Raw genomic sequence first — 46,215 nt, forward strand, 5'->3', positions numbered from 1 at the left:
AGATCCTGTATTAAAGAAAAAAGCTAAGGAAATCGAAAAAGATTACCCGAAACTTGAAGAATTGCTAGAAAATATGTTCGAAACCATGTATAATGCTCATGGTGTTGGATTGGCTGCTCCGCAGATAGGGCTTCCTATTCGATTATTTTTGGTAGATGCAGAACCATTTTCTGAAGATGATGAATTAACAGAAAAAGAAGCTAGTAGTTTAAAGGATTTTAGGAAGGTGTTTATTAATGCTCAAATTATTGAAGAAACCGGAGAAGAATGGGCTTTTACCGAAGGGTGCTTAAGTATACCCGATATAAGAGAAGATGTTTTTCGCAAAGATACAATCAAAATAAACTACTTTGATGAGAACTTCGTTGAGCATACAGAAGTTTACGACGGATTAATAGCAAGGGTTATTCAACATGAATATGACCATATAGAAGGAATCTTGTTTACAGATAAACTATCTAGTCTTAAAAAACGTTTGATTAAAGGAAAATTAACTAATATTTCTAAAGGTAAAATTAATGCAGAGTATCGCATGCGTTTTCCTTTAATGAAAAAAGGAAGATAATATACTTTAAAAATATTTGTAGTAGTAATGTTTGATTTTTTGAAACGAACTACTGATATTTGCCAACTTTTGAAATAAATATTTATGGGCTTAGATAAAATATTAGCAATTTCTGGAAAACCAGGTTTATATGAGTTAAAAACACAAACTCGTAGTGGTTTTTTAGCTGAATCCCTATTAGATGGGAAAAAAATATCAGTAAGTATACGTCATAATGTAAGTATTCTTAGTGAAATAGCAATTTATACCTTTACCGAGGAAGTTCCCTTACGTGATATTTTTAAGAAGATACAAGATAAAGAGAATGGAGAACAAGCTATAAGTCATAAAGAGCCCAAGAATAAATTAGAAGCTTATTTTAGTGAAGTGCTTCCTGATTACGATGAGGATAGAGTATACACTAGTGATATGAAAAAAGTTATTCAATGGTATAATATTTTACAATCCAAAGGAATGACAGATTTCTCAGAACCAGAAGATAAAGCATCAGATGAAGAAGAGTAGAATATAATTTTATATAAAAAAATCCTGTCAATAGACGGGATTTTTCTTTTTGTAGAAGTAATAAACTGATTCTTAGTTTTTTGAATTGTTAAAGAAATCTGAATAAGTTCATGAATATTGCTTGGTTTTCAATGCATCAATTCATGACTTCTTTGTACTTTTGCGCAGAATTTAAATGCAACATACTAATAGTTAAGTATACATGTCTAATACCAAATATGTTTTTGTAACGGGAGGTGTTTCTTCCTCTTTAGGAAAAGGGATTATAGCAGCTTCATTAGCAAAACTGCTACAAGCGAGAGGGTATAGAGTTACCATTCAAAAATTGGACCCCTATATCAATGTTGATCCAGGAACACTAAATCCATATGAGCATGGAGAATGTTATGTTACTGATGATGGAGCAGAAACAGATCTCGATTTAGGGCATTATGAAAGATTTTTAAATAACCCAACATCTCAAGCTAATAACGTGACCACAGGTAGAATATACCAAAGTGTTATCGAAAAAGAAAGAAGAGGAGAGTTTTTAGGAAAAACAGTTCAGGTCGTACCTCATATTACCAATGAGATAAAAGAAAGAATTCAGATTTTAGGAAAGAGTGGTAATTATGACATTGTAATTACAGAAATTGGAGGAACAGTAGGTGATATTGAATCTCTTCCTTATATAGAAGCAGTACGACAATTAAAATGGGAATTAGGAGATACTAATGCTCTGGTCATACATTTAACGTTAATACCCTATCTTTCTGCTGCAGGTGAGCTAAAAACTAAACCTACGCAGCATAGTGTAAAAACTTTGATGGAGAGCGGTATTAAAGCAGACATTTTAGTATGTAGAACAGAGCACGAACTGTCTGATGATTTAAGACGAAAGCTAGCACTATTTTGTAATGTACGACAAGAGGCGGTGATCCAGTCAATAGATGCATCCACAATTTATGATGTGCCTAATTTGATGTTAGAAGAAGGGTTAGATGCTGTTGTCTTAAAGCAATTAGTATTAAGAGATGATAACGTTCCTAATCTTGAAAATTGGAATAAATTCTTGCAACGACATAAAAACCCAAAATTTGAAGTAACAGTAGGACTTGTTGGTAAGTATGTAGAATTACAAGACTCCTATAAATCAATTTTAGAAGCTTTTATTCATGCTGGAGCAGAAAATGAAGTAAAAGTTAATGTAGTTAGTATTCATTCAGAATATATTGATGATGCTACCATTAGTGAAAAAATAGCACATTTAGACGGAATATTAGTCGCTCCAGGATTTGGAGAGCGCGGAATCGAAGGTAAAATTAAAGCAGTTCAGTTTGCAAGAGAACACAAGTTGCCATTTTTTGGAATTTGTTTAGGGATGCAAATGGCAGTGATAGAGTATTCGCGAAATGTATTGGGCTTAAAAGATGCTTGTTCTGTAGAGGTTGATGAAAATACTTCTAATCCCGTAATTGATATTATGGAGGAGCAAAAAAGTATCACCGATATGGGAGGAACAATGCGTTTGGGAGCTTGGAACTGTGAACTTGTTGAAAACAGTAAAGTTTTTGAAGCTTATGGTGAAACTATGATTTCAGAACGTCATCGTCATCGCTATGAATATAATAATAAATATAAGGAGCAGTTAGAGCAAGCTGGACTAAAAACAACAGGAGTGAATCCTAAGACAGGTTTGGTAGAAATAATAGAAGTTTCTGATCATCCTTGGTTTGTTGGGGTGCAGTATCATCCAGAATATAAGAGTACTGTGGCTAATCCTCATCCTTTATTTATAGCTTTTGTAAAAGCAGCTGTTGTCTATTCTAAGAATAAGAAAAATGCCAAAGTGTCACAGGGGTAGTGATTGGCTAGATAATTGACATTAAAATGATACAAATAACCTTAAAAGCCTTCCTGATGATTCAGATTAAGGCTTTTTATACATCAATACATGGAAGAAAAGAAATTTGACCTTAATTCAATAATAGGGTTTGCACTTATTTTTGGAATCGTAGCATTTATGTTTTATACGAATCAGCCGACTCCAGAAGAAATAGAAGCACAAAAAGTAGCAAAAGAACAAGCTGAAAAAGAAAAAACATCAAACGAAGATACTACCGCAACAACTGACTTTGTAACAGAAAGCGAAGCTATTGTAGTAAATCCTCAAGATTCTGTAGCACTAGCAGGAGCAAAATCTCAATTAGGAGCATTTGCATACTCAGCAAGTTTACCATCGGCAAAAGATGAGTTTACAAAAATTGAAAATGAAGTATTAAGTTTAAAAATAAATAACAGAGGAGGATACATTTCTGAAGCACTTTTAAAGAATTTTAAAACATATGATTCGGTTCCTGTGTATCTTATTAAAGATGGTAAAAATGCATCTTTTAATCTGAACTTTGGGACTACAGATAATAGAATTTTAAATACAAAAGACCTGTTTTTTGAACCTAAAATGTCTAAAAATGGTGAGAATACTATTTTATCTATGAAACTTAAGGTTTCTGATTCTAAATTTTTAGAATATAGATATGAGTTGAAACCAAACGATTATATGGTAGATTTTACCATTAGATCTCAAGGACTACAACAAGTTATTAATAGTAGTCAAACGATTAATCTTGATTGGAAACTTCAAGGAACAAGACACGCAAAAAGTGCATCATACGAAAATAGATATACAGATATACATTATGAATATGACGGAGGTAAAGATAGTTTTACTGGACAAGGAGAATTTGATGATGATCAAGAAGAAAATGTTACTTGGATAGGCTTTAAACAACACTTTTTTACATCTATTTTATTAACTGATACAGCATTTAAAACGGCTTCGTTTACATCAAAAAACATAGCGAGCAAGAGTGAACTTGATGATAAAGATATTAAGGTAACTAAAGAGTTTGCAGCCTCAATGCCATTAGAGCTAACGGCAGGGGAGCTAAATTATAATATGGACTGGTATTATGGTCCTACAGATTATAAAATTTTGGATGGTTATAATAGAAATCTAGACGAAATTGTACCACTTGGTTGGGGAATTTTTGGAGTTATTAATAGATATCTATTTATACCATTTTTTGGGTTCTTAAGTGGGTTTTTACCTTACGGAGTGGCCATTATAGTAATGACTATTATTGTCCGTATCATATTGTCTCCAGTTACTTATAAATCGTATTTGTCTCAGGCAAAAATGAAAGTATTGCGTCCTGAGATTACAGAAATCAATGAAAAGCATAAGGATAATGCCATGAAAAAGCAACAAGAGACTATGGCGTTGTATGGTAAAGCAGGTGTTAATCCTATGAGTGGTTGTTTGCCAGCTTTAATGCAAATCCCTGTGTTTTATGCATTATTCAATTTCTTTCCAAGTGCTTTTCAATTAAGACAAAAGAGCTTTTTATGGGCAGATGATTTATCAAGTTACGATAATATAGCACAATTACCATTTGAAATCCCCTTTTATGGAGACCATATTAGTTTATTCCCAATATTAGCGTCGGTAGCGATATTCATTTACATGACAATGACAACTGGGCAAACTATGCAAACACAGCAGCCAGGGATGCCAAATATGAAATTCATTATGTATCTGTCTCCATTAATGATGCTATTTTTCTTTAATAACTATGCCAGTGGATTGTCATTATATTATTTTATTTCTAACTTAATTACTATTGGTATTATGTTGGTCATCAAAAATGTAATAATTGATGAAGATAAAATTCATGCAAAAATTCAAGAGAATAAAAAGAAACCTAAAAAACAAGGTAAATTTCAGAAGAAGATGAAAGAGTTGATGGAGCAAGCAGAACAACAAAAAAATAATAAGAAATAGAATTATATTAACATTATGTTATAAAAAGCTCCAATTTTGGGGCTTTTTATATTTAAAATTTATCTTTATCATTAGGATTTTATAATATTGGTATACTTTTTGGAATTTACATCCGTTGAAATAATGTTCCAAATCAATTAGTAATTATGCGAAGTAGATTTTTATTCTGTATTTATTTTTTTACATGTATTTCTGTGGTTGCTCAGAAGTACAACAATTATGACGCTGAAGGAAAAAGACATGGACAATGGCAAAAAAAGTTTCCGAACAGTAACCAATTAAGATATGAGGGGACTTTTGAACATGGTAAGGAAATAGGTGAGTTTAAGTTTTATAAGCCAAGTGGAGGTAAAAACCCTACAGCGATAAAAACATTCTCCTCAAAAAGCGATACTGTAGTGGTGAAATATTTTACCCAAAAAGGAAAGGTTATCAGTGAAGGTAACATGATTAATAAAGATAGAGTTGGATTATGGAAATATTATCATAATGGATCCGATAAAATCATGATGACCGAGAACTATCGTTTGGGTAAATTACATGGAGAGCAACTTACTTATTTTGAAAATGGTAAGCTCACAGAAAAGAATACTTATGCCGATGGAAAAAGGGAAGGGAAAAGAATAATTTATTCTGAAGATGGAATCGTTATTAAAGATTTTACCTACGAAAATGATAAATTACATGGTCTTACCAAGTATTATGATACAAAAGGAGTTCTTATTATAGAAGGTAATTATAAAAGAAACCAAAAAAATGGTATCTGGAAATATTATGATAACGGAAAATTAAAAGAACAAAAGAAATTCCCATTGCCTAAAAGTGGTGCTAATAACTAACTTTTAAAACTAAATAAAATATAAAAGCCTCAAATTCATTTGAATTTGAGGCTTTTATATTTTATGAATCATTTTAGGAGTTTTCTATGAATTTATGGCTGGTATAGGGATATGTATTGTATTGTTATGCCTTACTTTAATAATGCTAAAAAATTAACATATTTTATATAAATATAGAGATATGTTTTATTCATTTAAACATACGTTATGGTTCAAATATAAATTTATATGCAGTTTTATAGATGTTTAAGAATTTTGATTAAAATTTAGAAATAATACAATAGTCTAGTCGGGAAAAGACTAATTACAGATTACCAATAAAACTAAATAACAGATTTATGATAACAATAAGGGAAATTTCAGAATCTTTCTGGTTAAAAAAGATGATGAGAATATTACTATTAACATTAAGTTTTTGCTATACTGTTGCTACAGCGCAACAATCCACTTATAAAGGATCAAATAATATACCTTGCATAATTGAAGCTGAAAATTATGATACAGGAGGAGAGGGTGTTTCATATCATGATGTTAATAAAGGAGAAGCAGATAAAGTCGCTAACTATAGAACAGGAGAAGATGCAGGTGTAGAGATTGAGCCTAAAGCAAATAAATCTAATGGTCATATTGTTGGTTGGACTAGCGATGGTGAATGGCTAGAATATACATTTAATGCAAAAGATAAAGGAAGCTATACAATATCGATTATGGCCACTGCTAGGAATGTAGGGTCTAAAGGATTTCAATTATTTATTGATGAGAAAAAAATATCATCAAGAATAGAAGTAAACCCAAAGGCAGGTTGGTTTAGTGAATGGAAAGAGTATAAAGTAAATACTAAAATAAAAAAAGGTAAACATGTACTTAGATTAGAAATTTTTTCAGATGATAAGTATGCAATTAACATAGACTATATTGAGTTTGTTTCTAAAAAGGAACCCGCACAAAAACAATTTTCTGTAACCAATTTTATTAGAGATAATTCTGTTTTACAACGTAATTCAAATGTTAATATATGGGGTAAAGGGAAACCCGGAAGTATTGTAACAATAGAACCAGAATGGGGAATCGCTGCTACTGCATTAGTTAATAATAGTGGCGACTGGAAAACTAAAGTAGCAACCAAAGAAGCAGGGGGACCATATAAATTGGTCATAAAAGATGAGAATCAAACGTTAACCTTTAGCAATATACTTTTAGGAGAAGTTTGGGTGGCTTCTGGGCAATCTAATATGGAGTTACCATTAAAAGGATGGGGAGCTGGCGGTAGTGTGAATAATGCAGCTACAGAAATAGCAAAAGCAAATTTTTCAAAAATTAGAATTTTTCAAGTAGAACGAAATGCTTCTTTTGATCCAAAATATGAGGCTAATGGTATATGGCGTATATGTAATCCAACTAATGCCAATAATTTTTCTGCTGTAGCTTACTTTTTTGCTAGAGAATTATATAATAAATTAAATGTCCCAATAGGAATAATTCAGGCGACTAAAGGAAGTTCAAAGGCCGAAGCATGGACATCTACTGATGAATTGAAAAAAGTTGTAGGTTTTGAAAATATAGAAAGAGATTTAACACGATCTAAAACCAAAAATAAGCCGTATACATTGGATTATATAAATGATGATACCAAACAATTCGAAACACCCGCTGCATTATTTAATGGTATGATCTCTCCGATTAAGTCATATACTATAAAAGGTGTAATTTGGTATCAAGGAGAATCAAATTCTGATAATCCAAAACTATATAGTTCAATTTTTCCTGCTCTTATTCAGTCATGGAGAAAAGCATTCAAGAGTGAAGAATTACCGTTTTATTATGCTCAAATTACACCATTTCAGAATTATGATAATAATAAACATAATAGCTACGAGGTTAGAGAAGTTCAATTTATGGGGAAAGATATACGTAACACCGGAATGGCAGTTACTTTAGATCTTGGTGATCGATGGAAAATACACCCAGGTAATAAACAAGATGTAGGTAAACGATTAGCACTTTGGGCTTTAGCTAAACAATATAATTTTAATGAGTTAATATATTCTGGACCGATTTATAAATCTGCAGAATTTGAAAACGGAGAAGGGAAATTAAAGTTTAATAATATTGGAGATGGACTTAAACTTAGTAAAGGACCAAACAATTTTGAAATTTCTGGTATAGATGGTGTTTTTCATAAAGCTGATGTGGCTATAAATAATGATGTATTAGAAGTTTCATCTAACGAGGTAACAGATCCAACACAAGTGCGATATGGATGGTCAAATTGGGTAGTCCCTACATTGTATAATATGGATGGTCTACCAGCATCATCTTTTAGAACATATACGGCTTTTGTTTTTTCAGAAAAATATAAAATAGACGAAGGTGCCAAAGTAATAAAAGTGCCTTTAGGACAAGAGAATATCACAATAGATAAATTTTTAAGTAATCTATCAACAATCAAAGGCGCTACATGTAAAGTTGTAGATGTAAATGGTAAGACTCCCACAGGAAAAATGTCCAGTCAATATAGAGTTTTATCAATAATGAATAATGGTCAAGATTCTAGATATTATAATGTTATGTTAGGAGCGTTAACTAATTTGTCTGAACGACGACCAGTAGCAAGTGATGCTCCCACTAGAAGTGTGGCTAAAATACAGGCTATAACTACAACTCAAGTTATCGAAGAAGAATCGAAAGATTTAGATATAGCGAATAGAGAAAATATAAGTATCCGCGCCTTGAGTAATAATTTATATGTTAGTTCAGAAAATGGACTTAGACCAATAACCTGCAATCGAACTAAAGTTGATATTTGGGAACGATTTAGTATAGAGTCAGTAGGTGGAGGAAGAGTAGCTATTAAAGGAAGTAATGGGTCATATTTTAGTTCTGAGGACGGACTTAAGCCGATGAGATGCAATCGAAAAAAAGCAGAGGCTTGGGAGGAATTTACTCTAGAACCTCTAGGAGGAGATTTGTACGCTATTAAAGGAAATAATGGAGCGTATGTGAGTCATAATAATGGAAGTGTAGAAGGACTAACATGTAATAAATCTATAGTAGGTGATCAGGAGAAATTTATTATTAAAGATGCCGCTTCCAAGTAATGACAATTGGTTGTTATATAAAATATTTGATCATAAAATGTAAAGAACAACAATAGATGATGATCTCTCACTTTTTAAGATGCAAATTGTTATTAAATCAATTGGTTAAAAAAACAAATGTTACAATTTTGTTTTGTTTATTGATTGTGATTCCTTCGGTATCACAGACATTGTCAGTCACAAATTTGATTAAACAAAACGCTGTTTTACAACGTAATACTAATGTTAATATCTGGGGAGAGGGAACACCAGGTAATTTGGTCACTATTACTTTAGGTAACGAAAATAGTGTTACCACAAAAATATCTGATAAAGGTAGTTGGAGTGTGAAAATTCCGACAGGAGATGCGGGAGGTCCTTATACATTAAATATTAAAGATAAAACAAAAACGTATAATTTTGGAGGAATTTTATTAGGAGAAGTTTGGCTTTGTTCTGGTCAATCTAATATGGGAATGCCTATGAAAGGATGGGGGGCAGGAGGTACCATCGTTAATGCAAGTCAAGAAATTAGTGCGGCAAACTTTCCTAAAATAAGAGTCTTTAGAGTAGCTAAAAAAGCATCGTACTTGCAAGAGAAGGAAGTTTTTGGTGAATGGGTTATTTGTAACCCTGATAATGTTAAACATTTTTCAGCGACAGCCTATTTCTTTGCAAGAGAACTATATAAAAAACTAAATGTACCTATAGGTGTTATTGTTGCAGCAAGAGGAAATTCTAAAGGCGAAGCATGGACATCAAGTAATTCTCTCACTGCTATCAATGGTTTCGAGAACGTTATGGCTGATTTAGAAATTGCTAAACAAACACCAAATACAGGGAAGTATAAAATAGATCACATTAACAACGGTCAACAGGGGTTTAATACTCCAGGAGCAATTTATAATGGAATGATTTATCCAGTTACACCGTATACTATAAAAGGGGTAACATGGTATCAAGGAGAAAATAATTCTGGTGATGGTATTCAATATCGAGACATACTTAGAAATTTAATTACTGAATGGAGAACTGCATTTAAAAATGTAAATATGCCGTTCTATATAGCACAAATTACACCATATGAGTATAATGTAAATGCAAAATCTCAAGAAGTAAGAGAAGCTCAATTTTTAGCACAAAATATTCCCGATGTAGGTACGGCTGTTTTATTAGACACGGGTGAACGAAAGCAGATTCACCCTAGTAAAAAACAAGAAGCGGGCATGAGATTAGCGTTTTGGGCTTTAGCTAAACAGTACAATCAAAATGTAGCGTATTCAGGTCCTACTTATATATCGTCAGAATTTGAAAACGGAAAAGGAATTCTTAAATTTTCGCATAACAAGGGCTTAAAAATTACAGGTGACGGTAATTTTGAGATAGCCGGAGAAAATGGCGATTTTAAAAAAGCAAACGCTATTGTAAAAAACGGAACCATCGAACTAACTTCCTCTACTGTTCCTAATCCAACTCAGGCAAGGTATGCATGGTTTAATTGGGTAGAGGCGACCTTATTTAATGGTGATAACTTACCAGCATCATCATTTAGAACAACTGTGCCAGGAATCCCAAAGTCTACTATAAAATAAGACATGATAAAACGTATTCTATATGTAGAATATCCCTTGTATTTTTAAATCTAATATTGGGTTTTACATATTCTTTTATCAAGCTATTCCAAAAATTAGTTAAAGTAGACTGTCTCTAAAGTATTTACTTATTACTTTTGCAAAATAATTTTAAAAAGACTCTGTAAGAGTTTATAAAAGAAAGGAATTTTTGATGAAGAGAGTAATCGTAGGATTATCAGGAGGAGTTGATTCTAGTGTTGCGGCTTATTTGCTTAAAGAACAAGGTTATGAGGTTATTGGCCTTTTTATGAAAAATTGGCATGATGATTCCGTTACTATTTCTGATGAATGTCCATGGTTAGATGATAGTAATGATGCATTATTGGTAGCAGAAAAGTTAGGAATACCATTTCAAACGGTTGATCTTAGTGAACAATACAAAGAGCGTATTGTCGACTATATGTTTCATGAGTATGAAAAGGGACGTACACCTAATCCTGATGTATTGTGCAATAGAGAAATTAAATTTGATGTTTTTTTAAAAATAGCGTTATCTCTTGGAGCTGATTATGTGGCTACTGGACATTATTGCAGAAAAGAAACAATTGTAGAAAATGGAAAAGAAGTACACCGCTTGTTAGCAGGAAAAGATCCAAATAAAGATCAATCTTACTTTTTATGCCAATTATCACAGGAGCAACTGGCAAAAACGCTGTTTCCAGTTGGAGAATTGCTAAAACCAGAAGTTCGTGAAATTGCTGCAGAACAAGATCTTGTTACTGCAGATAAAAAAGATTCTCAGGGATTATGTTTTATAGGAAAAGTACGCTTGCCAGATTTTCTTCAGCAGAAGTTAAAACCTAAAGAAGGTAATATTGTTGAAATACCGGCTTCAGAAGATAAATATACGCGTGTCATACCTGAATTTGAATCTAAAAAAGAAGAATTAGAATTTCTCGCAACAAAATACCAATATGCCATTGATGAAGGAAAAATAGTTGGTAGACATCAAGGCGCACATTACTATACAAAAGGACAACGTAAAGGATTGGCGGTAGGAGGAACTCCAGAACCACTTTTTGTAATTGAAACAGACGTAAATACAAATACTATTTATACAGGACAAGGTAAAAGTCATCCGGGACTATATAGAAAAGCGTTGTTTATTTCAAATGAAGAATTACATTGGGTAAGAGAGGATTTAGCTCTAAAGGTAGATGAAGAACTTCAGGTTATGGCAAGAATACGCTATAGACAACCATTAGATAAAGCTACATTGCACCAAATAGATTCGGGAATGTACGTGGTTTTTGAAAATGACCAAAGTGCAATTACAGAAGGTCAATTTGTGGCTTGGTATATAGATGAAGAATTGGTTGGGTCTGGTGTAATTTCGTAACTTGTACATCTTATAATTTTATACTAAACCCCAAAGGTGACTTACCTCTGGGGTTTTTAAAGAAAAATATAAATGAATAAAATCAAAGAATTATTTCATATACAATACCCGATTATCCAAGGAGGAATGATATGGGCAAGTGGTTGGAAACTAGCAAGTGCTGTTAGTAATGCTGGTGGACTCGGACTTATAGGAGCTGGATCAATGTATCCGGATGTTTTAAGAGAACATATTCAAAAGTGTAAAAAAGCAACGGATAAACCATTTGGAGTTAATATTCCTATGTTGTATCCTAATTTAGAAGAGATTATTCAGATTATTCTTGATGAAGAGATTAAAATAGTATTTACATCTGCAGGTAATCCAAAAACATATACAAAGTATCTCAAAGAAAAAGGAATTACTGTAGTACATGTGGTAAGTAGTTTAAAATTTGCTTTGAAAGCACAGGAGGCTGGAGTAGATGCAGTGGTCGCTGAAGGTTTTGAAGCAGGAGGCCATAACGGTAGAGATGAAACTACAACACTTGCCTTAATCCCAATGGTAAAAGAACAGATTACAATTCCTTTAATTGCAGCAGGAGGTATTGCGACAGGTACGGCCATGTTTGCAGCTATGGCGTTGGGTGCAGATGGGGTTCAAGTAGGAAGCCGTTTTGTGGCAAGTCATGAAGCTTCATCTCATATAAACTTCAAAAATATGGTGGTAGATGCTAAAGAAGGAGACACGCATCTTACTTTAAAGGAACTGGCCCCTGTTAGAATGTTAAAAAATAAATTTTATCAAGATGTTGCTGAATTGTATAGTAAAGGTACTACTATAGATGAATTAAAAAATTTACTAGGTAGAGCAAGAGCTAAAAAAGGTATGTTTGAAGGAGATTTGGTAGAAGGAGAATTAGAAATAGGTCAGGTCTCAGGTATAATTCACGATATTAAACCAGCTGGAACGATAGTTCAAGATATGCTTAACGAATTTGAAACTACCAAAAATCGAATGCAAAACGTTACTATTTAAACCATATTATGAACTCAAGAGAAAAGCAACTTAAGGCATTTGATAGATTATTAACTATTATGGATGAGCTCAGGGAGCAATGTCCTTGGGATAAAAAACAAACACTAGAATCGTTAAGACACCTCACAATAGAAGAGACTTACGAATTAGGAGATGCAATTCTTGACAATGACCTTGATGAGGTTAAAAAAGAGCTAGGTGACCTATTACTGCATATTGTATTTTATGCTAAAATCGGTAGTGAAACAAATGAATTTGACATAGCAGATGTGGCTGATGGAATTTGTGAAAAACTAATCAATAGACATCCACATATTTATGGAGATGTTACAGTAAATGATGAAGAAGATGTCAAGCGTAATTGGGAAAATCTTAAACTCAAAGAAGGAAAAAGTAGTGTTTTAGAAGGAGTGCCAAAATCATTACCTGCACTAGTTAAAGCAAGTAGGATTCAGGATAAAGTTGCCGGTGTTGGTTTTGACTGGGAAGAGCCTCAGCAAGTATTCGAGAAATTAAAAGAAGAGCTTGAAGAGCTGCAACATGAGGTAAAAGTTCAGGATCAAAATAATATTGAAGCAGAATTTGGAGATGTATTATTTTCCATGATTAATTATGGGCGGTTTCTTAATGTAAATCCAGAAGATGCTTTGGAACGCACAAATAAAAAATTTATTAAACGATTTCAATATCTTGAAAGTAAGGCAAAAGAAAATAATAAAGCATTAGCAGATATGACACTTGCCGAAATGGATGTTTTTTGGGAAGAGGCTAAAAAAATGTAATAAGTCTTCCATAAGATAAATTTATGGAAGACTTATAGATAAAAGGGGGTTTAATACACTGCTATTTTTTTTGTTTGAGTTTTACCATCGATTGTTATTTTGAAAAAATAAACACCAGATGTTTTTAAGATATTTTCTCTATTAAGTTCATAGGTATGTCGACCTTGATCCATTACTTTGTTTAGTATTATTTCAGAAGCGCCATATACATTCGTGATCGCAATACGAACATTACTTTTTTCTTTTTTAGTAGACCATTCTAAAGTAGATTTCTGAGTTATTGGATTTGGATAAATGATAGCCTTAGTTGTAGGATCAAGATTTTCGAAATTATCCGATTTATTGGTAATCGGTCTACTATCAAACCAAGAACCATTATAATACCAACCTTCCGTACATCTATTAAGATCTTCGGTCTTGGATGCCCCGTTGTTACTGAAAATAAAGTTGGAACAATTAGTGTTTTGTAATGTATATCGGTACCAGCCATCGATATCGGCAGTCATTAATTGACCTGGCCATGATGTAGAAGTTCCTGATGGAGTAGCGTTCCAAAAATAAATAGATGGAGATGTGTAGGTGTCTGATTTGAAGTAAACTGTTAAATTTTGATTTTGATTTTCTTCAGGATTACTGTCATACCAAATACCATTGTAATACCATCCGTCTCCACATCTATTTAAATCAGTAGTTTGGTTTGTTCCATTTGCGCTAAATATAATATTAGAACAAGTTACACCACTAAGGGTGTATGTATACCATCCATTTCCAACGGCTGTCATTGATTGTCCGGGCCAAGAAGTTGAAATGGCAAGGGGAGTAGTGTTCCAGTAGTAAACACTTGGGTTGTCTAACGTACCTTTATAATGTACAGTCATTGTATTTTCTGATGATGTAAACGTATATGTGTTACTAAGGATGTCAGAAGAAAGACCTTCAGAATCATATGCTATTGCCCTAATAGTAGTGTCAGTAGTAAGCGTTATAGGTGTTGTGTATCTCGTTGAAGTGGTATTAGGTTCATCTCCATTCGTTGTATAATATATTTCTATATTTTGTGAATCGTTATCTGTGGCGATTAGTTCAACCCTAACTGTTTCCCCTAGATTGAAAGAGCCACTGCTAGGTGTAGCTGATATTGTAGGAGGTGTATTTGTGGTAGTTCTTGGATCAGTGTCATACCATATACCATCTGCGTACCAACCATCTCTGTTTCTTGAGAGGTCATCAGTTTTGGCACCACCATTATCATTAAATAATAAATTGGTGCTTTCCACTCCAATAAAAATATATTCATACCAATCTGAGTTATCAATCCTACTCATTTGAGGACCTGGCCAATTGCTAGATGGTAGTGTATTTGGAGAAGTATTCCAATAATGCACATTTACTTGAGACCAAGTATTTGGTTTCTTAAAATATACATGTAAACCTTCTATTGGACCAATAGTAAAGTTTTTGATATTAATCTGAGATGCAGTACCATTTTTGTCATAAACGATAGCTTTTATAGTAGTTGAAGTGTCAATACTAAACGAACTGGAATATTTTGTACTTGATGTATTTGGTGTCGTTCCATCTGTAGTGTAGTAAATTTGATAGGGAGCTCCGGCTCCTCCGACGCCTTGCATTGTAACTTGAATGGGAGTTTCAGAATTTGAAGAAACGGGATTAATAATGACTACAGGGTCAATTGGGCCATTGATACAATTTTCAAAAAAACCACCTCCGCAGCCTCCTATTAATCCAGGACCATTTAATACATAAATACCTGCAGAACCGGAGGTAACTGTGAAATTTAAAACACCATTTTGAGCAGCTATTTCACGACCCGTAACAGCATCACGATATAAACCATTAGACATTCCTGAAATAGAAAAAGAAGCATTACCATCTTTAGCAAGTCCAACAGCAACTTCACTATTATCATGTACTCTTCTGTATGCAACTGCATTTCCCGGAGCATCTTTCCAACTCCACGCGCCTTTTTGTAAAGCAGGTACTGCTTTGCGAATAGCATTTAACTTTTTGATATGTTGATAGATTTTATGATTTGGAGCTTGATCCATTACATCTCCATAATATGCTCTTCCGGTTTTGTTAATAGATTGTTGAATTCCTGAGGCATCATGAATGTCATTAAATTCACCTGCTTTAAATCTCATTTCTGTTCCATAGTACACTGTCGGAATTCCACGCCAAGTGAACATGAAATTCATACAAGCGGCAAGATTTTCATCCGATCCACCGTATCTTCTATTCCAATCATTATTAGGTCCAAAATCATGATTATCTAACCAAGTGACTAAAGTAGATGGGTCACTATATAAATGATCGTATCTTGCAGCAGCCTTTACTGTAGGAAATGATTGCCCTTCTTCAAAAGATCCGTGGAAAGTAGCTTCTCCAAAAAAGTCTATTACAGCTAAGTCCAAGGGTTGAGAGTTGTTAACATCACCTCTCCATGTATAATAATGCGGGTTTGTTTCCTCAACAGGGTGCAATTCATGACGTTTTTGAGCGACTTCTCCAAAAATAAATAAATCTGGATTTATGGCTTTAAAGGCATCATAAAAGTATATGATATCTTCTCTACTCATATGCTTAACAGTATCCCACCTAAAAGCATCTACTCCCATATTAATAAATCTTGCATAAGCATTAACTAAGTACTCGCGAACTACCGGACTACTTGTATTAAGATCTGGAGTATCACCAGCTAATGCTCTATTCTGTAAGTTTTCAACATCATCGAAACCTTGAGCGAAACCATTTCCTGAATGATGATACCAATCTGGATCAGAGGTATCTACATAATTTTCTTTGCTAGGAAAGTTAAAGGCAGCTAAGTTTTGATTGTATGGAGGTGGCATTTTAGCCAAATTAGCTCTACTCCATAGCAAACCATCTTCAGGATTAGGGGTTAATCCGTCGTATTCCCAATTTGGATTATCTGGAGCATGCCAAATAGCATCAGGGTTGGTATTGTATTTTATTTCAGCTACATCTTTAATTCCAAATCGACCAGCATGATTCGTGACTACATCAAGAACTATTTTCATATCTCTGCTATGAATTTCATTAATTAAATCTTGAAAGGTCGCTCCTGGTGATTCTAATCTCGGATCTACTCTAGTGAAATCCCAAGCATGATAACCGTGATAATCTAATGGACTTCTATTATGAACTATAGGGGTAATCCATATTGCAGTAAACCCTAAATCTTTGATGTAATCTAGTTTTTGAATTAAACCTTTAAAATCACCTCTCCATGTTACGTCATTTGGATCTGTAATGTCTGGGTTAATAGTTGGGTCTGGATTGTAAGATGACCATTCTGTTGGAGCATTATTATTTGGATCACCATCAAAAAACCTTGTTGTCATTAAGAAATAGATGGTTTCTTCTCTAAAATCAATTTGACTATTTAAGGATATCGGTAAAAGATATGTCATCACAAAAATAGTGAGTAGTAGTTTTTTCATTTGTATAAGCCTTATTTGTCTCCAGATAATTTGCGCAAGAAATCACTGAAAAGATTAAAATTACGTTTGTGTTAATTAATTTAAGATATCAATGAGTATATCTTAATTTTTTAATATTATAGTTAGTGATTTAGTAATTTACATGAAGTTGAAAGACTATTTTTTACTTTTGACAAACGAAAACGTTTGCGTGTTGATAAACAGTAGATAAATATTTATTTTGACTAGTATAAGAACTTAATCTAGAGAGTGAGTAAAGGTTTGATTTTTAGTGTATTGAAATTTTATTAGAAACTATTTCTGGAAAACTATAATTTTATCAGAGATAGTAACACTGATAAAACCATATGTTTTCTGAATCCAGTTTAAAGTCTCACTGGTGTAAAAAAAGACATGGGTAGAGTCGTTTTTGTACCACCATGAGGTAAAATCAATTGATGATTTAAATAAGTTCGTTTTGCAGTATAAGGAACCGTTCTGGTTTAGTAAAGAGTAAAGAAGCTTAAATTCTTTGGCGGGATCGTAAAAATGTTCCATCACTTCACAACAAATGATATAATCATATTTTGCGGATAGGGCATTAGTATTGGGTGTAAAAAAAGGATCATACATCGTTATTTGATATCCTTTTTTGCTTAATAATGAAGTTACTATTGGACCACTTCCTGATCCAAAATCTAAACCAAAATGATTAGGGTTATAATCATTTTCTACAGCTTGTATTATTGGGGATACAAATTTTTTATAACCAAGATCATTAATGTCATTGTGATGTAATTCATATCTTTCCTTTTCTTGCTCAGGAGTCAGATAGTGGTCTTTATGAAGTACTATTGCACGGCAAGTCTGGCATCTCAAGAAAATTCGTTTTCGTAGTTTAGAAAACAATATAGTTTCTGAACCACAAAGGGTACATTGCATATGAATTACAGTTGCTTAATTTTTTTCAATTTCGCTTTCCATACTTCTAGACTATCCCTATGCTTTTCGATATTTTTATGAACTTCTAGTACCAGAGGATTGTCATCTTTAGCGTTCTTAAAAAACTGAAGATTGTTTTCTAATTGTCTTATTTCACCATTAACTTCATCGATTTTCTTACGAATAAAATTTTGTTCATTTCTTAAAGCACTGTCATCGCTTTGATTTGATAATGAACTTAGTTTATTTTCATACTTAATCATCTCAGTTTCTTGACGACTTAAATTGAGTTGTTGAAAAAGCCCATCTAAAGCTTTGTTATATTCTGACTCAATATTTTTCTTTTTATAAGGAACTCTTCCAAGAGTTTTCCATACAGATATATTGTCTTTTATCGTCTTAAGATCAGCTGCAGGATCACCAGAAAGTTTAAGATCTTTAAGTGCTTCTATATGTGATTGTTTCTTTTCAAGTGAGACAAGTTCTTCTTTATTGGCTTCATTTCTTTCTGCATGTATACGATCAAAATATGAGTTGCAAGCATCTTTAAATCTTTTCCAGATCCTATCACTATCCTTACGCGGAACATGTCCAATTTTTTTCCAATCTGCCTGAATTTTTTTCATTAATGGAGTAGTAACCGAAAAATCATCGCTATCCTTATTATCCTCGGCTATTTGGATAAGTTCCATTTTCTTATTTAGATTAAGAAATTGTTCTTTCTTTAATCCTTTGTAGAAAGCATTTTTATTTCGATTAAAATCTCTAACTGCCGATTTAAATTCACTCCAAGTTTGTTCATTTACATAAGACGGGACTTTACCTGCTTTAAAGAACTCTTCTCGTAAAGCTTCAATTTCTTTAATCTTTTGTTGCCAACCACTATGATTATTGGGACTTGTTTTAGCGACTTCTACTATTTGTGCTATAATAGCTCGTTTTGTTTCTAGATTAACTTCATAAACTTTATCCTGTTCTTTGAAAAACTTTTGTCTGTTTTCATGAATTTGTTTAGTAAGGGCACTAAACTTTTCCCAAATAGGTTCACGATATTCTTTTCCAACAGGACCTAGATCTTCTTTCCACATTTTGTGAAGCAATTGTAATTCTCTAAATGCTCTGTTTACATCGGTTTCTTGTGCAAGTTCTGTAGCACGTTCTATAATCTTGAGTTTTTGTTCTAAGTTATGTTTAAAGTCAAGATCTCTAAACTCTCGATTTAAATGTAAAAAATCATAAAAATTTTCTGTATGATGATGATATGTATTCCAAACAGTATTGTATTTGTCTCTTGGAATAGGACCAGCATTACGCCATCTTTCTTGTATGCTTTTGAAATGATTATATGTGGTGTTGATATTTTCGTCAACATTTAATAGACCTTTTAATTCATCTATTAATTCCAGTCTTCTCTTAAGGTTTTCTTGAAGATCTTTTTTAAGATTTTGATAATAAGCATTACGCTTTTCTTTATAATCAAAATATACAGAATTGAATTCTTTTTTTATAGGAGTAGAGTAATAAAAATCAATAACATTACCACCTTCAGCTAAAAACTCTTCTTTTTTCTGTTCTACTTCTTCATTAAATTTTTCATTAAATTCAGTTTTAATCTCTTCGACATGTTCTTTGATTGCCTGAATTTTTTCATTTTTAACCAAGATGCTCAATTCCTTGATTAATTGTTCTTTTGTCATAGCATGATAATCTTTCTTCTCGATATCATGTCTTTCTTGGGTGGTTTCGTCCTCACTATGTTCTGCAACCGCCTCATCCATTTGATCTTGAACTTCATCATTCTTAACGTCAGAAACTTCTGTAACGTCGTCATCTTTACTTTTTACAGCATCCGTTTGAATATCCTGAGTTATAGCATCGGTTATTTGAGGGTTAGCAGCTGTTGATGTAGAATCAAGATCAGAAACTTCTGATTCTTTTGGCTCTTCAGGAGTGTTCTCAAGAGTATTTTCTACTTCGGATTTTTCTATACTTAGCTGTTCTTCCGAAGATTCTTTGCTAATAGTATCTCCAGTATCTAAGGGGGTCGCCGGAGCAGATTCAGTAGTGTTAACTTCAGAATTTTCTTTCAAAATCTCGGCCTTATTATCCTTCTCTCCATCTGCCTTAGGCAGGTTATCACGTGTTGACATTGTGTGAACGTTTTTATTGGTCTAAGCATTAATCAATGACTAAGATACTAACATATTAGAAAACCTCAAAGTTATTGAAGCGTTTTAGGAACTTCTTGTGTTTATAGCAGATTGTTATCTTACTGGGAGGACGTCTGAAAATTAGGAGTTCCAGATCTCCCATGATTTTTGAGCTTGAAGAATTAACATTTGAAGTCCATTTGATACTTTTGCTCCTTTTTCTTTTCCTTTTTTCATAAAAGTGGTCTCAGCGGGATTATAAATTAAATCAAAGAAAACATGATTTTTGGTAATGTATTCATATGGGATATTTGGGAAATCTTCAATGTTTGGATGAGTGCCTAAAGGAGTACAGTTGATAACTAGTTTATATTCATTCATGATATCTTCATCCAGATCGATATAACTTAACTCATTAAAATCAGGATTTCTAGAGACAAAAGTATGTGTTATACCTAGCTTATCTAGTGCGTAAGCAATCGCTTTTGAGGCGCCACCTGTACCTAATATTAAAGCTTTTTTAATGGATTTGTTTAGTAATGGTTTTAGTGCTTCTGTAAAACCATAATAATCACTATTAAATCCAGTTAGTTTTTTATCTTTTTCAAATTTAATAACGTTGACGGCTCCAATTTCTTTGGCAACAGTATCTAAATTATCCAAATAGGATACTATTTCTTCTTTGTATGGGATTGTAACATTTAATCCCTGTATTGAAGGATCATTAATAATTTCTTTAAAACTTTCTATTTGTTTCAGGTCAAAATTATTGTATTCACAATCAAGGTTTTCTTTTGTAAATTTTTCAGTAAAAAAACCTTTAGAAAATGAATACCCAATATCTCTACCTAATAATCCGTAAATTTTTTTCATTTTGAAATTTTAGAAGTCTTTTGCCCATACCATTCTAACCATAAAACAATACCAATACCAATACCAATAGAAAAAATCCCGAAGTAGGTTTCTGCAATTGCAAAATCAGGAAAATATCGATCGTAATTATCTAGTATAGGATCGCCTAGCGCATCGATTTGAACATTCCCCATTGTATCTGTTTTATACACTTTATCTTTCCATGGCCAAACTACACCAAGAGAACCTGAAATAAAACCAATTATGGATGCAAAAGTCGCATTTTTAAAATGTTTAAGTACATAGCCTAAAAAATGAGATAAGGTTACTAAACCTGTTAGCGAACCAAGACTAAATATTACTAATACTTGCAATAATCTTATTCGTTGTGTATTGTCTACAAAAGAAAAATCCCATTGAATGATATCAGCAATAGTATCATACAATGCGTTTACAGAGTCTACCAATAATAAGACATAATTGCCAAGTAAAATTAGAATAAAAGATCCTGACAATCCTGGTAGTGTCATTCCTGAAACGCCAATTATACCGCATACAAAAACAAAAAATAGGTTGTCATTTTCTTTTGCAGGGTCAAGCAGACTAATGCTTACTCCAACAATTATACTAATGATGATGATACATATGTTTTTTTTACTCCAATCATCAAAATCTTTAACTATATAGTAAATTGAGCCGATAATCATTCCAAAAAAGGCGGCCCATACATAAAGTTCATAATGTATAATAAGGTAATCAAGAATTTTTGAAACGCTAAAATAGCTGATAAGCATTCCTAATATCAATAACCCAAGAAATCTACCGTTTATATATCGCCAGAAACTCTTGAATCTAAAATTGATAAAAAGTTTAAACGCTTTAAAATTTATTTTTTGAAGTGAGTAAATAAATTCTTCATAAAACCCGGCAACAAAAGCTACGACTCCTCCTGAAACACCAGGTACTTTATTAGCTGCACCCATTGCTAACCCTTTTATGACTAGAAAAAGTCTATCACTAAAAGTTCGAGTACTTTGTTGCATTATATATTAATTAGCTTTTTTGTTTGCTAAACGTTCTAATATTAAAATTAAAAGAAAACCAACACAAACAAGGAGCAAAACCAATAAGATTTTTGGATCTCCTTCAAAGTTATTTGGTAAAATACTTTTTTCTATAAGTGGAACTTTAATTCCTTCAGAATTTGTTCTCCAAGATAACACTTCTTTCCATGGCCATAGTTTATTTAATGATCCAATCATGAAACCTGTTAGAATTGCCAGAGTAACATTTTTATGGTTCTTAAACATCCAGTTTAAAATTCTGGAGAATAATTTTAAACCTGTGATAGCGCCTAAAGCTATAATAATCAGCTTAATAATAGCTTGTGTTAAAATATCAATATCAAAATTAACTAAACCGTCTCTTAGTTGATTTAAAATATCAATAAACGTCTGATAAGCTCCTAATATCAATAAAATAAACGCACCAGAAACGCCTGGTAATATCATTGCTATAATAGCTATAAATCCACAAAAAAGTAGATACCAGTTACTATCTGGTGATGCCAAGGGTTCTGCAAGTGTTATGAAATAAGATAATATGCCGGTTATTAAAATGCTTAACCATACTTTGGGTTTAAAACTAGTAATTTGTTTTCCTATGTAAACAATACTAGCTAAAACTAATCCAAAGAAAAAAGCCCAAAGTAATAGAGGTTCATTATGAAGTAGCCATTTAATTAGCTTAGCAAGAGATAAAATGCTAATAGCAATCCCTAAAAATAGTGTGGATAAAAAAGAAAGATTGTATGCTTTCCAAGCATTTAAAAAACCTTCTTTTTTCCAAGTAGAAAAGAATGAGAAGTCTAACTTATTTATAGTTTCGATTAACTCTTCATAGATTCCTGAGACAAAAGCGATTGTCCCTCCAGAAACACCAGGAACAACATCTGCTGCTCCCATTGCTAATCCTTTAATTGAAATAATTAGGTAGTCCTTAAGACTTCTCCGCATTTTTTTAGTTTTAAGTATTGATCAAAACAAATGTATGGATTTTTGCGAAGCCTTATTATAGAAAAAAATGTCTTTTTTGTTATTATTTATATTCTGAAATAATATTTTTCACTAAACTTAAATTAAATACTTTATCAAAAAGTTCTTCTAAAACTATATGATATTCATAATCTAATTCAAGTGCTTTTCTTATATGGTGCTCTCCCTTGTCATAATCTTGATTTTCATAATAGATCCCAGCCAGCCTAAATTGAACTTCAGCATTATCAGGATAAAACTCTATAGCTTGAAACAAGTTTTGTAAAGCTGCGTCTGATTCTCCAAGAAATCTAAGAATATCTGATCGACTTAACCAAGTTTCTAGTTCATAATTACCAAGTTCTAGCGCTTTGCGATATCCTCTTTCTGCTTCTTCAAAAAAATCAAGTTTGTTATTTATTTTGGCATATCTTTTCCAATACAAAACGTTTTCTGCATCTATACTAATGGCTTTATTTGTATAATACAGTGCCTTTTGGTAATTGCGTTTGCGTAAATAGAAATCGGTTATGGCAATCCATCCTTTGTCTAATAAAGGATCTTCATGTACGGTTTTGGAATAATGTTGAATGGCCAAATCGTCATTCCCCAATCTTTCAAAACACTTTCCAATTCGTAGTAATGCAAAAGAGGTCGGGTCATCTAATTCAAGAGTTATTCGATAATTTTCGATAGCCTCATTATAGCGTTTTAGTTTTTCTAAAACTTTCCCTTTTTCTAAATATGCACCTATAAAATACTCATCACTGATGATAGCAAAATCAAATGCTGCTAATGCTTTTTTGTAATCTTTCAAATCATAATATTGTTTCCCTACTTGATGCCAAGCAACTTCACAATATGGGTTTTTATCAAGATACATGTTAAGGTATTCAATAGCATCTTCATGCTGTTCTAGAAAGTCAAAACAATAAATAATATTATATAAAGCTGAATAATCATGATCATCGGCTTCAAGGCATTTCATGAAACTAACCTTAGCGTTTTCAAAATCATCCATAAACAAATACTCCATACCTATTAAAGAAAAGACATCTGCTTCATCATTAGTATACTTTAATGCAATGTTAAGAAGTTCTATGGCTCTAAAATGTTCATTTTTCTTTGAAAGAATATTAGCTTTTTGAATATAAATTTCTTCATTTTCTGGTTCAATTGCATGTAATTGAGCCAAGAGATTATCTGCTTTGTCCAAGCGATCTTCAAATACCATTACTTCAACTTGTAGTAATTTCAAGTTTACAGAAGATGGATGTTGTGAAAGACCCAAAGATATTGCCTTTTTGGCTTTAGCAATTTTCCCATTTTCTAGATAGTGATGAATAATAGATTCAAATTCGTCAGAATCAAAAAACTTAACATCATTAGATCTCAGCATAGACTCGTATCGAGTAATAGAGAAATTATTTTCTTCTTCTTCGTGGTTAAATTTCATACACGTTGATTAGAGATGCTCAATAAATAGTAAAAGTAGTATAAATATCTGTTTTGCTTTCCCAAACGATTGAGGATATTTGATAACTTTATTAAACGTAATTTATTTTCGCATTATTGATTTCCTCAGTATTAAAATTACAAATGAATTTGTACGTTTGAACTTTAGTCATCATTTGTTTTTAACAAACTAATTAACAAAATACATACCATTCATAAAAAAATGATCATGAGTTTATTTTTTATTGGCCAATATGTCTTAAGAATTTTTGTGAAAAGAAGTGTTATTCAACTAAATATAGTAAATTTTAGTCAACTTTTCAAGTTAACAGATCATTTATTAAGCTCATTAATTTGATCTAAAACACTTAAGAGAATGGCGCAACCTTCTTTGATTTCTTCAACAGAAATGGTCAACGGAGGTGTGATTCGTACTGCTTTTGACTCGAACAAGAGCCAAAACAGGATTAATCCTTTCTCTTGACAAAGCATTATTATTCGATTTGTGATCTCCTCTGAAGGAGTTATACAAGCTAACATTAAACCAATACCTCTAATCTCTGTAATTAGTGGATGTACAAGTATTGATCTAAATAGTTTTTCTTTTTCTAATACCTCTGCCATTACGTCACTTTCTGTAAGTTCCTGTAATGTTGCCAAAGCAGCAGATGCAATGACAGGATTTCCTCCAAATGTTGTAATATGACCTAATTTGGGGTTGTCTTGCAATTGATCCATCATTTCAGAGGAAGCTGTAAACGCTCCAATCGGAAGACCCCCGCCCATTCCTTTTCCGAGGACAAGTATATCAGGCACTATGTTATAGTTTTGAAAACCAAAAAGAGTACCTGTTCTACCAAATCCTGGTTGGATTTCGTCTAAAATTAATAAAGCACCTACTTCATCACAGCGTTTCCTAACTTTTTGCAAATAATTATTTTTTGGAATTATAAAACCGGCTCCGCCTTGTATTGTTTCTAACAAGACAGCCGCAGTGTTTTCTGTTATCTGAGATAGATCACCTTCAAAATTAAAATTAATAAAGCTTACATCAGGAAGTAATGGTCTAAAAGCTCTTTTGCGTTCTTCATACCCCATTACACTCATTGATCCCATAGTGTTACCGTGATAGGCTAGATTGGCTGCAATAATTTGACTGCGACCTGTTACTCTTCTTGCCAGTTTAAGAGATCCTTCGATAGCTTCGGTTCCTGAATTGGTTAAATAAGTTTTTTCTAGAGAAGGGGGGAGGTGATGTGCTAAAAGTTTTGTTAATGTTACTGCTGGTTGCTGGATATATTCACCATAAACCATAACATGCAAGTACTTATCTAATTGTTCTTGTATGGCTTTTATTACTCTTGGATGTCTATGTCCTAGACTGCAGGCCGATACACCAGCTACAAAATCAAGATATTTTTTACCATTAGTAGCATAAATATAAGATCCTACAGCATGTGAAATTTCCATTGCTAAAGGATGTGGACTTGTTTGTGCTTGGTATTTAAAAAAATCTTCCTTCAAGAGTATTTAAGGTATGTGAAATTTTATTGAAAAAAATAATTAGATTTATAACAATTAGATATATACTACTAGCTTCTAATTGTTAGATAAACTTTTTGTACTATCCTTAAGTTTACTTGCCTGCTTTAGGGTAGTCACAGTGATACTATCTCTTTGTCTAGCTGTTCGTTGTAAATCTAGATCAATTGAGGATGTTTTCTTTTTACTTTTTTTATTTTCTTCTTTGAGATCTTCTTTGATTTCTTTTTTAGAAGGAATAGAATCTAACTCTTCATTGGTCTCTTTTAATTCGGCATCCTTAAGTTCTTGTTCTAGTAGACGTGATCCTTCAGATTTGTTTTCTTCTATACGTTTTACTGTTTCTTCATCAAAGAAATCAGCTTCATCTTTTGGCAATGGGATACCTTTTATTTTTGTCAGAACGGGAGGGCTTTCTCCTCTAAAAAGATCAGCTTTACTAGTAATACGTTCTTCTCCACGCCACAAAAACCCAGAAAGTTCACGAGCATTTTCAGGAAGATCAATTTCTCTATATAAAGTACCATCAACATTTTGATAATAGTATACATCTTCTATTTCTCGATTATTAAGTAACAATCGTATAGAACTGGATAATACTTTGTTGATACCTATTAATTTTAAATCACCTTCACTCTCCCTTTGATAGAAAACAGTTTCGGTATTTTTATCTATATCTACTTGATAAATCTCATTATCTTTAAACAAACCATATAGTGTTTGTCCTTTGACTTGATTGTATCCTGCTTTTAAGGTGTCTTCTTGAGCAAGAAAAGCATTTTGATAGACGACCAAAGAATCAAGTTTTTCGGTCTCGTTATTAGAAATGATTTTTATGGTATCTCCTGTCATTTGATTTCTTTGCGCCCATAAAATTGGTCTACCTATCATTTTTGTGTAACCTGTAGTTTGATCAACATTGATAGAATCACTTTTACCACTCATATTGATTTTATAGATTCTTACATCATAAAAGCCATTCATGATTCTGTTTTCGGGTTTACCAGTAACCATTAATGTATCACTATGTATAAAAATAGAATCTTTTTCTTGTAATGTTGCGGCTAGTGCTCTTTTGGTAATAAATACAGAATCCTTGTCTTTGAATACTTCGGCATAATGTCCAGTAATAATCGAATTATTTGCTGTATCTAGTACTTTTATATTATTAGTTGCCGATGCAAATTGCACAGCACTATTATAAAATATACTATCTCCAAAAACAGTACGATTATCATAATCGATTCTTGCATTTTTAATTGCATACCCTGTTTTTACTTCGGTATCATAAAAACCTCTTTCGCAGTATAAAGTACTTTCTTTTCCTTTTACAGTTGATGGTCCGTATATATAGACATGGTTGGCATCTGGGAAATAATCTAATCGATCAGAATCAATAGTGTTTTCAGGATTTACAATTTTTACATTAGTGTTAAATGAAAATTGATTTCTATCCATGAAATGACGACCAATCTTACTAGTAAGTGTTGTATTTGCAGAATCTTTAACTGTACCTCCACTACGATAGTAGGCTTGTTGTTTTAATCTATCAAAAAATAAAGTATCTGTACGCAATGTATTCGATGGGGTTTCCATAAATACATCATCTCTGGCATAGGCAAATTGAGTGTTTCCATTATACTCTGCATATTTGCTGGTCATGGTCAAGGTATCTCCTTGCTTTATAATCACATTACCAAGTGCTTTTACAAATTTATCCTCGCCGTAATGAACTGCCTGATCACACCAAATTTCAACACCTTCGTGTTGCATGTATACCTGCTTATCCACTTTTGCTAAAATTGTGGCTCCAGGAAATCTGTCTTGGTCTTTAATAGTTCGGTCAGATTGTACCTTTATTTGTTTTGCTTCTTGAGCCATAGTGACTGCAGAAAACAAAAGAATAAGAGTTATATAGATGAATTTGTATTTCAAGTGTTCTTAATTTGTTTGCAAAATAACGAAAATTGTTACTAATGATTGTTGCTGTTTATGTAAAATAACGGTCTTCTTGTTTTAAATACTTATGAATACCTTTAATGTTACGTATTTTTTGAATATCATTTTTTGAATTAATTAATATTTGGTTGAGAATTATGAATAATCGATATTTTTTTTGAGTCCATTTTCCGAATAATTAAAGGGGTTGAAGAGGGTTTTAATGTGATTCTAAAAAAAATAAAAAAGAATTTTACGAATTTTTAACACTTGATTTGATTAAGCATCAGTACATTGCAAGAGGAAACAACAAAAGAATACGATCAATGCTATGGGGATAGCATTTCTTAAACTTTATTTTTTTTAGAATTATTAAATACTGTTAATGACTAGTTATTTTAATTAGTCAACTTAGAGGTATTATGATTTTTTTTAAAGAAACTTAAAGATGAGATCGAAATAGAAATAACAAAAAACTAATGTATGTTTTTGGGGAAAAACTTCAATAGGCTGTTTTTTTTGTTTTTTTGGGGAGCTGTATTTTCACAAGAAGTACAGTATAGGGAAATAGTTGATACTTATATAAGTTATGCTCTTGTTGACGATAACAAAGTATATACAGGTGATGTTAATATAGAGCCTGCAATTATAAAAGTATATGAAGAAGATAAAGTGCTATCTGAGAGTTTTTTAAATAATTATGAAACAAAAGGTAGAAACGAATCTTATGTATGTTTATTGAATTCTCTAACAGTAAAAGAAAAAAAGTCAAAGAATTTTGTGCTAAATATTTTGAAAATAAATTCAAAAGGTTCGGATTATGCTCCTAGTTTTTATAATGGAGAGTTAATTTTTGCATCTTCAAGAGATGTTAATAGTATCTCTAAAACTTTTGATGCGTTAAATAATCAACCTTTTTTGGACTTATATAAGACTATAGAAATTAATAATCAGCAAAGAGTTAGAAAATTAAAGGGAAAAATTAATTCTAAATTTCATGAATCTTCGGCGGTTTTTACTCAAGATAAAAAAACAGTTTATTTCACCAGGAATAACTACTCGAAGAAGAAATATGGGACAAATGATGAAGGTGTTGTTTTATTAAAAATTTATAGAGCTAGTTATTACGAAGGAAAATGGAGAGATGTAGAAGAATTACCTTTCAATAGTGATGATTATTCTATTGCTCATCCAGCATTGTCCCCTGATGGAAAACATCTTTTTTTTGCTAGTGATATGCCGGGTAGTTTTGGTAAATCTGATTTGTATAAGGTTGATATATATGAAGACGGTAATTTTGGAACACCAGTTAATTTAGGAGAAAGAATAAATACAAAAGAAAGAGAAACTTTTCCTTATGTAAGTGATAAGGGGAACTTGTTTTTTGCGAGCAATGGCCATAGTGGTTTTGGAGGTTTAGATATTTTCATGACACTACCAAACAAGGACGGAAATATCGAAGTTTATAATCTAGGAAAACCAATTAATAGCGAAAAGGACGATTTTACTTTTATAATTAATGAAGAACATAAAACAGGATATTTAGCTAGTAATCGTGACGGAGGAAAAGGGGATGATGATATTTATGGTTTTAAACAACTAGTTTCTTTTCCTAAACAATACAATAATAGATTAAGAGGGGTTAAAAAAATTGAAAGAGTTATTGATTTAAAAATAACAACAGAAGAAATAACCTCGTGGTAATCTAACAGAATATGCCATTATGGTGAAGAGTAATAGTAAAACGAATTATAATATTTGTGTTACTATTTTAGTTAGCTGAAAAAGCCGTTAAATTTAATTTAACGGCTTTTGTAATTAATTATAGTATTGTCGTATTTTGAAACTACCTATGTATTGTTTGCGTTCTATCTGGACCTACAGATACAATAGTAATAGGAGTTTCTAACTCTTTTTCAAGAAAGTCGATATATTCATTTAACTCCTTTGGCAATTCAGAAGCTTCTGTCATTCCTGTAAGATCTTCTGACCAACCTTTCATTTCAGTATAGATTGGAGTTACATTTTCTGGTTCGATATTGTATGGTAAGTGTGTAATTGTTTCGCCTTGATATTTGTAAGCAGTACATACTTTTAGTGTTTCAAATCCACTTAACACATCGCCTTTCATCATCATTAACTTAGTAACCCCATTAACATGTACAGCGTATTTTAGTGCTACAAGATCTAACCAGCCACAACGTCTTGGTCTTCCTGTTGTTGCTCCAAATTCATTACCAACTTTAGCCATTGTCTCACCATCTTTATCAAATAGTTCAGTAGGAAAAGGACCGCTACCTACTCGTGTTGTATAGGCCTTAAAAATACCAAAAACATCTTTAATTTTATTAGGAGCAATCCCTAAACCGGTACAAGCACCGGCTGCCGTTGTATTAGAAGAAGTCACAAATGGATAAGTACCAAAATCAATATCTAATAATGATCCTTGAGCTCCTTCAGCAAGAATTGTTTTTCCTTCTTTTTGCGCTTTATGAAGATATTCTTCACTGTCAATAAAAGTTAGTGATTTTAATACCTTTACAGCTTCAAAAAACTCACGTTCTAATTCTTCTAAGTCATACTCGATTTTAGCATCATAGAAGTCAATCATAGCTTCATGTTTATTAGCTAAGTTTCTATAACGATCTTTCCAGTTACTAAGTTCAAGGTCTCCCACTCGAATACCATTTCTACCCGTCTTATCCATATAAGTGGGACCTATACCTTTTAGGGTTGAGCCTATTTTAGCTTTACCTTTAGAAGCTTCTGAGGCGGCATCTAAAATTCTATGAGTTGGAAGTATTAAATGTGCTTTTCTAGAAATTAAAAGCTTTGATTTATAGTCTAAATTAAATTTATTTAGATTATCTAATTCTTTTTTGAAAATAACAGGGTCTATTACAACTCCATTTCCAACCAAATTAATGGCTTTGTCATGAAAAATTCCACTAGGAATAGTGTGTAATACATGTTTGATTCCATCAAATTCCAAAGTATGCCCGGCATTTGGACCACCTTGAAATCTAGCAATTATATCATAATCTTTTGTAAGAACGTCTACAATTTTCCCTTTCCCTTCGTCTCCCCATTGAAGACCAAGCAATAAATTTACCGCCATTAGTTGTGTTGATTAGTTTGATTTCTTTTTAGTTCCGTAGAAATACAAAGAGTGATTTGTAATATCTACATCAAAAATTTCTTCTATTGTTTTTTTTATAGATTGAATTCTAGGGTCACAAAACTCAAGAACGTCACCACTATCTGTTAGAATAAGGTGATCATGTTGTCTATCAAAATATGATTTTTCATATTGTGCTTGATTTTGACCAAATTGATGTTTTCTAACCAATTTACACTCTAATAAAAGCTCGATAGTGTTATATAGCGTAGCACGACTAACCCTATAGTTTTTGTTTTTCATTTTAATATATAAAGATTCTATATCAAAATGTTCGTCACTTTCGTAAATTTCTTGAAGTATAGCGTATCGTTCTGGTGTTTTTCTATGACCATTTTCTTCTAAGAAGCTGGTAAACACATTTTTAACGATAACTTGATCGTTTTGTGTAGTTGCTTTAGTACTCATACGTTTAAAAAAGCAAAGTTACATTATTTTTTATTAGCCCCCTAACTGCATTGAAGGAATTAAATAAGATATTATTTTATCATAATTTTTAATGCTACAATAATGCATGCATATATCGAATTTCTAAAGCTATTGTTTAGATATCTATTATTCTCGAATAACCTTATCGATACCATTTATTTTAGTAAGACTTTTTATTACTGTTTTTAGAGTATTTTTATTTTTAACACCTACAGTAATTTTACCGGTAAAAACACCGTCGTTTGTATCAAAATTCATGTTGTAAATGGCAAGATGCATATTGTTAGATATAATTTGAGTTACTTCATTAACAACACCAATATTATCAATTCCATTAAGTCTTATAACGGCTTTAAATTCTTCTTGGCTAGAATCTATCCATTTTGATTGCATGATTCTATAGGCATAGTTACTTTGCAATTGTAAAGCATTTGGACAATTGTTTTTATGGACTTTTATACCTTCGTTAACGGTAACAAAGCCAAATACATCATCTCCAGGAATAGGGTTACAACAATTTGATAATTTATATTCTAACTTTTCCAGATCTTTACCAAATACTAAGAGATCATATTTAGAGGTTATCTCTTCTTTATTTACATCTTTTATATTACCTCTTCTAATTCTATTTTTAATAAAATTCATAAAGACATTGCTTCTTGTTGTAGCAAATTCTTTAATTTTTTTATTATCAATGGTTCCAATACCAACTCTATAAAATAAATCTAAACTGGTTTTTAGTTTGAAATATAGTACAAGTTCATTAACCACTTTTTCACTCATGGTAATTTTTTGAGAGCGAAGCTTACGTTTCAAGATCACTTTACCATCCTCGGCAATTTGTTTTTTCTCATCACGTAGAGCTGATTTTATCCTGGAACGTGCTCTTGCAGTGGTCGCATAATCTAACCAGTTAGAAGATGGTTTTGATTTTGTTGAAGTAATAATCTCTACTTGATCCCCACTTTTTAACTCATGGCTTAAGGGTACTAATTTACCATTAACCCTTGAACCTCTAGTTTTTAGCCCGATTTCTGTATGAACGCTAAAACCAAAATCAAGAGCAGTTGCCCCTTTGGGTAATGATTTTAAATCTCCTTCAGGGGTAAAAACAAATATTTCTTTGGCATATAGATTTAGTTTAAATTCCTCTACAAAATCTACAGCATTGGCCTCAGAGTTTTCTAATGCCTCTTGTAGTCTATTTAGCCAATCATCCAGGCCTTGATCTTGTTGTTGCTCTTCTTTGTTTTTGTATTTATAATGTGCTGCGTATCCTTTTTCTGCAATTTCATGCATGCGTTCACTTCGGATCTGGACTTCTACCCACCTACTATCTGGACCAATAACAGTGATGTGAAGTGCCTCGTAACCTGTGGTTTTTGGTTGATTAATCCAATCTCGCAATCGAATTGGATTAGGTCTATAATAATCAGTAACAATAGAATAGATTTTCCACGCTACAAACTTTTCATTTTCAGTGTCCGAATCTGACTTATATATTATTCGTATCGCGAACTTGTCATACACCTCGTCAAAAGAGACGTTTTGCTTAACCATTTTTCTTCGGATAGAAAATATGGATTTAGGTCTACCTTTGATTTCATAATTTAGCCCTTCTTTATCGAGTCCTTCACGGATGCGATCAGAAAACCTTTTGATATAAGCATCTTGTTCTTCTTTACTTTCTTTTATTTTTTCAAGAATATCTCTGTAGACATCAGGTTCTGTATACTTTAAACCTAGGTCTTCGAGTTCAGTCTTAATGTTGTAAAGTCCTATTCTATGTGCTAAAGGTGCGTAAATAAATAATGTTTCAGAAGCAATTTTAACTTGCTTATCAGGTCGCATAGCGTCCATGGTTTGCATGTTATGTAGACGGTCTGCAATTTTAATAATGATAACACGGATATCATCATTAAGTGTAAGTAGCATTTTTCTGAAATTCTCTGCCTGAAGAGATATATCTCTATCTTTCTTTAAAGAAGAAATTTTAGTTAAACCATCAACAATACGTGCTATGGTTTCACCAAACATTTGTTCGATGTCGACTAATGTATATTCTGTATCTTCGACAACATCATGTAGTAGCGCTGCAGCAATTGAAGTTGCATCAAGACCAATTTCACTTGCAACTATTTTGGCAACAGCTATCGGGTGAAAAATATAAGCTTCACCACTTTTTCTTCGTTGCTCTTTATGAGCATCAACGGCAATGTCGAATGCTTGTCGTATAAGTGCCTTGTCTTCCTTAGAAAGATCTCTGTAACTAATACGCAGCAATTCTTTATATTGCTTAGCTATTTGTTTATTTTCTTCTTCTATAGCAGCTTCAGTCATAATACGTAATTTTTTATGAAAGCCCTATTCAATACTGTGTGAACTATTCTCCCTTTGCAATAAATAATCTGACAAAAATTATACCTTAAATTATATATGTTAATTAAAGTGTAAACATGACATATATTTATTAAATGTACAATTAAGAATTGTAATGAGCAAGTACTTGAACACTGGATTTTATTCTCTTAAATTTTTTATTCTCTGTAAAAGAGTTGGGTGTGAATAATGTATAAATACCATTGCAGGGTGGGGGGTCAGGTTGCTAAAATTGTTTTTTGAAAGTTTCTTCAAACTACTTATCAAAGCTTCTTTGTTATATGTGTTTTTGGCATAGTTATCTGCTTGGTATTCAAAAGTTCTTGAAACTATGTTCATTACAAGGCCAGTAATCTCAGAAATTGGACTATACAAAACTCCAAATGCAACTAAACCCACATGAAAAGAGGGCACGCTAACGTTAAGTGCTTCTGATAATAATGGATTAGCGATAAAAAGAGATAAAAACCATAAAGTCAATCCTGTTAGTAATATTGATAATAATAAGTTAGCGATAACATGTTTTTTCTTAAAATGCCCAACTTCATGGGCAAGAACCGCTACGATTTCTTCATTATCCAGATCTTTAATTAACGTGTCATATAATGTAATTCTTTTTTCACTTCCAAAACCAGAAAAATATGCATTTGCCTTAGTACTTCTTTTAGAGCCATCAATCACATAAATGTCTTTTAACTGAAAACCAACTTTTTTAGAATACGCTTCTATAATATTTCTTAGTTCTCCAGGTTCCAGCGGGGTTTGTTTATTAAATATAGGAACAATAAGTCTGGCATAGAACATATTCATAGCAAGCGTGAAAATTGAAATTAATGCTAAAGCATACATCCAAAAATGTTTTCCAGTGATTTCATAAAACCATATAATTAATGATAAAAGAGCACCACCAACGATAATCATCATAATGATACTTTTAATTTTATCTACAAAAAAGGTTTTTAAAGATGTTTTATTAAAACCAAATTTTTCTTCGATTACAAAAGTTTGATAGTAAGAAGTTGGTGTAGAAAGGATATCACTTCCTATCATTATAATTCCAAAAAAAATGAGACCAATAACAATTGAATTGTCAGAAAGACTTCGGGCTATATTATCTACCCAGGCAAAGCCATCAAGAAAGAAAAACAATAACATAATAAAAAGTGATATAGTCGAAGAAAATATCTTGAATTTATAGTTTGCTTTTTTATATGCTATAGATTTTAAATATTCGTCTTTTGGGTAAACATCAGATAATTCTTCGGGTATCTTATCATCATAATGATTTGCATTTAGAACATCCAAAAGGGTGTCTATTAAAAATACAATAACGACGATAGCAACTAATAGGTAAAATAGGGAAATAGGGGTCATCGGTTAATAGCAATTAGTAGTTTAAGTATTTGGGATTTACGGGGTAGGTGGAAAGATAATACTTTTTAATCTATTTGTTTAATAATTTATTAATCTTTATTTAATGAAATTACGCTGGCGTTTTGCTTCAAAAATTAAAATTCCCGCCGCAACAGATACATTCATTGAATCTATACTACCGCCCATTGGTATTTTTATATTTTGGGAAGTATTTTGTAAAAACTCACTGCTTAGACCTGTAGCTTCTGTGCCTACTACAATGGCTGTTGGGGTTGTGTAATTTTGTGTGTGATAATCCTGAGAGGATTGTAATGCCGCGCCATAGATTTCGATATTTTGTTGTTTTAAAAATGTAATAATGTCTGATGTAGTACCTGTAGCAATTTTATTGGTAAAAACACACCCTACACTTGATCTAATAATATTTGGATTATACATATCTGTTTTAGGATTGGCGATAAAAACAGCATCTAGATTAGCGGCATCTGCTGTGCGTAGCAGAGCACCAATATTACCAGGTTTTTCAGGAGCTTCGGTAACAAGAATTAAAGGGTTTTTTGAAGATAATTTAAAACTGTTTATGTCTAAATCCTTAGCTAGGGCAACTGCCAATATTCCTTCTGTAGTACTGCGATATGCAAGCTTTTGATATATTTCTAGAGAGATTTCAAATATAGATGTTTTTTGGTCTCTTTGGTTTGTTAGGGTTGAAGCTTCCTCGAATGAAATTATTGAAGGACAATAGTATATTTGAGTAATTGAATAATCTCCTTTTAGGGCTAAAGAGATTTCACGAACTCCTTCAATTATAAAACATTTTTCCTTTTTACGAACGCGTGATTTTTCTTTCAGTTGATTAAGAAACTTGATTCTAGTGTTTTGAAAGCTTTTGATCTGATTTTGCATAACTGCAAATATACTAATAGGATTCAGAATTTTATTTTAAGAGATTCAAGAATCCAACTCTTTTATTGATAGTTTAATATCTTTTATAATCTGAGGAAAAGATTCTTCTAATTGTTTAAATAATTCTAGAATCACCTTTGAATCGTTATTTTGAGCAGAATTTTGTTCAATTTTTTGTAATAGTTGAGTTTGGTGGCTTAATCCAATAGTTTTAAAGCTTGATTTGAGTTTGTGCGCTATTTGTTTAGAAGTAACCATGTCATTTTGATACACAGCATCTTTTAATTTTTGATAATCTAAAGGTGTTTCATCAATAAATATTTGAAGAACACTTTGTATGATCTCCTTATCGTTATCAAAGGTTTTCTTTAAGAAAGAAAGGTCACAGGTTTTTATTGAAGAAGAATTTACTAAATTCTTTACTGGTGACACTTCTGTTTTTATCGAGGTTCTTCCTTTAATACCTTTTGGTTGTAGGCTAAAAAGCACTTCTTCAAGAGCTTTTTCACTTAAAGGTTTAGTAAGATAGAAATCCATTCCAGAAGCAATTGCCTTCTTTTTTGATTCAGGAAATACATCGGCAGAACAAGCAATTATAGGGATTTGTTTTATTGCTGCGTTAGGGGATTTTCTTATTTTCATTGCAGTTTCTGGGCCATCCATTACTGGCATATGCATATCCATTAAAATTAAATCATAGACACTATGCTCTATTTTTTCTAGAGCTATTTTTCCGTTTTCAGCAAGATGAACTTCAATATTCCAATTTAAGAGTAATTGTTTTAAGAAAAATTGGTTCATTTTATTGTCTTCCACGACTAGAACTCTCATTCCTGAAATATCAGTTGTATCCTGATTTGAGATGATGCTTTTTTGATTCTTTTCTGTAGATTTAAACTGACTTTTAGTGTATTGTATTGAAAATTGGAAAACAGAACCTATACCAGGTTTACTTTTGGCTTTTAGTTTTCCACCTTGTAATTCTATTAACTGTTTTGAAATTGATAAGCCCAAGCCAGTCCCTTCTATTTTGTTTTTTCCTGGCTTGTGTACTTGATAAAAACTTTCAAAAATACTAGCTAACTTGTCTTTAGGTATACCAACCCCTGTATCTTTGACCGCAAAGTTCAGTGTGATTTGGTTTTTAAGTATTTTACCAACAGTTATCTCAATAGTGACTTTGCCCTCATGGGTGAATTTTATAGCATTTCCTAGTAAATTAATTAAAATTTGATTTAACCTAAGTTGATCACCAATAATAAACTTTGGTACTTCTGGGGCGATATCCACAGTGTAATCGATACCTTTTTCATCAGCTTTGATTCTAAACCCTCTAGATAAATTATGTATGAGCTCTAGTACATTAAAATCAGTATTATGTAAAGTGAGTTTTCCGGCTTCAATTTTAGAAAAATCAAGAATATCATTGATTAAAACTAAAAGATTTTCTGCAGAAAACTGGATGCCATCGAGATTTTTTTTATCTACTTGTGGAGTGCTAAAATCACTTTTTTGTAAAATTCCGGTTAATCCTAAAATTACATTCAAAGGTGTTCTGATTTCATGACTCATATTCGATAAAAAAGCAGATTTAGCTTTTGCAGATTTTTCAGCAATTACTTTTGCTTCTCTAATTTCATTATCAATAACTTTTTTGCTAGTAATGTCTCTAAAAAAAGCATTAAATAAGAAATCTTCTTTAGTTTTAATTGCTATGATCGTAAGTTCTATATGTACTACGGTTCCATTAATTCTATTTACAGAAGTTTCAACTCTCTTGTTAATTAATTCATCAGTTCCTGTTTTAATATAATTACTAAAGCTGTTTTGTAAAGCGTATCTAAGTTTACGTGGCACTAGAGAATAAACACTTCGTCCTATGGTCTCTTCTCTTTTTAGTTCAAGTATATTCTCGGCCTGATTGTTCCAGTTTAAAACGGTCCCATTACTATTTACTAAAATCACTCCGTCCATAGCGGTCTCAAGAATGGTCGTGTTAAGATGTTCTATATGTTTTAAATCTTCTTCTACTTTTTTTCTTTCTATAATTTCTTTCGTCAATCGCTCATTAATTTCTTCCATGCTGTACAATTGTTTCTGAAGCATTTTAAGCATTTGTTGTTTGCTTGGGAAATTTATGAGATCTTTTGCCAAAATTTCTTCGGGAATAACATTTAATATTCCTGTAAAAGAATCCAATAAGTGGTACGACTGAAAATAGGATTTGTAAATGAGTAAGTAAATATTAGTAATAGCATTAATTCCTAGGCTATTTTTAATTCGCTGAAAAATCTCTGTAGAATATTCTAATAGTTTTTTTCGCTCTTTTATTAAATCTATAGTTTTGAAATTATAATCGGTATGAAGATAATTTTTAATGTTAACTATTTTTGGATCATTGTTGCCTCCAACAAGCTCCTCGGATTTCACCAGTACGCTAAAAAGAAATGTTCTGCATAATGTGAGTTCTTGTTCTGAAGAGGATTGAAATATCAAATAAAAATTCTCGTAAGTATTCAAAAAGGCGTATCGCTCAATGATTTTATCTCTTATTATTTTTGAACTTAATTGATTAATTATATTCTTCTCAACAATGTGTTCTTCAAATAGCAGATATAATTCGGGTAAGAATTCTTTCTTTTTAGATAATGAGTAGGTATCAAAAATTTTAGCTTTTGCTTTCAGATTAGTTGCATTAGCGGGTATGTCGATTTGTTTCCACAAAAAATTAATAAGATCATTGATGTCCTGTTCTTCTTTATTTCCTGTTGGATCAATTCTATTTTTGGATATTATTTTTTTAAACCAATTTGCGATCATCTAAGGGTCATATTTTGCTGGCTCTGTATATTTTGAAAAAACCTAATGCAGATAATCCCCATGTAAGAATTAGAGCAATAAACCAGATATAATTACCAAAGGTGTCGCCAAATATGTTTTTGAAGATATTATAATCAAAAATATGAGCGATTTGCATATGTAAGTGACCTAAAGCCATTACAACAAAACCCCAGGCAAGAAGTGTCATTCCAGAGCCAAATTTTCCCCCTTTTAATCTTGTAGCCGTTAGAAAGCTAAAAATTAGAGCTATAGCAAGAAAGGGCATTTCTAGTAAACCAAAAATTTGTTCTGAACCTAGTTTAGTACTATGATGTGTACTTTGTTCCTGTGCAAACAAAGTTTGATTAATGAATAATACTCCGAAAGTAATTAAAAAGTAGTGTTTCTTCATATAAGTCGAGTTTGTTTAAAAGTAATGAAAAAATGCGGGTTCGCCATGGATTTAATGGATTAAATACTTGTTTTATCGACTAAGTGTGTTTTTTAAGGAATTGATATAAAAAAAACCCGCTTTTTCAAGCAGGTTTTAAACAAGTGAGATTGTATAGTTTTATTAAAAAAGATTACTATTTTACTTTTTCCACAATCGCTTTAAAAGCTTCAGGGTTGTTCATCGCTAAATCTGCTAAAACCTTACGGTTTAACTCTATGTTATTAGCTTTAACTTTACCCATAAATTGAGAATAAGACATACCATATGTACGAGCACCTGCGTTAATACGAGTGATCCATAAAGCACGGAAAGTTCTCTTTTTATTTCTACGGTCTCTATACGAATATTGCATCGCTTTATCCACCGCATTTTTTGCTACTGTCCAAACGTTTTTACGACGTCCAAAGTAACCTTTTGCTTGCTTAAGAACTTTTTTTCTTCTAGCTCTCTTTGCAACAGAATTTACTGATCTTGGCATAATTTTAAATTTTTTAGTAGTAGGCGATCTTAATTAGATACTTTATTTTTATAGTTTGTAATTTTACTTTTATAAAAGCCTAACTCCTGGGTTTATAATAATTCTAACCTGATTAGGGATTAATTACTTTAAACGTAATTGTTCCTTAATACTATTTTCATCGCTTTTGTGCACTAATGTTGAGTGCGTCAAAGCAAGCTTACGTTTTTTAGATTTTTTTGTCAATATATGACTCTTAAAAGCGTGCTTTCTTTTGATTTTACCAGTTCCGGTAAGCTTAAAACGCTTCTTAGCACTGGATTTTGTTTTCATTTTAGGCATTGTATCCTTGTTTTTATAATCTCACTTATTATCTTCAAATGCTATAAAATAGCTCTTTACTTTATTTCTTAGGTGCGATAAACATTATCATTCGTTTACCTTCAAGTTTAGGCATTTGTTCTACTTTACCATACTCTTCTAATTCTTGTGCAAGTCTAAGTAGTAATATCTGACCTTGATCTTTGTAAATTATAGAACGACCTTTAAAGAAAACATAAGCTTTTAGTTTAGCACCTTCGCTAAGAAATTTAATAGCATGTTTCTTTTTAAATTCATAATCATGCTCATCGGTGTTGGGACCGAATCTAATTTCTTTAATAACAACTTTGGTGGCTTTAGATTTTAAAGCTTTGTCTCTTTTTTTCTGTTCATAAAGGAATTTTTTATAATCCATTATTTTACAAACAGGTGGCACAGCTTTAGGTGAAATCTCTACAAGATCTAGCTCTTGCTCTTCGGCAAGTTGTAATGCTTTCTTGGTTGGATACACTCCAACTTCAACATTATCACCTACAAGACGTACTTCATCAACTCGTATTTTATGATTGATTCTGTGAGCATCTTCTTTGATTACTCTTAGTGGTTTTTGAGACCTTCTTCTTCTTATTGCTATGACTTCAAAATTTAAATTAAACTTATTTTTTTATTTATTTCTTATCCGTTAAACGGTTTTAAGGTTTTATTTATTTCTTCTTTTACGATTTCAGAAAATTCATCAATAGATATAGCTCCTAAATCTTCTCCTCCATGTTTTCTAACAGATATCGTGTTATCAGTAGCTTCTTGTTCCCCAATGATGATAATATAAGGAAATTTATTCATTTCAGCTTCTCTGATCTTTTTACCTATTGTCTCATTTCTATGATCGGCAAGGGCGCGAATTTCGTCATTTTCTAACAAATTTAAAACTTTTTCAGAGTATTTTTCATATTTCTCACTGATAGAGAGAATAATAGCTTGTTCTGGCATCAGCCAAAGTGGGAAGTTACCTCCCGTATGTTCTAGTAAAATAGCTATAAATCTTTCCAAGCTTCCAAAAGGAGCTCTATGAATCATAACAGGTCTGTGCAATTCGTTATCATTACCTTTATAAGTAAGGTCAAAGCGTTCGGGTAAATTGTAATCTACCTGGATTGTTCCTAGTTGCCAACTTCTACCTAACGCATCCTTAACCATAAAATCGAGTTTTGGACCATAAAAAGCTGCTTCTCCACTTTCAATTATATAATTTAAGCCTTTGTCCTTTGCGGCACTTATAATAGCGTTTTCAGCTTTTTCCCAATTTGCAACATCTCCAATATACTTAGTTGGGTTGTCAAGATCTCTAACAGAGACTTGAGCTGTGAAATTCTCAAAACCTAATGAACCGAATACATATAAAACAAGATCGATTACTTTCTTAAACTCCTCGTCTAATTGGTCTGGAGTACAAAAAATATGAGCATCATCTTGAGTGAATCCTCTTACTCTTGTTAGTCCATGTAATTCACCACTTTGTTCATATCTATAAACTGTACCAAACTCAGCATATCTTTTAGGTAAATCTCTGTATGACCATGGTCCGCTATTATATATTTCACAATGGTGAGGACAATTCATGGGTTTTAAAAGAAATTCTTCACCATCAGCAGGAGTATTTATAGGTTGAAAACTATCTTCTCCATATTTAGCATAATGACCAGAGGTAACATATAACTCTTTTTGACCGATATGAGGTGTCATTACCATTTCATAACCTGCTTTTTTCTGTGCTTTTTTTAGAAATTGTTCTAAACGTTCTCTAAGCGCTGCTCCTTTAGGAAGCCAAAGAGGTAATCCTTGACCTACCCTTGATGAAAACGTAAAAAGATTGAGCTCTTTGCCAAGTTTTCTGTGATCTCTTTTTTTTGCTTCTTCTAGTAATTCTAAATATTCTTTTAACTCTTTTTGTTTAGGGAAAGATGTTCCGTAAACTCTTGTTAGTTGCTTATTGTTCTCGTCTCCTCTCCAATAAGCTCCGGCAACACTCATGATTTTTACAGCTTTTATGATCCCTGTATTGGGTATGTGCCCTCCACGGCATAAATCTGAAAAAGTATCATGATCACAAAAAGTAATTGTTCCGTCTTCAAGGTTTTCAATTAACTCTACTTTGTATTCATTGCCTTCTTGTTTGTATTTTGCTAATGCATCTGCTTTTGTAACAGATCTCATTTTGAAATCATGCTTACCTCTGGCAATTTCTAACATTTTATCTTCAATTGTTTTGAAGTCTTTTTCAGAAATAGTCTTATCTCCAAGATCTACATCATAATAAAAACCGTTATCAATTGCCGGTCCAATAGATAATTTTACACCAGGATATAATTGCTCTAGAGCTTGTGCTAAAACATGCGATGTAGAATGTCTAAAAGCTGTTTTACCTTCATCATCTCTCCATGTATATAGAATAAGACTACCGTCTGTTGTTAATAGGGTAGAGGTTTCAATAACAGTTCCATTAAATTTTGCAGAAATCACGTTTCTTGCAAAACCTTCACTAATATCTTTTGCTACATCTAAAGCGCTTACTGCGCTACTGTATTCTCTAACCGAGCCATCAGGCAACGTAATCTTGATCATTCTTTATGTAATTAAGGATGCAAAGATAATACGATATTAAAGTTCATACAATAGTAGTATGCATATTTAATGTATTAAATTATGATTATGTTGGTAAACTACATTGATTAAAGGGTAAGAGGTGCAGAATTATTTATGTCGTCTTATTATGATGCCTATATATTAAGGAGGTTGTCAATCTTGGGTTTTGTTCGGTGAATGATAAGAAATAATTTTTTTTAATGTAACATCTAAGTTATTAAGGAGTTAAGAAAATATTAAAAAAAACATTAAAAAAGTCATTGTCGAATAGTTTTATGTGTGTAGATTTGCGCCCTCGAAACGGGGTAATATGTTTCGGGTAGTTCATTGAGATTTGGTTTTATTTTTGGGTTAAAAAAACTTTATTTTTTTTCTATGAAATAGCTTGTCAGAATAAAAAAGGGTTGTATGTTTGCATCCGCTAAGCTCGAGGGCTTAGGAGTTCATTGAGAGTTTTGTTTTGGTTAGGGATTTAGGAAAAAGTTTTTTAAAAATAATTTCAAAAAAGCTTTGTAGAATAAAAAAGGGTTGTATATTTGCATCCGCTTAGCGAAACAGAGCGAGTTCGTAAAAATAATTATAATGGTTTTCTACTGATAATTTAGGTAGAATTGGGGTTCGATTCCTTAGGTAATAACAAGAGTAATTTTGGCTACTAGATGTGGTTTTAGATTGCTAAGAAAGTTCATAGACATATTGATTGACAGCGCGTATTTAGCTATTTTATTTATAGGATAGTTAATACATACGAAATTAAAGACTAGAATCATTTAGAGATACGATTATAATTCCGTTGTATTGTTTTCAAATAATATTTAAAGACAAACGATGAAGAGTTTGATCCTGGCTCAGGATGAACGCTAGCGGCAGGCTTAACACATGCAAGTCGAGGGGTAACATAAGTGCTTGCACTTGATGACGACCGGCGCACGGGTGCGTAACGCGTATAGAACCTACCTTATAGTAAGGGATAGCCCAGAGAAATTTGGATTAATACCTTATAGTATTATTGATTGGCATCGATTAATAATTAAAGATTTATTGCTATAAGATGGCTATGCGTTCTATTAGCTAGTTGGTATGGTAACGGCATACCAAGGCTACGATAGATAGGGGTCCTGAGAGGGAGATCCCCCACACTGGTACTGAGACACGGACCAGACTCCTACGGGAGGCAGCAGTGAGGAATATTGGACAATGGAGGCAACTCTGATCCAGCCATGCCGCGTGTAGGAAGACTGCCCTATGGGTTGTAAACTACTTTTATAGAGGAAGAAACCCCGATATGTATATCGGTCTGACGGTACTCTACGAATAAGGATCGGCTAACTCCGTGCCAGCAGCCGCGGTAATACGGAGGATCCAAGCGTTATCCGGAATCATTGGGTTTAAAGGGTCCGTAGGCGGTTTTGTAAGTCAGTGGTGAAAGTTTTCGGCTCAACCGGAAAATTGCCATTGATACTGCAAGACTTGAATTATTGTGAAGTGGTTAGAATGTGTAGTGTAGCGGTGAAATGCATAGATATTACACAGAATACCGATTGCGAAGGCAGATCACTAACAATATATTGACGCTAAGGGACGAAAGCGTGGGTAGCGAACAGGATTAGATACCCTGGTAGTCCACGCCGTAAACGATGGTTACTAGCTGTTCGGACTTCGGTCTGAGTGGCTAAGCGAAAGTGATAAGTAACCCACCTGGGGAGTACGTTCGCAAGAATGAAACTCAAAGGAATTGACGGGGGCCCGCACAAGCGGTGGAGCATGTGGTTTAATTCGATGATACGCGAGGAACCTTACCAGGGCTTAAATGTAGATTGACAGGTTTAGAGATAGACTTTTCTTCGGACAATTTACAAGGTGCTGCATGGTTGTCGTCAGCTCGTGCCGTGAGGTGTCAGGTTAAGTCCTATAACGAGCGCAACCCCTGTTGTTAGTTGCCATCGAGTAATGTCGGGAACTCTAACAAGACTGCCGGTGCAAACCGCGAGGAAGGTGGGGATGACGTCAAATCATCACGGCCCTTACGTCCTGGGCCACACACGTGCTACAATGGTAGGTACAGAGAGCAGCCACTGGGTGACCAGGAGCGAATCTATAAAGCCTATCACAGTTCGGATCGGAGTCTGCAACTCGACTCCGTGAAGCTGGAATCGCTAGTAATCGGATATCAGCCATGATCCGGTGAATACGTTCCCGGGCCTTGTACACACCGCCCGTCAAGCCATGGAAGCTGGGGGTACCTGAAGTCCGTCACCGTAAGGAGCGGCCTAGGGTAAAACTGGTAACTGGGGCTAAGTCGTAACAAGGTAGCCGTACCGGAAGGTGCGGCTGGAACACCTCCTTTCTAGAGAAAATGTGATACGATGGAATGTATCTTTGATTTTTTTAGTCTTTAGTGCTGTTAATTAATACAATAGTTGTTAGTTATTGGTTGTAGTTTTAATAAGCTACATAAGATAGACCATCAACGGTCAACTATGAAGAAGTCTCATAGCTCAGCTGGTTAGAGCGCTACACTGATAATGTAGAGGTCGGCAGTTCGAGTCTGCCTGAGACTACTGTACTACAAGTTTAGTATACGTTCATTATTTATTTATTGAGAAAGGAAATTTTAGAAGTTGTGCTACTTGTCAACTATAATGGCTAGCGGCCACTTATAGAAAGACGGGGGATTAGCTCAGCTGGCTAGAGCGCCTGCCTTGCACGCAGGAGGTCATCGGTTCGACTCCGATATTCTCCACAATTCTTTAGATATAAGGATTGATAGTTTATAAAACACAGGATTCATGAATTGAAAGCGTTTTTATGATCATCATTTTTATATTGTTTACAAGAAAAACGTTCATTGACATATTGATTTAAAAATACGAGCACATATTAATAATATGTGATAATAAAAGAGTGATATTAATCTTTGGATTGATATCAAAAAACTAAAAGAGCAAGTTAAGCAAGACGCATAAGCTAATTAAGGGCGTATGGGGAATGCCTAGGCTCTCAGAGGCGATGAAGGACGTGATAAGCTGCGAAAAGCTGCGGGGACTGGCACATACAGACTGATCCGCAGATATCCGAATGGGGCAACCCAGTATGTTGAAGACATATTATCCTTTCGAGGAGGCGAACCCGGAGAACTGAAACATCTAAGTACCCGGAGGAGAAGAAAACAAAAGTGATTCCGTTAGTAGTGGCGAGCGAACGCGGACTAGCCCAAACCATATTTGTTACGGCAGATGTGGGGTTGTAGGACTACGATATTTGAACTATAATGAATTAGAACACTTTGGAAAGAGTG

31 protein-coding genes, 2 tRNA genes and 2 rRNA genes (2 of these 35 cut by a window edge) are annotated in these 46,215 nt (G+C 32.8%); 15 read left to right on the forward strand and 20 right to left on the reverse strand.

Annotated features, from left to right (window positions below; genetic code table 11):
• The 10 genes from def to mazG all read left to right on the forward strand — a co-directional run.
• Positions 1-565: the 3' portion of a peptide deformylase gene (gene def / locus D1816_RS24815; RefSeq protein ID WP_066313679.1), read on the forward strand. The gene continues 26 nt to the left of window position 1, outside the view; 565 of the gene's 591 nt are visible here — the last part of the coding sequence; the start codon falls outside the window, past its left edge; its stop codon occupies positions 563-565.
• 84 nt (positions 566-649) lie between these two features.
• A complete protein-coding gene (locus D1816_RS24820; RefSeq protein ID WP_066313676.1) occupies positions 650-1,069 on the forward strand; it encodes a DUF5606 domain-containing protein in 420 nt (139 codons plus the stop codon).
• A gap of 202 nt (positions 1,070-1,271) precedes the next feature.
• Entirely contained in the window at positions 1,272-2,912 is a 1,641-nt protein-coding gene (locus D1816_RS24825) for a CTP synthase (protein WP_118506098.1), read from the forward strand.
• Positions 2,913-3,002: 90 nt separating this feature from the next.
• A complete protein-coding gene (gene yidC, locus D1816_RS24830) occupies positions 3,003-4,892 on the forward strand; it encodes a membrane protein insertase YidC (protein ID WP_118506099.1) in 1,890 nt (629 codons plus the stop codon).
• A 146-nt stretch (positions 4,893-5,038) separates the two neighbouring features.
• Positions 5,039-5,731: a toxin-antitoxin system YwqK family antitoxin gene (locus D1816_RS24835; RefSeq protein WP_118506100.1), complete on the forward strand. Its 693-nt coding sequence runs from the start codon at positions 5,039-5,041 to the stop codon at positions 5,729-5,731.
• A 338-nt stretch (positions 5,732-6,069) separates the two neighbouring features.
• Entirely contained in the window at positions 6,070-8,829 is a 2,760-nt protein-coding gene (locus D1816_RS24840) for a sialate O-acetylesterase (RefSeq protein WP_118506101.1), read from the forward strand.
• Positions 8,830-9,014: 185 nt separating this feature from the next.
• Entirely contained in the window at positions 9,015-10,400 is a 1,386-nt protein-coding gene (locus D1816_RS24845) for a sialate O-acetylesterase (RefSeq protein ID WP_158597726.1), read from the forward strand.
• Positions 10,401-10,593: 193 nt separating this feature from the next.
• Positions 10,594-11,781, forward strand: a complete 1,188-nt coding sequence (gene mnmA / locus D1816_RS24850; protein WP_066313669.1) for a tRNA 2-thiouridine(34) synthase MnmA — start codon at positions 10,594-10,596, stop codon at positions 11,779-11,781.
• A 72-nt stretch (positions 11,782-11,853) separates the two neighbouring features.
• Positions 11,854-12,798: a nitronate monooxygenase family protein gene (locus D1816_RS24855; protein WP_066313668.1), complete on the forward strand. Its 945-nt coding sequence runs from the start codon at positions 11,854-11,856 to the stop codon at positions 12,796-12,798.
• A gap of 8 nt (positions 12,799-12,806) precedes the next feature.
• Positions 12,807-13,580, forward strand: coding sequence for a nucleoside triphosphate pyrophosphohydrolase (gene mazG, locus D1816_RS24860; RefSeq protein WP_066313667.1), 774 nt, complete (start codon positions 12,807-12,809; stop codon positions 13,578-13,580).
• 50 nt (positions 13,581-13,630) lie between these two features.
• On the opposite strand, the gene D1816_RS24865 is transcribed toward mazG, so the two are convergent.
• The 9 genes from D1816_RS24865 to D1816_RS24905 all read right to left on the reverse strand — a co-directional run bounded on the left by D1816_RS24865 (position 13,631) and on the right by D1816_RS24905 (position 27,953).
• On the reverse strand, positions 13,631-17,065 hold the full coding sequence (locus D1816_RS24865; RefSeq protein WP_118506103.1) for a starch-binding protein: 3,435 nt from the start codon (positions 17,063-17,065) through the stop codon (positions 13,631-13,633).
• Between the two features lie 294 nt (positions 17,066-17,359).
• On the reverse strand, positions 17,360-17,923 hold the full coding sequence (locus tag D1816_RS24870; RefSeq protein WP_233565240.1) for a class I SAM-dependent methyltransferase: 564 nt from the start codon (positions 17,921-17,923) through the stop codon (positions 17,360-17,362).
• A 68-nt stretch (positions 17,924-17,991) separates the two neighbouring features.
• Positions 17,992-20,136, reverse strand: a complete 2,145-nt coding sequence (locus D1816_RS24875) for a DUF349 domain-containing protein (protein WP_118506105.1) — start codon at positions 20,134-20,136, stop codon at positions 17,992-17,994.
• A 141-nt stretch (positions 20,137-20,277) separates the two neighbouring features.
• Positions 20,278-21,009 (reverse strand): shikimate dehydrogenase, encoded by a 732-nt coding sequence (locus tag D1816_RS24880; RefSeq protein ID WP_118506106.1) that lies wholly within the window; start codon positions 21,007-21,009, stop codon positions 20,278-20,280.
• Complete coding sequence (locus D1816_RS24885; protein WP_118506107.1) at positions 21,006-22,031, reverse strand: DUF368 domain-containing protein; 1,026 nt, start codon at positions 22,029-22,031, stop codon at positions 21,006-21,008. Before D1816_RS24885 ends, D1816_RS24880 begins: the two co-directional genes overlap by 4 nt.
• 6 nt (positions 22,032-22,037) lie before the next feature.
• Positions 22,038-23,003, reverse strand: a complete 966-nt coding sequence (locus tag D1816_RS24890) for a DUF368 domain-containing protein (RefSeq protein WP_118506108.1) — start codon at positions 23,001-23,003, stop codon at positions 22,038-22,040.
• A gap of 82 nt (positions 23,004-23,085) precedes the next feature.
• Positions 23,086-24,477, reverse strand: a complete 1,392-nt coding sequence (locus D1816_RS24895) for a tetratricopeptide repeat protein (protein ID WP_066313658.1) — start codon at positions 24,475-24,477, stop codon at positions 23,086-23,088.
• Positions 24,478-24,809: 332 nt separating this feature from the next.
• Complete coding sequence (locus D1816_RS24900) at positions 24,810-26,000, reverse strand: aspartate aminotransferase family protein (RefSeq protein ID WP_118506109.1); 1,191 nt, start codon at positions 25,998-26,000, stop codon at positions 24,810-24,812.
• A 75-nt stretch (positions 26,001-26,075) separates the two neighbouring features.
• Positions 26,076-27,953, reverse strand: a complete 1,878-nt coding sequence (locus tag D1816_RS24905) for an OstA-like protein (protein ID WP_082832410.1) — start codon at positions 27,951-27,953, stop codon at positions 26,076-26,078.
• A 492-nt stretch (positions 27,954-28,445) separates the two neighbouring features.
• Between D1816_RS24905 and D1816_RS24910 the strand changes: the two genes are divergently transcribed.
• Positions 28,446-29,660 carry a PD40 domain-containing protein gene (locus tag D1816_RS24910; protein ID WP_162900352.1) on the forward strand — a complete coding sequence of 405 codons (1,215 nt, stop codon included), beginning with the start codon at positions 28,446-28,448 and terminating at the stop codon, positions 29,658-29,660.
• A gap of 142 nt (positions 29,661-29,802) precedes the next feature.
• On the opposite strand, the gene D1816_RS24915 is transcribed toward D1816_RS24910, so the two are convergent.
• The 11 genes from D1816_RS24915 to thrS form a co-directional block, all read right to left on the reverse strand.
• Entirely contained in the window at positions 29,803-31,074 is a 1,272-nt protein-coding gene (locus D1816_RS24915; RefSeq protein ID WP_066313651.1) for an adenylosuccinate synthase, read from the reverse strand.
• A 12-nt stretch (positions 31,075-31,086) separates the two neighbouring features.
• Positions 31,087-31,542 (reverse strand): Fur family transcriptional regulator, encoded by a 456-nt coding sequence (locus D1816_RS24920; protein WP_066313650.1) that lies wholly within the window; start codon positions 31,540-31,542, stop codon positions 31,087-31,089.
• A gap of 147 nt (positions 31,543-31,689) precedes the next feature.
• Positions 31,690-33,903: a bifunctional (p)ppGpp synthetase/guanosine-3',5'-bis(diphosphate) 3'-pyrophosphohydrolase gene (locus D1816_RS24925; protein ID WP_066313649.1), complete on the reverse strand. Its 2,214-nt coding sequence runs from the start codon at positions 33,901-33,903 to the stop codon at positions 31,690-31,692.
• Positions 33,904-34,083: 180 nt separating this feature from the next.
• Complete coding sequence (locus D1816_RS24930; protein WP_118506111.1) at positions 34,084-35,316, reverse strand: M48 family metallopeptidase; 1,233 nt, start codon at positions 35,314-35,316, stop codon at positions 34,084-34,086.
• 96 nt (positions 35,317-35,412) lie between these two features.
• A complete protein-coding gene (locus D1816_RS24935) occupies positions 35,413-36,222 on the reverse strand; it encodes an RNA methyltransferase (RefSeq protein WP_118506112.1) in 810 nt (269 codons plus the stop codon).
• A 45-nt stretch (positions 36,223-36,267) separates the two neighbouring features.
• Complete coding sequence (locus D1816_RS24940) at positions 36,268-39,042, reverse strand: ATP-binding protein (RefSeq protein WP_118506113.1); 2,775 nt, start codon at positions 39,040-39,042, stop codon at positions 36,268-36,270.
• A 7-nt stretch (positions 39,043-39,049) separates the two neighbouring features.
• Positions 39,050-39,454, reverse strand: a complete 405-nt coding sequence (locus D1816_RS24945; protein WP_118506114.1) for a hypothetical protein — start codon at positions 39,452-39,454, stop codon at positions 39,050-39,052.
• A gap of 175 nt (positions 39,455-39,629) precedes the next feature.
• Positions 39,630-39,974, reverse strand: coding sequence for a 50S ribosomal protein L20 (gene rplT / locus D1816_RS24950; RefSeq protein ID WP_066313640.1), 345 nt, complete (start codon positions 39,972-39,974; stop codon positions 39,630-39,632).
• Between the two features lie 123 nt (positions 39,975-40,097).
• On the reverse strand, positions 40,098-40,295 hold the full coding sequence (gene rpmI, locus D1816_RS24955; protein WP_027394180.1) for a 50S ribosomal protein L35: 198 nt from the start codon (positions 40,293-40,295) through the stop codon (positions 40,098-40,100).
• 61 nt (positions 40,296-40,356) lie between these two features.
• Positions 40,357-40,845, reverse strand: coding sequence for a translation initiation factor IF-3 (gene infC, locus D1816_RS24960; RefSeq protein WP_106794916.1), 489 nt, complete (start codon positions 40,843-40,845; stop codon positions 40,357-40,359).
• A gap of 104 nt (positions 40,846-40,949) precedes the next feature.
• Complete coding sequence (thrS, locus tag D1816_RS24965; RefSeq protein WP_118506115.1) at positions 40,950-42,896, reverse strand: threonine--tRNA ligase; 1,947 nt, start codon at positions 42,894-42,896, stop codon at positions 40,950-40,952.
• Positions 42,897-43,742: 846 nt separating this feature from the next.
• Here thrS and D1816_RS24970 point away from each other — a divergent pair.
• The 4 genes from D1816_RS24970 to D1816_RS24985 all read left to right on the forward strand — a co-directional run.
• Positions 43,743-45,264 (forward strand): 16S ribosomal RNA (locus tag D1816_RS24970).
• 140 nt (positions 45,265-45,404) lie between these two features.
• A tRNA-Ile gene (locus tag D1816_RS24975) sits at positions 45,405-45,478 on the forward strand.
• 108 nt (positions 45,479-45,586) lie between these two features.
• Positions 45,587-45,660, forward strand: a tRNA-Ala gene (locus D1816_RS24980).
• Positions 45,661-45,877: 217 nt separating this feature from the next.
• Positions 45,878-46,215, forward strand: a 23S ribosomal RNA gene (locus tag D1816_RS24985) (it continues 2,484 nt past the right edge of the window).
• The 16S and 23S rRNA genes sit together here with 2 tRNA genes alongside, the layout of an rRNA operon.

The organism is Aquimarina sp. AD10 (assembly GCF_003443715.1).
Taxonomy (GTDB): Bacteria; Bacteroidota; Bacteroidia; order Flavobacteriales; family Flavobacteriaceae; genus Aquimarina; species Aquimarina aggregata.

What these genes read in the sequence shown, in the direction of transcription:
- D1816_RS24935 (WP_118506112.1), bottom strand. Translation starts at nt 36,222, where the DNA reads ATGCAAAATCAGATCAAAAGCTTTCAAAACACTAGAATCAAGTTTCTT.
- mnmA (WP_066313669.1), top strand. Translation starts at nt 10,594, where the DNA reads ATGAAGAGAGTAATCGTAGGATTATCAGGAGGAGTTGATTCTAGTGTT.
- D1816_RS24940 (WP_118506113.1), bottom strand. Translation starts at nt 39,042, where the DNA reads ATGATCGCAAATTGGTTTAAAAAAATAATATCCAAAAATAGAATTGAT.
- rpmI (WP_027394180.1), bottom strand. Translation starts at nt 40,295, where the DNA reads ATGCCTAAAATGAAAACAAAATCCAGTGCTAAGAAGCGTTTTAAGCTT.
- yidC (WP_118506099.1), top strand. Translation starts at nt 3,003, where the DNA reads ATGGAAGAAAAGAAATTTGACCTTAATTCAATAATAGGGTTTGCACTT.
- D1816_RS24895 (WP_066313658.1), bottom strand. Translation starts at nt 24,477, where the DNA reads ATGAAATTTAACCACGAAGAAGAAGAAAATAATTTCTCTATTACTCGA.
- D1816_RS24890 (WP_118506108.1), bottom strand. Translation starts at nt 23,003, where the DNA reads ATGCGGAGAAGTCTTAAGGACTACCTAATTATTTCAATTAAAGGATTA.
- D1816_RS24880 (WP_118506106.1), bottom strand. Translation starts at nt 21,009, where the DNA reads ATGAAAAAAATTTACGGATTATTAGGTAGAGATATTGGGTATTCATTT.
- mazG (WP_066313667.1), top strand. Translation starts at nt 12,807, where the DNA reads ATGAACTCAAGAGAAAAGCAACTTAAGGCATTTGATAGATTATTAACT.
- D1816_RS24825 (WP_118506098.1), top strand. Translation starts at nt 1,272, where the DNA reads ATGTCTAATACCAAATATGTTTTTGTAACGGGAGGTGTTTCTTCCTCT.
- rplT (WP_066313640.1), bottom strand. Translation starts at nt 39,974, where the DNA reads ATGCCAAGATCAGTAAATTCTGTTGCAAAGAGAGCTAGAAGAAAAAAA.
- D1816_RS24930 (WP_118506111.1), bottom strand. Translation starts at nt 35,316, where the DNA reads ATGACCCCTATTTCCCTATTTTACCTATTAGTTGCTATCGTCGTTATT.
- D1816_RS24885 (WP_118506107.1), bottom strand. Translation starts at nt 22,031, where the DNA reads ATGCAACAAAGTACTCGAACTTTTAGTGATAGACTTTTTCTAGTCATA.
- D1816_RS24855 (WP_066313668.1), top strand. Translation starts at nt 11,854, where the DNA reads ATGAATAAAATCAAAGAATTATTTCATATACAATACCCGATTATCCAA.
- D1816_RS24840 (WP_118506101.1), top strand. Translation starts at nt 6,070, where the DNA reads ATGATAACAATAAGGGAAATTTCAGAATCTTTCTGGTTAAAAAAGATG.
- D1816_RS24865 (WP_118506103.1), bottom strand. Translation starts at nt 17,065, where the DNA reads ATGAAAAAACTACTACTCACTATTTTTGTGATGACATATCTTTTACCG.
- D1816_RS24820 (WP_066313676.1), top strand. Translation starts at nt 650, where the DNA reads ATGGGCTTAGATAAAATATTAGCAATTTCTGGAAAACCAGGTTTATAT.
- D1816_RS24945 (WP_118506114.1), bottom strand. Translation starts at nt 39,454, where the DNA reads ATGAAGAAACACTACTTTTTAATTACTTTCGGAGTATTATTCATTAAT.
- D1816_RS24920 (WP_066313650.1), bottom strand. Translation starts at nt 31,542, where the DNA reads ATGAGTACTAAAGCAACTACACAAAACGATCAAGTTATCGTTAAAAAT.
- D1816_RS24875 (WP_118506105.1), bottom strand. Translation starts at nt 20,136, where the DNA reads ATGTCAACACGTGATAACCTGCCTAAGGCAGATGGAGAGAAGGATAAT.
- D1816_RS24835 (WP_118506100.1), top strand. Translation starts at nt 5,039, where the DNA reads ATGCGAAGTAGATTTTTATTCTGTATTTATTTTTTTACATGTATTTCT.
- D1816_RS24915 (WP_066313651.1), bottom strand. Translation starts at nt 31,074, where the DNA reads ATGGCGGTAAATTTATTGCTTGGTCTTCAATGGGGAGACGAAGGGAAA.
- thrS (WP_118506115.1), bottom strand. Translation starts at nt 42,896, where the DNA reads ATGATCAAGATTACGTTGCCTGATGGCTCGGTTAGAGAATACAGTAGC.
- D1816_RS24925 (WP_066313649.1), bottom strand. Translation starts at nt 33,903, where the DNA reads ATGACTGAAGCTGCTATAGAAGAAGAAAATAAACAAATAGCTAAGCAA.